The sequence below is a fragment of the Runella sp. R5_40 genome (genome assembly GCF_057652295.1).
On the sequence record NZ_JBYFCH010000023.1, the window covers coordinates 52923 to 101058 of the forward strand.

The following is a 48136-nucleotide window of genomic DNA, read 5'->3' on the forward strand; positions in this document are numbered from 1 at the left end:
GGGTCGCCCCTGCGATTTGATCCCGGCTGGGGGCTCGTAAAGGCTACGAATTTCGTAGCCTTTTTTGTTTTAAAATTGATTTGATTAAATAAACGCCTCATAGCTCAACTGATAGAGCAACTGAACTTTTTGGTTTTTGTACGTCTCCTCACTATCTTGGTCTTCTTGATGAAAAAGATTCCATGAAACGTGCCGCTTTAGTTATCTTAATGTTTGCTGTAGCACTCACATTTGAAGGGTGTTGGTACCGTCAGTGCCCTATCAAAGGATGCAAAGTGAAATACAATCACAGTCATGGAAAGCGGGTGGTGCGCGGTAGAGGTACATTACCCAAACCTTACCTGTTTGGAATGCCCAGAACGAAAGCTGAAAAGCGCAGCCAAGCCTCCGAAAAACGGGGTAAACGTCGCTAATTTTGCCTATCTAAAGTATTTGGTGTATTTTTGTACATATAAGCATTTAAATTTAATTTATGTCAGAAAACACCAGCAACATTATCCCAATTAACATCGAGGAGGAGATGCGGACGGCCTACATTGACTATTCAATGTCGGTAATTATCTCGCGTGCCCTTCCCGATGCCCGCGACGGACTCAAGCCCGTCCACCGACGGGTGCTTTATGCTATGTTTGAATCGGGCTTCCTGCACAATCGCCCCTACAAAAAATCGGCACGTACGGTCGGGGACGTAATGGCGAAGTATCACCCACACGGGGATTCGTCCATTTACGATACCATGGTTCGTATGGCGCAACCTTGGTCGTTACGCTATCCATTGATTGATGGTCAAGGAAACTTTGGTTCGTTAGATGGAGATTCGCCCGCAGCGATGCGTTATACCGAGTCACGTCTCAAGCGCATTGCAGAAGAAATGCTGGTGGATATCAACAAAGATACCGTCAATTTTCAACCAAACTACGACGATTCGGACGAAGAGCCAAGTGTTCTTCCTGCCAAACTTCCCAACTTGCTCCTCAATGGTTCATCAGGGATTGCGGTAGGTATGGCGACTAACATGGCACCTCACAACCTCACCGAGGTTCTTGATGGTACCATCGCCTACATTGATAACAACGATATTACCGTTTCTGAATTAATCCAGTACGTCAAAGCGCCAGATTTCCCAACAGGTGCGATTATTTACGGATACCAGGGGGTTCGTTCTGCTTACGAAACAGGGCGTGGGCGCGTGGTGATGCGTGCAGTGGCAACTTTTGAACAAACTAAAACGGGACGCGAGCAAATCGTAGTGACTGAAATTCCGTACATGGTCAATAAAGCAGATATGATTAAACGTATCGCTGATTTGGTCAATGAGAAAAAATTAGAGGGAATTTCAGCCATTCGCGATGAATCTGACCGCGAAGGTGTTCGTATCGTATTTGAGTTGAAAAAAGACAGTATCCCAAATATTGTTTTAAACCACTTGTACAAATACACCCCGTTGCAGTCTTCGTTTAGCATCAATAACGTTGCGCTTGTAAAAGGACGTCCTGCACTGCTCAATCTCAAAGACCTTATCAAATACTACGTTGAACACCGTTTAGAGGTTGTGACGCGTCGTACGCAATTTGAACTCAAAGAGGCCGAAAAACGAGCACACATTCTACAAGGTTTGTTGATTGCCTTAGACAATTTAGATGCAGTCATCAGCCTTATCCGTAGTGCGCGTGACCCAGAAACTGCCCGTAATGGTTTGATTGAGCAATTCAGTTTAAGCGAAGCCCAAGCTAGAGCCATTCTCGATATGCGTCTTCAACGTTTGACGGGTATGGAGCGTGATAAAATCATTCTTGAGTACGATGAGTTGATGAAGTTAATTGCTGATTTACTGGATATTTTGGCAAATGAACCTCGTAAATTCCAAGTTATCAAGGACGAACTTGCCGAGCTTCGGGCACGATATGGCGACGAAAGACGCTCAAAAATTGAGTACGCTGCCGAAGAGTTTGCCGATGAGGACATGATTGCGGACGAAGAAATGTTGATTACCATTTCGCACCAAGGTTACGTTAAGCGTACCCCTTTGAGTGAGTACCGTACCCAGGGCAGGGGAGGAGTAGGGTCTCGTGGTGTTACTACCAAAGATGATGACTTTACCGAACATTTGTTTTCGGCAACTATGTTGAACTACCTTTTGATTTTTACTGAGTTTGGTCGTTTATATTGGCTAAAAGTCTATGAAATCCCCGAAGGGTCAAAAGTATCAAAAGGCCGACCTATTCAAAATCTTATCAACATTGAATCGGGTGATAAAGTACGTGCCGTAATCAACGTGCGTACGTTAAGTGATGCAGATTACATCAATAACAATTACTTGATTATGTGTACCGAATCGGGTACCATCAAGAAAACCCTCCTAGAGGCCTATTCACGTCCACGGGTTAATGGAATCATCGCCATCTCAATCAATGAGGGAGATCGCTTGTTGGATGTAGCCCTAACCAATGGTGATAACGAAATTGTCATTGCCTCAAAAGAAGGTAAAGCCGTTCGATTCCACGAAAGCCGCGTTCGCCCGATGGGTCGTACCGCAGCTGGAGTTAAAGGGATAGAATTGGGTGAAGAAGGAAACAACAAAGCGATTGGTATGCTTTGCGTGAGTGGTACTGATAAGCAACTTTTGGTAGTTTCAGAAAATGGGTACGGAAAACGTTCGCCTATCGAAGATTATCGGGTTACCAACCGTGGAGCAAAAGGGGTAACTACCCTCAACATCACGGATAAAGTCGGAAACCTTGTTGCCATCAAAGAAGTGAGCGAAACCGATGATTTGATGATTATCAACCGTTCTGGCATTGCCATTCGGATGTCGGTTCAAGAAATTCGGGTGGCAGGTCGCAATACCCAAGGGGTTCGCCTTATCAAACTTAGCGACAGTGACGAAATTTCGTCGGTTACTCGGATTGAAAAAGACGAATTGGAGGAAGAAGAAGGGTTGATAGCGGACAACACCACTGAAACACCTGAATCAACCGAAACGACTGAATAACAATAAACCTAACGAGTATCCGTTTTTTGCACAAATTTTCAACTTAACACTTAACACAACGAATCCAAAAATGAAGAAGCTGTTTTTAATGTCTGCTTTCGGATTGTTTACCGTTTCTGCCTCGGCTCAGGTGGACAAACTTTTGTTAGAGCAAAAGAAAAAAGACAAAGAGAAAAGTGATAAAGCAATTGCAGATCCAAAAGCGGCTGCAAAATCTTCAACCTGGTTAGATCGCGGTAAGCTCTATGATGAAATCGCTCGCTTATACACAGAAATGGACTCAAGTGCTGCAATGGTGGCCTATGATTCTTTCAAAAAAGCAGTAGAGGTGGATGCGGCAAAGCCAGGAAAAGTAACCAAAGAAGCCCAAAAGTTTTTAACAGGTGGTACAGATGACTCTGGTGTGAACTTGGGGCAAGCGCTTGTTAAACAAGGAGCTGAGAAGTTTCAAGTGAAGAATTATGCAGGTGCTATTAAATTTTTTACGGTAGCCCAAGAAGTTAATCCAAAAGATACCTTAGCACCATTATACGGAGCTTATAGCGCCATGCAAAGCCAAAAAAATGATGTGGCGGCTACAATGATGGAAAGCTATATCGACAAAGGAGGTAAAGATGCCAGCAACTATTCGTTATTGGCTCAGCTATACCGGGTAGAAAAGCAAAACGATAAGGCGCTCAAAATCCTTGAAAGAGGAATGACAGCGCTTCCAGCAAGTAAGGCTGCTTTTAAGTCAGAGCAAGTAAATGTGTACTTGGATATGAATAAAATGACAGAAGCTAAGGCTGGTTTGAAAGAATTGATTGAGCTTGATCCTAAAAATGCCCAATATCCGTTGAACTTGGGTATCATCAATGACAACGAAGGTGCAGTCATTGCCGCTGAAATTCGTAAATTGAAAGATGGCGCAAAAAAGACGACTAGTGTAGAACGTAAAATCAAAGATGCAGAGGAGACTGATAAGGTTTTCGCAGATGAAATTAAGCGTATTGCTGGTTTAATTGCAAAGCAACCAAAAAACGCTGATTTAAAGCGTCAAAAAGCAGAAGCTGAAACCAAGCAGAAGGAAAACAAAGTAGAGTGGGAAGCCGCTAAAGCAGAGTTAGCAAAAGCAAAAGAAGAAGCGGCTGCTTTGGGGGATGTAAGTGCAAAATTAGCGGATTTGACAGCCAAGCAAAATGTATCACGTGCGGCAGCTAAAGAAGCCTACGACAAAGCATTGAGCATTGATGGTAACAATTATGACGCACTTTTCAATTTAGGCGTATTTTATTTTAACGAAGCAGTTGAAATGAAAGCTGTGGTTGATGCGATGGACATGAAAGACTACAACACGAAAGGTAAAGAAGTAGAAGCCAAAGTGTGTGGTAAATTTAAGCAAGCACAACCTTACTTCGTGAAGGCAAAAGCCATCAAAGAAGAAGAGCAAGTGGTAGAGATTATGAAGCAATTGGATACCATTTTGAAGCAATTTGAAGAGAAAAAAGTTGTTTGTGAAGAAGCAAAATAACCAAAATTAACTTCATTAAAATTAAAAAGCAGCATCTGAACGATGCTGCTTTTTTTGTGCGTGGGAGGGGAGGGGGCTAACGTAAAACCTTGATTTCTTGGATATTAATCTCGTCAAATTCGGGAGTTTTACCCCAGCCACACGTGACTTTTTTCTTCTTCCCAGTGAGTTCAAAGCTCATTTCGACTTCTAAAACGTAAATACCATATTGATCTTTTGCTTGCGAGATTAAGGCGTTTACTTTCTCATTAGAAGCATCGTTGGCAACATAGGAGCCAATTTCATCGGTCAAATTTACTTCAAAGTGCCAGCCACAGCCATCAACTGCGAGTGCATTGACAAGTTTTGCTTTTGTCAAAACACGGTTAGAATTTACATCAGTCTGACAAGCCGTTATCAAAATGCCTAAAAATAAGGTGATTATGATGGTTTTCATGAGAATATGTAATTGTTCAAAATTAGTTTATACAAAGTAAAAGAAAGACGTCTTTTTGTATAAAAAGGTTGTAAATACAGTGGATTTAAGGCAGAGGTTAGAATTGTAAATGTTTTATTTAACATAATATAAATTATAATACATTTATTTCTTTCTCTTTATAGGATAAAATAACAATATATAGGTACAATAGAATAGAGATAATGGTGTAAAAACTTATATTTGGTATGATTTGTGATTTCAGCGTCACTAACGTCCTAGAACCTAATTGTATCATCCTATGAATAAAGGAATGATTCCTGCTTTGAAAAAAACGACCAAGAATGTCAAGAAGCGTCGTCAGCAAATGCCGATGCCAACGGATATTCAGGATTACTTTTTTAATAGCGACTCAGCGAGCGCTTATGAAAAAGCCCAAGAACATTTTCCCGTTGAGCAAAACCAGAGCATTCGACATCTTCACGGAAAGTACGAACGGTATTACTTAGATGAAGAGCGAAAATTAATTATCAAGGATTTGGTAAGTATAGGCTCCGACGGTAAAGTGATTGTACGGTCGTTGAACGGGATTTATAAAGGAACGGGAACGTATTTTATGAATGCGACGCTCTCCATCAATTTAGTATCCATCAATGACGCGGAATCTTTCTGCGCCCAGCTACTGGCCTACGTAGGTCGGTTTAGCTACGATGACATTGAGTGCCTTTACACCATTTGTTCGACCATTGATGGACATAACGTTCCTATTGCTCGAATGGAGGTTTTGCTACCTGCCGATACTTTTGGATTGTTACCCGAGCACATCAAACTTGATTCGCAAGGTTTTTATAAATTGAACTTTAAATACCCGCATCTCTTAAAAATTCTACAAGCGCGGCAGTTGCGTTCTCAAGGGCGTGTTACCTGGCCCTAAACACCACACTTCTACCCTTTTGAAGTGAAAAAAATAAGCTATTGATAATGAGATAGTTATGTATTCACGTGGAACGTTTGTGAAACATGTGTGGAACTATTATTTGTAATATCCTGATAGCTAGTGTATTATGAAGTATTTGCACTGTTTCATGAACATAAAGTCTATTTAGTCTGTATATTAATATTTTTTAATAACTAATGATAGAATGCTCCCCCATTGAGGATAAAAGCAAACACATTTTTTAGCAAAGCAATGCGGTTTGATAACTTTCAAATAATCAATAAAGGGCCACCTAAGCGATTTAATCATAAAAGGAATCCCTTTTTATATCTTGATATTTTTAATCGTTTTATGGGCTTAAAAAGTAAAATAAAACTGATTTTTAAACCAAGATTCGCAAGCGCTTTTGGTAGATACTTTTAAAGTTAAAATCAAAAGCGCTTGCGTGATAAACAGGGTAAATTAAAGCGGAAACTACTGACCAAGTAATTGATTTATTTTAGAGTTAGGATCGACGGGAATTACTTGGGAACTTCCATCGTCATAAACAATGGTTATAAGCACCGCCTTGCGAGGTTTTGAAACATCACTGGAAAACGAAGTTGCGACAGGTTCTTGCTTGATTTGTGAAGAACGAGAATCCACTGTAGCTGTAATCTTGTTCGACTTGTCTTTTTCACGCAATTCTGACGCCGTTTGTGCTTGAAGTTTTGCACCTCCATAGCCCTGATTTTCAATGAGTTTAGCTATTATTTTGTCCTCTTCAGGGGTCTGGGTTTTAAACCAATCGAAGCTGTATTTTGGGTTCCAAGCCACTATTTTCTCCAAAATGTCCTGACTTGGGCGATTTCGGTAGGCTAAGATGTGAGAAATGGTAGAACGTTGCACATCGATAGCGTCCGCAAACTGGGAAGCGTTCAAATGGTTTTCATCAAGGATTACCCGTATTTTATTATTTTTTAGAAAGCGAGTGTCGGTAAAATCGGAATAGATTGCCATAGAATTGTAAACGGTTATTGTTTACACAAATGTAATAATATGTAAACAATAAACAAATGTATGTTTACATAAGTAATAAAATGTTTACCAAAGTTAATTGATTTGTGGTTACAGAATGTTTACATACTTGATTTTGTACAGTTTTGTAAACACTTGTAAATTAATGTAACTATCTCATTTATAGGTAGTTGGTTTTTATTTACGGCAACACCTTGTGTAATTGCCGTAAAATTGTCTTTTCGAACATTTGAAAAAAATTTACCATAATTTACTTGTAAACATTGTAATTTGGATTTATGTTTGCATCAACAATTGCTGAAGATAGCAGAGGTAATTCTCACTATTGGAAGAGTTTGCTGACACGACAGTAATTTTTATGGGGTAATAGCACAAAAAAAGAGACACTATGAGTGTCTCTTTTTTTATAATGCGCAATGGCCTCTCTCCTCGCCTGCTTAAACAGCAACGTTATTTTCTCTGAGAGCATCATTAAGCGATGTTTTTAAGTCGGTACTAGCCTTTCTTTTGCCTATAATTAAAGCACATGGCACGTGATAAGTGCCCGCTGGAAAGGTTTTTGGATAACTTCCTGGAATAACCACGCAATCGTCAGGAACGTATCCTTTGTATTCGATGACGGTATCGCCAGTCACATCCAGAATTTTTGAGCTACCAGTAATGGTTACTCCCGCTCCTAGAACTGCACGCTTTCCAATGTGAGCACCTTCTACTACGATACAGCGTGATCCAATAAAAGCACCATCTTCTATAATGACAGGCGCTGCTTGTGGTGGTTCCAATACGCCACCTATTCCTACGCCTCCACTAAGGTGCACGTGCTTTCCAATTTGGGCACAACTTCCAACAGTTGCCCAAGTATCGACCATCGTGCCTTCGTCAACGTAGGCGCCGATATTAACATAAGAAGGCATCAGAATAACCCCCTTTGCTAAATACGCTCCAAAGCGTGCTACAGCTGGTGGTACGACCCGTACGGCTAAAGCGTCGTAGCCAGTTTTTAGTTTCATCTTGTCGTGGTATTCGAATATACCAACTTCCTTTAGTTCCATTTGACGGATGGGGAAATAAAGGAGGATTGCTTTCTTAATCCAGTCGTTTACTTGCCATCCTTCTGCTGTTGGTTCTGCAACTCTGATGTTTCCATCGTTTAAGGCGGTGATAACTGTTTCTACTGCCTTGATGATTTCTGGGTCTTTGGTGAGTTCTCTGTTCTCCCAAGCAGCTTCAATTTGTACTTTTTCTTTCATTCTTGATTAAAGTTGTACTTCAATTAAATTAATCTAACCTTCTGATATAGGTTTATTTAAGGTTATAACACTCTTAATTTCTTTAATATGCAAAAATGTACTTTTCTATAGGATTATATTATTTTGTTGCTTGTAAGTGTGTCTTGTGGCTTTTATGGTCTTGTTCAGCGTTTCTTGCACTGTAGTTTCTGTGATACGTATGTTTCAATGCTTTTACTTTCTTTTGGGTTTATACTGTAATTTACTAATAAATACACTCTTTTCCAACTTTACGTCTGTTTTACTCTCCTACTCTATTTTCTATTTGTATCCATTCGTTTTGGTTTATATTTACTAATGCTTGTTATAATCCTTTTTAGCTAAATTGTGGATTTAGTATTTAATTTAGCACCATTATCGACTACTTAGTATAATTATTAGTAAAATACTAAACATTATGCTAAGTATTTAGCAATATTACTACGTCAATACTAAAAATACGTCTATTTGTTAGTAAAAAATACTAATATCTACTAAAGTGAGGTAAGCTATTTTATCGTATTGCTAAAAAATAATCCTTTAACAAATAAAAAAGAAATAAGTATCTTTGCCCATGAAAGTAAATAAAGATGTCCCATTAAACCACCAAAAAGCAAAATGACAAAAGTAAAAGTAGCAATCAACGGCTTTGGACGTATTGGAAGATTAGCATACCGTCAGATTTACAACATGCCAGGCATTGACGTAGTAGCTATTAATGACCTTACTAGCCCTTCTGTACTAGCCCATTTGCTAAAATACGACACAGCTCAAGGTAAATTCAACGAAACTGTTACATCTACAGATAATAGTATTATCGTTAATGGTGAAGAAGTTACTATCTATGCTCAAAGAAACCCCGCAGAAATTCCTTGGGGAGCACACGACGTGGATGTAGTATTAGAATGTACTGGTTTCTTTACTGATAAAGCCAAAGCAGAAGCACACATTACTGCTGGTGCAAAACGCGTTGTTATCAGCGCCCCTGCTACTGGTGACCTTAAAACGATTGTTTTCAACGTTAACCACTCTATTTTGGATGGTTCTGAAACAATTATTAGCTGCGCAAGCTGTACAACCAACTGCCTTGCTCCGATGGCAAAAGCATTAAACGACAACTTTGGCATCGAAATTGGTAGCATGACCACTGTTCACGCTTATACAAACGACCAAAATACCCTTGATGCTCCTCACCCTAAAGGCGATTTGAGACGTGCTAGAGCTGCTGCCTCTAACATTGTTCCTAATAGCACAGGTGCCGCTAAAGCAATCGGCTTAGTATTGCCTGAACTAAAAGGAAAATTGGACGGCGGTGCGCAACGTGTACCAACAATCACTGGTAGCTTAACCGAATTGACTGTTATTTTGAATAAGAAAGTAACGCTTGAAGAAGTAAATGCTGCAATGAAAGCCGCTAGCAACGAAAGTTTCGGATACAACGAAGACGAAATCGTGAGCAGCGACATCATCGGTACTTCATTCGGTAGCTTGTTTGATGCAACGCAAACAAAAGTTGTTACAGTTGGCGATAAACAATTGGTAAAAACAGTAAGCTGGTACGATAACGAAATGAGCTACGTAAGCCAGCTCGTTCGTACAGTTAAGTTTTTTGCACAATTGATTTCTCAATAATTCGCAAAACCCGCTTATTAATTTGAGAAAACATAGCTTTTGATTTCTCCTATAATAATGGTTTCTCATTTAAAGGGGCTTTCTCAATCATGAGAAAGCCCCTTTTTTATGCCTCTCTCCTATTCCTTCTATCACAAATAAATTAATATAACTTATTGATAATAAGCTACTTATTTTTTAATATGAATAATTATTCATATTTGAATTTTTATTCATTTATAAGAAAATAAAAAAGGTACTTCTTCATTCAAAGTACCTTCAGATTCATTTAATTTCTTAAAAAGCGACCCCGCAAATAGTGAACTGGAAAGCCTTTTTCGGTAAAAATTTTCTCAAAACGCGTCTTAATTCCGAAGTGTTCGGCGTGTAATTCTGACTGATAAAGGTCAAAAGTAGCAACCAAATCATAAAATCCAAACTGCGCAAGCTCCTCTAATGTAAAGTCAAAAAGCTCTCTATTATCAGTTTTTAAATGCAACAGCCCGTCTTTTTTAATAACAGCCACATATTTTTCCAAAAAGTGAGGATGCGTTAATCGACGTCTCAGGCTCTTTTTAATATTGAACGGGTCGGGAAAAGTTATCCAAATTTCGGCAACCTCCCCTGCTTCAAAAAAGTTTTGGAGAAACTCAACATTCGTTCTTAAAAAGGCCACGTTTTTTAAACCAAGTTCCATAGCCTGCTGACTGCCTATCGCCAAGCGGTCTCCTTTGACATCAATCCCAATAAAATTCTTATCTGGAAAAACTTGGGCTAATCCGACCGTATATTCACCTTTTCCACACGCCAATTCAAGCACAATGGGATTATTGTTCAAAAAGTAGGTTTCGTTCCATTTTCCTTTAATGGTTTCAAACAAGGGTTTTCCTACCTCTAATACATTGGTAGCCAGTGCATTTGCAGCAAAACGTATAAGTTTCTGACGGCTCAAGATTTTAATATTTAAAAGTTAACTGTAATCTGGTACTGTATAATCAATTCTCATCGAATTGTAAAAGTACAAAAAACCACATTTTGAATAAAAACATTTAAACCTATTTATATAACATATATAGTAATATAAATAGGTTTTATAGACTACTATTACACCTCAGCAACTACGAATGTACTACCGCCAATATAAATAATATCGGTAGGTAGGGTTTCACTAAGAGCTGCGTTAAAAGCTTCCGTTACCGAGGGATACGTCTCCCCCAATAAACCTAAAGAGGCCGCAACGGTTTGTAGTTCGATTGCAGGCAAAGACCTTGGTAAATCAGCCGCGCAAAAATAGTAAGTGGCCTCTTTTGGAAATAACCCCAGTACGCCAGCTACGTCTTTGTCTTTGACAAAACCAAGTACAAAACGTAATCCTGTGTAATCGTAGTAATGGAGTTGGTTCAGGGTTTCTTTGAGTCCTCCCTCATTGTGAGCGACATCAGCCACCACCATTGGCATTTGTTGTAAAACTTGCCAACGTCCTTTCAATTGGCTGAGTTGCGTAGCCTGGGATAAACCTGCTTCAAGCTGTGCCTCGCTTATCTCCCACCCTTGCATTCTTAATTCTTCTACCGCCTGCAAAACACCCAAGACATTTTTAGCCTGATAACTACCAAGTAAGTCTAGTTTGTAGGTTTTAATTACCGAAGTAATAGACTTAACAGTAACTTCTCGATACCCAGCAGCTAGCGAAGTATCCATGATTTGGAAGTGTTGATCAGCAAAGACAATGGACGCATGACATTCCTGAGCTTTGGCCCGAAAAACGGGTTCCGTCTCAGGCTGAGTTTCTGAAATCACTACGGGCACATGGGGTTTAATAATTCCCGCCTTCTCTCCCGCAATTTTTTCTAAGGTATCTCCCAATAAATCAGTATGGTCGAAACTGATGTTGGTGATGACTGACAAAAGGGGCGTAATGATGTTTGTAGAGTCCAGCCGTCCGCCCAAACCCACTTCTATGATGGCAATGTCCACCCGTTGGTGTGCAAAGTAATCAAACGCCAACGCCACACTTATTTCAAAAAATGAAGGTTGTATGCGCTCAATAAGGCCTTGGTGGTTGGCGACAAAGTCCACAATCGTTTGCGTCGGGCACGGTTGTCCATTGATTTTGAAGCGTTCGGTAAACGACTTTAAATGCGGTGATGTGTGTAATCCGACAGTATAACCCGCAGATTGTAACACCGCCGAAAGCAAATGTGAGGTACTCCCCTTGCCATTTGTGCCTGCCACGTGAATGCTTTTAAACTGAGTATGTGGGTTTCCCAAAGCTTCACACAAGGCCGTAATGTTGGTCAATCCTGCTTTCATCGCCGCTGCTCCTACGCGATGAAAAGCGGGCAAGCGGCTGTACAAATAGGAGATGGTTTGTTCGTAGTTCATGGGATAACAAAAATAAAGGGGCAATTTAGCCCCCTTATTCCCTTTCTAGGGATTTTTTTATGGAAAGAATTATCTACTCTTGATGTTAAAAGTAATGGTTCCTTTGGACGTGGACGGCACATTTTCTGACTTTGGTACCAATTTCATTCGGCTAACTGCACGTTTATAGACTTCTACCACCGACTGGCTAACGGTTGATTCTTTCACCCGCACGCCGATGATGTCACCCGTATCGTCCACCGTAATTTCAAAAACAATCCGCCCCGATTCGTCAGAATCGTCATTCACTTGCGGACGGGCACCCATTCCCCACCCTGATACGTTGAGGGCCAAGCCTGTTTTAGCACCGCCTGGCTTACCATAGAGACTTCCAGCGTCGATACTTCCTTTGGGGTTTCCTTGGTCTCCTACCGTTCCAGGTTTGTCTCCATTGTTATTACCGCCCGTTCCCGAGGCTGTTCCGTTGGTTCCATTGCTTCCTTTTGAGCTACCCGATGATTTTTTAAACAAAGCATCTTCATCCACTTTTTTGGGCTCAGGGGCAGGTTTTGTAGGAGCAGGTGGCGCGGGGGTCGTTGCTTTTGACTCCGTTTTGGTAGGTTTGGTTTCTGCCTTTGTCTCGACGGGACTTTCCAATTTACTTGTAATTGGCGGTTTTACGGGCGCCGTTTTTACTGGTTTAGGCGTTTCAACTTTAGGCGTGGGTGGCGGCGTTACTTTGGGGGTGGGCGTAGCTTTTACCTTGGGCGTATCATCCGATTTTTTTACGTTTTCAGCCCGAGGTGAATCACTCGCTTTGTTATAGGTCTGGATTTTTCCATAACCCGCATCATCCGTACCGAAATTCACTTCCACGTACTCAATGGCTTCAGTTTTGGGAAGCGCATGATAAATTTTCACAAAAAGTGTAATCGTAATAAGCGCAGAGGTAATGATAGTCGCACCCGCTAATCCTATCATTTGGTGCTCTCTGTCTTCTTTCGTATTGACAAGTATCGACATGGGTGAATGTGTGTAATTTTTGAATTAACGCAAAATAAGGGTAAAATATATACGAGCACAAAAAAAAGGGGCTTTTGCCCCTTTTTTAATTATTTACTACCTAAGTTATTTATGAATCACGTACGCTTTTGCGCCTGCCAAGCGACTGATTTGTGCAACTTGTGATTTGGCTTTGGCCGATGATTCACAGGCGATGGCCGATACAATGATAAGCTTACCATCGTTTGGCTCTGGATTCAAAATCGTGGCATCATTATAACCATGGCTCTGGAGTTTGGCGGTCAGGTTACGGGCGTTTTCAATTTTAGAAAATCCACCTGCAATTACCAAAAACTCGCCATTTACATCCGAACTTGGCGCGGGGGCTACCACCGTTGCTTCGTTTGAAACGGGGATAACTTGTTTTGCCTCCACTTTCGCCGTTTCTTTTGTAACGGCTACTGGCTGCTCCTCTTTTTGAACCGCTACCACGGGCTCATCTTGAGCAACTACCTCACTAACAACCTCTTCCTTCGGTGCAACCACATTTTCAGTCGCGACAACCTCTTCTTTTTTAACAGTGTTAGTTTTTTTATCAGTTGCTAACCAACCCTTCACTGTCGTCACCAATTCAAAAGGATTGAGGCTTGACTTTAAACTTTCGGATGGAAGCTGGGTGATGCTGGCAAAAAGCACCGTACCAATCAATAGCACCCCACCAATGTACATCACAATTCGGGTACGGCGACGGCGCGGGATTTCTAGTTCTAGTTCTTCCGCAGGACGGTCGTCGGAAGTCCAATCTTCATTGGATTTTCCAGAGACGTCAATGGAAGCAGCAGGGGCCAGCGAAACTGACTTCAAGCCAAAGCCTTCGGCGTAGAAATTAGTATCCACTGTTGGTTCAAATTGAAGTTTACCTTCGTCGTTGGTATCAAGGATACCGATACCCTCCAACGTATAGTTTCCTTTTTCTTTGATGGTATTTTTGATCTCCTCCACAAACTGACGAATGCGCGTTTGGGCTTCCTCCCGCGTAATTTGTTCGTTGATGGTCATGTAGTGAGTCAGCAATCCGTCGTCTAGTTTCAACGCCTCATTGAACGCTACTCGCTTCTGCGGTGCATGGTAAAGGGCGTTTTGCTCGCTGTAAAACGCATGACTAAAATACGCCAAAAAACCACCCAAATCGGGGAGCACGACGCAGTCATGTTCATACAATAGTTTACGGGTGTAATCTAGGACAGAAATCATGTTTGTTATGTAACCTGTTTATGGGGATTTGGGTACTAAGGTACAGAGAAGATAAAAAAAAAGCAATAGCCGCGTGGGCTATTGCTTTGAATTAGGTCGAATAAAGTGCCTTAATTGCTTAGATTAGAACGGTATGGCGTCCAAAAAAAATAATCTAAAACTGAAACGACAATCCCGCTAAGAAGTTGAGGCCCTGTTGCGGATAATACAAGTAGCGTTCGTAGTTCTTGCCTAATAGGTTATTGATGGAAGCGAATGCTGAAAAATTACGCGTCAACAAATAATCTATTTTAAGGTTTAAATCGACGATGGACTTGAGGTTGTGCGTTGTGCCTGTTTGAAAGTTTTTGTTTTTTAACCCACCAATGTAATAGGCGTCGATGGTTGCAAACATTTTTTTACTAAAGACAAAAGAGTTATTCCAAGTCACGGTCGAACGGGGACGGCCCCAAGGTGCTTCTAGGCGTTTGACGTTGTAATCATAGAAATCTCCCCGAAGTGTTGAGCGAACAATGTTTTGATATTGGTACCCCACTTGGGCCGACACGGTTAACACTTTGATGTAGTCGGCATCATACACAACCGCAAATTTGGTGCTATCCAACCAATCGTTGTTGAAGCCGTAGAAGTTTTTGAAGGTTGCGTACGACACTTTTCCTTCAAACTGAAAACTAGGCCCTAATTCGCCCTTAAAACCTCCGTAAATATCACGGCTACGTTCGGTATTGGCGATGGTAACATTGGGGCCTAGCCAACGATTTTCGCCCAATAATGAGCGCAATGTATTACGGTTGAGGTCGCCACCGTAGCCTGCAAATACGTGTACTCCCGCCAATGGAACTGCATCCACTTCTACTTGTGGGAAACCAACCGTACGGTTGATTTTGAGGCGGTCGTCGGTTTCGTTGACGGCTTTGAAAGCTGCCGTTACCGTAAAGGCATCGTACGAAAATTTAAAAGCAGGTTTAACACTAAACAAATTCCGTTTGAACGTTTCGGCATCGGTGCGTTGGGAAACGTAAGCATCGGCATTCAACAACGCAAAAATGTTTTCAGTAATGGGAACTGAACCCGAGAAATTGGTTCCCCAATCGGTCTCAGATGCACTGTAACGGTCGCTGAGTCGGTACAAAGAGGTCTTGATGGAATAATCAATAAACTTGTTGTTATCAATGTTATCCAACCCCACTTGTAGGCCAAAGGTGTTGATTGTTTGGCGGATATTTCCTTTCAAAATTTCGGCATTGGGTGCCGAGCGATTGGCGTAAAAATAGTAGTTGTCACGGTCGTAAAAGGCCGTTCCACCCAACTTAAACGAATTACCAATGTACTGTCCGTTGAGTTTTAGGCGGTTTTCGCTGTTAGCCGAGTTTTGACCGTCAACGGGTCCCGTTTGGTTAGACAAATGTTTGAAATGAATGTCGTAGGCTAAATCTTCGGTATTGTTTCCAATAAATGTTTCTCCGTAAATTTTACCGTAATTACCTCCCCCTACTTTGACGTAATTATTGAGGTTGCCGCCTTCGTCTTCCTTGTTTTCCCCGTTGACAGGCAATACCGTAGGCGTGATTTTGGGTGTTCCGAGCGTTAATTTGGGCGTACGAAACTCATAATTTAGCTTTCGGTTGTCTTCTTCACTGGTAAAAGGTTGCAGTTTGTTGTAAAGACGGTTGGCGGGGGGCAGCTCAATTTTTTTCTTTTTCTCAATCTCAAAGGTTTGGCTGTCAATTTCTCCCGATTGTTTTTGTGCCAACGCAGGCAGCGAAAAACAACTTGCTACCACCAGCAAGCGGAGAGGTTTTATCGATGGGACTTTCTTCATTCTTTTTAAGTGCTAAGGTTATTGTAAAGCGGCTAGTTTTGATTTGGCCAACTCAATGGCGTCTTTGTCCTCGGCGTTTTCAATGACCGATTGTAAAGTGGCTTTGGCTTGGTCGGGGTCTTTTAGCCCTACATACACATCGGCCAATAAAATAAAGGCACGAACCCGCCAACGCTCATAATCGGCGTATTGTTTGTTGAGTTCCATCACCGACGCCTGTGCTTCTTTCAATTTGCCCTGACGAAACAACGACTCTGACGCCCAGTATTTTGCCTCAGCCCCAAATTCGTCTTTGTTGGCAGCCACTATTTTTTTCAATTCTGCATCCGCCGTTTTGTAATCTGCTTTTTCGATATACACCTTGGCGATTTGCATCTGCGCTTTTTTGGTCGAACCAGGAATAACGTCTCCTGCATTCATCACTTCCCGCGCGTAGTAAGCGGTTGAATCATATTTTTTCATCGAAAAATACGTATCCATCAAACGCATCAAGCCCGTCACGCGGTCGGTTTTGCTATCTGATTGGGCATAGAGCAAGTTAAAGTTGCGAACCGCTTGCGGGTAGTTTTGGTTTTGCACTTCAATGTCTCCCGCCCGCAAGGCTGCTTTGGGTGAAAACCGCTGATCACCTTCCGAAATAACCAAGCTAAAGAGTTTGAGGGCATTGGCGTTATCGTTGTTGCGGTAATAGCTTTCTCCCCCCAAATAACGTGCTTCCGTCGCTAGCTTACTGTTGGGATAATCGCGGATAAAGCTTTGGAGTGCCTTGATGGCTTGTGGGTACTTGCCGTCGCCGTACAACCCTTTGGCCGTTTCAAATTCCAATTTTTCGGTTTCGGTACTTTGAGGATTTTTCTTCTTATAATCGGCCAATACGTTCGACATTTCTTCGGTTCGGCCTGCGTTTTCCAACGTCGCTTGTAACCCTAGCAGGGCTTCTTTGGCCGCTGGAGCATCCGAATACTCCGACAAAATCTGTTTATAGTCGCGAATGGCTTCTTCATACACCTGAATGTTGTTATAAGCCAAGGCGCGCTTCAACAACGCAGGCGGAATCAAATAACTGCGTGGTTTGTCTTTGACCAAACGCGTATAAGCACGAATGGATGCTTGGTAATTCCCTTTTTCTAAATCAATGTTGGCCGACTGGAACAAGGCGTCATCGGCATAGCGTGAAGTAGGGAATTGTGCAATTACCTTATCAAACTGCGCTTTTGCCTCCGTGTCTTTTTCTTGGTATGTTAAAATCAACCCTTTTTGATACAAGGCATAGTCACGATCCAAACGGCCATCGTTGATGGCTTTGTCGTACATGGCGGTGGCTTGGGCGTAGTTTTTATCGGTCAAATAACAATCTGCGATGCGGATGGTAGCATCCTCAATCGATTGAGGCTCTCCCACACCTTTTCCTTTTGTGATATACTGTTGGAAATTCGTCACCGCCGCTTTGTAGTCTTTGGTATTGTAATAGGCGTAGCCCAATGCATACAAACTACGAATGCCGTAGGGAGAAGTAGGATTGCTCCGAATCAACTGCTGATACATCGGAATGGCTTCTCCGTAGCGGTTTAAGGCCGAGAAGGCTTCTCCTTTTTGGAAAGTAGCCGCCAACGCAATTTCAGAATCGGGGGTATATTTGAGCGACTTGTCAAAATTTACAATTGCTTGGGCGTAGCGTTCGGCGTTAAAATCAGCAATTCCCAAATTCATCGTTTGGCGCTGATACGCCGCTTTGGTCGCCTCGTCAATTTTCTTCAATTTTTCGATGTAGGCCACGGCAGCTGCACTGTTGTTGGATTTGGTCAACGCTAGGATTGACAGCTTGGTGGCTTCCTCTTCGTACTCACTGTTTGGGAAGTTTTTGATAAACTCCTGAAATTCCGTAAAAGCCGCCGATTGGTTGTTGAGCTCTAACTGCACTTTGGCGTGATTAAAAGACGCTTCTTCCTGAATCACTTTGTTAAATTTCAACTTGGCCGCATTGTCAAAGCCCGTCAAGGCCGCTTGGGGATTCTTGGTTTGAAGGTGGCTGATGGCCAAAATATACGACCCAAACTGCCCCGTCGTGTCCTTGCGGGTTGCCACACCTTTTAATTGATCAACCGCTCCTGGATAATTGCCCGTTTTGAACAAGGAATGTCCATAACGAAACTGAATGGGCGCTGGCATGGGGGTTTCACGTCCCTTCAATTGAACATACTGGGCATAATATTTGGCCGCATCGGCGTAGTTACCCCGATTATAAAATACTTCGGCAGCGTACAAGGCAACGTCATTCAGTTTAACTCCTCCTCCTTGCGAACGGCGCAACAACGGCTCGGCGTAGGCAATCAAATCGTCGTAGCGCTCGGCTTGGTACAAAGAAGACACAATCCAGTTGGGGGCGTCCATTTTATACTGTGGATGCGATTCGATGTTTTTGAAATTACGGTAAGCATCGTCGTATTTGCCGTTTTGATAATTGATGACCCCCGCATAATATGCCGCTGGCGCAAAATAATCGCTGGTGGCGTCTTGTTGTACTTCCGCAAAATAACGGAGTGCGGGCGCAAACTGCTTCGTGCTGTAATACGACAACCCTAATTTGTAGCGGGTTTCGGTGGCCGCGTAGTAGTTTGAACTGCGGTCCAATGCTTTGGTAAGGTACGTAATAGCGTTGGCATAATCTCCCCGATCAAAATAGTACTTTCCCAAATCGCTGTAGATAAGCGCTGCTTTGGGGTGTTCGGGGTGATTGCGAACAAACCGATCGACGGCCAACTCTGCTTCGGGCGCATCGGCATACAACGCACACAGGGTGGTGTAGTACTCGGCATTTACGGCGGTGTAATCGTTGGTATTGAGCAACGCTGGGCGTTTTTCCAAATAATAACGAAACTCCTGTTTGGCCGCCGAATAGTTCGATTTTTCAAAAAGTTCGACCCCATTTCGGTAGTGAACATCGGCCTCAGTATAACCGAGGGTGTTTTGGGCGTGAATCGCCTCCCACGAAAGGGCACAAAGGGACAGGGATAGAAGGCTGCGTTTGAGAAACATGTGGTAAATAAGGATGTAAAAATCGAAAAGTACGATAAAATTTCCGTACAAGATTTATTTTTGCGAAAGAACGAAAAACAAACTTTAAAACGTATAAATTCCTTGGTTCATTGCCCATAAATTGTTCTTCCTTCTTACAAAACACGAATTAGGGTCGTTTCTAACGTTGTCAAATATTTGCTATAATTTTCCTTCAAAAAAATTGCATCTCTAGTAAATAAGGACTATTTTTGCACTCCTTTTATAGAACAGAAATACATTATTTTTTTATAAAACCAATGGCAAATCATAAGTCAGCATTAAAAAGAATCCGGGCCAACGAAACAAAACGCCTTAGAAATCGCTACCAACACAAAACTACGCGTACAATGGTACGTAAGTTGCGTGACACCAAAGACCAAATTGTTGCATCAGAATTGTACAAAACTGTATCTTCTATGCTTGACAGATTGGCAAAAAAGAATGTCATTCACAAAAACAAAGCTAGTAACCTCAAGTCTAAATTGGCGAAACACGTTAATCGTCTTGCGGTAGCAACTGCATAAATTTTACTTTTTTGCAAAGAAAAACCTTTAAAGCTCCGTGCTTTAAAGGTTTTTTTCGTATTATGCGCTTTCATACTTAGTAGTAATAGATTGTATAACCTGTTAACCATTACAAAAAACTCATGAAAAGAATGCGTTTGACATTGGGAATGGCGTTGTTAAGTGCGAGCGCAGCCATTGCCCAAAAACCCACCATTGAATTTAATGCCCGCGGAATCTTGGCCCTTTCAGACGGCGACATGGCGGCTTCGGCGGTAGTTGACGGAAAATTGATGAAAGAAGTTGGGGTAAAGGATGCTTTGAGCGTCTATCCGCTTCCTTTGAAATTGGGACAAGAAATTGGAAGTGCCCCCCTTCCAAACTCTGCCATTGGCTGGTCGCGCAGTGCCGCTGTGATGTCCGACGGACGTTACGCTTACGTCATTGAAACGCGTGGTCAAACTACCGACAGTGTGAAAACGGTTAAAAATGTAGCCACTGATTTCCCTGCGGGAAGTACCATGTACATTGTTGACATTTCAAACATGGCCAAGCCTTCAACGCGTAAAGTTACCGTGGGTAAAAATCCTTTGGCCGTCGATATGTTAGGAAGCAATATGCTCATTACCTCGGAAGAAGCCGCCAAAGAATTGCGTATGTTCGAGATTGGTGCTGGCGGATTGCCAACGCGTAACGTACCTATCGCCCTCAATCTTCAAAATGCCCGTGCTACTGACGTCACTTGGCATCCAGAAGGCGAATTTATCGCCATTACGGTGGAAGAAACCAAAGAAATTTGGCTCTACAAAGCAAAACGTAACCCACAAGGCAAAATCGCTACGTTTGAAGCTTTCGGAACTCCCGCAAAATTGACGGGCAAACCTGGCCCAGGTTCGTTTACCCCTGATGGTAGTTTGTTTATCGTTTCTGACTTAAAAGACGGTGCAGCGGGTGAACTCGTAGCTATCCAGTTTAATACAACTGCCGCTGATCCTAAAACAGCTGAACATAAAATTGTAGCTCAAACCCCCGTAGCGGCTGGCGTTGAGAGTTTTGCCATTAGCCCAGACGGTGCGTTGATCGTAACGGCTAACAAAGCCAATTCCGCCCAACCTTGGGAAGGTAGCGTAGGCAAAGCGGGTGTGACACTTTTGTCTTTGGCAAAAGATGGCAAAGCAACCAAAGTAGCTGATTATGAAATTGAAGGCATTGCTCCTGAAAGCATTATCTTCGACAAATCAGGCGACAACGTGGCGGTATCGGTCTTTGAATACTTTGACTACGGTCGCCGTGACGGTGGCGTCGAATTTTTTAAAGTCAACAAAGGTGGTACGCCCTCGTTAACCAAACAAATGGCAAAAATTAGCGCCCCTAAAGGTTGCCATACTGTGAAATTGATTCCTTAACAATAATCATTTGACAAAAAAAGCCGATGCCTGAGAAGGTATCGGCTTTTTTTGTAATCACAGAAATTTTATCGACCTTCACCCATCATTTATTTTTCATTTTACGCATGGAATTTTCACACATTCAAGAGGCCGTTGACTTTCTTAAAAACCAAACGCAGGATTTTCAACCTCAAGTGGGTATTATTTTAGGAACTGGCCTTGGTAGCCTCGTCGATGACATTACAATTCAAGCAAGTATTTCGTACGAGACTATCCCTCACTTCCCCGTATCTACCGTTGAGTCTCACAAAGGAAAACTATTGTTTGGAACCCTTTCGGGCAAAAAAGTCGTGTGTATGCAAGGTCGTTTTCATTATTACGAAGGATACTCGATGCAACAAGTGTCGTTTCCTGTTCGGGTGATGAAACTGTTGGGAATTGAGCAACTGATTGTTTCCAATGCCGCAGGAGGTCTGAACCCTGCCTACCAAACCAGCGATTTGATGCTGATTCAAGACCACATCAGTTTGTTTTTGCCAGAAAACCCGCTCCGTGGTACCAACCTCCACGAATTAGGCGACCGCTTCCCCGACATGAGCGAAGTTTATGATGCCTCCATGCTCGAAAAAGCGGCCCAAATTGCCGAATTACATCAAATTCGTGCGCACAAAGGTGTTTACGTGAGTGTGACAGGCCCACAACTCGAAACCCGTTCGGAATACCGACTGCTTCGCCAACTTGGTGCAGATGCCGTCGGCATGAGTACCGTTCCCGAAGTGATTGTGGCCCGCCACATGAATCTCCCCGTTTTTGGCATTTCGGTCATTACTGACATGTGCATTCCCGAAACTCTTGAAAAGGCCGAATTGAGCAAAATTTTAGCGGCCGCTTACCAAGCAGAGCCGCTTATGACATTGATTATTAAAGAATTGCTGAAGTAAGTGTTATTGGTTACTCGTTATTGGTTACTGGTTAATAGATAACGGTTAACCGATAACAGGTAACGGATAACGGTTAACAGATAACGGATAACGGATAACGGATAACGGTTAACAGATAACGGATAACAGGTAACGGTTAACAGATAACCAATAACAGCTAACGCATTTAAAACTAATTCACGCTTTTTTCCAAAGATTCGAAGTTCATCATATTCGTTCGCTCTTCTTTTTTACGAATCCCAAAATTATACACCAAGTTGAGTCCGAAACGACGCGTATCTCCCTGACGCATTCCCGAAGCCGTTACACTTCCTTGCTTCAACGTAAATTCATTTCGTAAGGTGTAAAAAATATCATTCATCGACATCGTTACGGTCATTTTTCGGTTAAAAAACCGTCGGTTGATGTTCATATTCAGCCCGCCAAAATTGCTCAACTCATAAAACTGCAACTGCCCGTTAAGTCGAACAAAGCCATTGAGACTTAGGGTTGAACGATTGTCTAGTTTGAGTTGATGAAAAGTAAAAATGGACCACGAACCGCGCTGAAAAGTTAAGGGTTTCCCTTCGTATAAGCCCTCATATTTGTTGTGATTGTACTGGGTTCCTACCACAAAAAAGTACTTACCCCCTGGTGGAATGGCTCCCATCAACCGAAAATAGGTTTCTTCGTTCTTGCCTAGATTATCGTAAGTACGAAACGCAACGCTTGGGTTTTTGGGGTCTTGGTAAACCACGTTGGTAAAAATATCGCTTGTATAATTTTTACCAATCGCAAAAATAGGCCGCTCTTCGACACTAATGTTGGCTTCGATGTTTTGGGTAAACTGCGGGCGCAGGGTCGGATTGCCAGTTTCAAACAAATACTGATCCAAATACCGCTGCGAAGGATTGAGGTATTCATAAACGGGGCGCGTAATTGAGCGCCGATAAACCAGGTAACCACGCATTTCATACCCCGCAATTTTGGCCAATCGACGACTTAAATACACATAAGGAAACACATCTGCCCTTTTCAATCGAAAAGAAGTATCGGTAGGAATCCGTTGGCGTCCGTCCATGGAAGTGGTTTCAAGCCGCACGCCTGCTTTCAACGTAAAAGCACTAAACGTTTTTGAACCTTGGACATACGCTGCGTTGATGTTTTCGTGATAATCGAATTGACGGGTACGAACCACATCGGCACGACGAATGGCTGAAATGACGTTAAAATACTTGGTATCATTCTCAAACCACTGAAAAGCTGTTTTCAACCCTGCTTCCACCACCAATTTTTGCGGAAAAAGGTATTTAAAGTCTGTACGGGCACTAAAAGCGTGGCGATTGTTGCCAATGTCTCCATCACCACTCGTACTAAAACGCGCGGGCAACAAATAATCAGTTGAAAAAAGTTGAGTACTTTGATTCGTTGAAAAACTATACGATGCCTCCGCCGTCACTTCCGACCCGAGCGTATCTATTTTGTACTTGGCCGATACATCTTGGTTAAATAGAAACGCTTTGGTTTTACTTGCTAACTGATTGACGTTTTCGACCACCAATTTATCGACACTTAGTCGCGTAATCTCATTGTGGTTCTCGGCCGACGAACGGTATTGGTTCCACGAGATGCGGTCGTCAAAGTTAAACTCCCATTTTTTGGAAGGGGTAAAGCCCATTCCAAAACCTGTATAAAAGGTCTGACTCGGGGTGGTGGTATAGGAACGCTGACGCAAGAGCGAATCTAAGGTAAACGGGCGGTCGGTTTCGACTTGGTCGTAGGAATTACGACGGTTGTAGTTCACCACGACGTACGATGTTTTTTTACCGTCGTTATTATTCACCGTCACGCCCAGTAGCTGATTTCCAAAGCGGCCTTGGTTCATACCTGCGTTCACGCTACCCGTCACCCCAATTTTTACCCCTTTTTTCAAAATCACGTTGACCACCCCTCCGCTGCCACTGGCGTCAAACCTTGCCGAGGGTGTTCGCAAAATTTCGATTTTGGCAATGCTGTTTGGTGGGAGATTTTTCAGCAAGGAGGCAATGTCGGCCGTACTGAGTTTTTGCTCACGGCCATTGATATAGACCGTGGCGGGCGTCGTACTGCTCAAATAAATGTTTCCGTCGGGATCCATAAAAACGCCAGGAATTTTTTCCATGACTTCCATTGCACTGGTGCTGCTGTTGGCCAAAGGCTCGGGATCAACAATTGTTTTATCATCCTCTTGTTGAATCAATGGTTTAGGCGCCGTGACCACCACTTCATTGAGGGTAGTTTTGTCGGCCTCCATCAAAAATGTAAAAGAAGATTGGTTCTCCGTAGGAGAAAGTAGTTTCCGAAAGGGCTTAAAACCAATGGAAGTGGCTTCCAACAGATACTGTTTCCCAAACGTCACCTTAAATTGAGCTGCACCCGCCGTGTCTGCTACCGCGTACATTTTTTTGGTAGAGTCGGCACGATCGGCCAAGCGAAGCGTTGCTCCGATGACCGCGGCCTTTGAACCATCTTGTAAGCGGATTTGGAGGTTTTGGGCAACTAGGCCGCAGAAAGGCATACAAAAAAAGAAAGAACAAAAAAGTTTACGATTCATAAATAACTGACAATTAGGCTGTTTGCTAATTATTGGTGTATAGTGATTAAAATTGACCCTACATAGTTACTCCTTTCGGGGCAACAAAGCCTATTTTCAATACTTAATTTCTAATTAAAAATCCCCGCCCATTCAAGGGCGGGGATTCTTCTATTTTCTAAAATAACGGTGATTCTATCACTGTTGTTGTTGCAACTGCGCCCTGATTTGGTTGGCAGCGGCGGTATTGCCTTGTCGTTCGTAAGCGATGGCCAAGTACTGCGCCGCATCGCGGTTGGTAGGATCTTGACTTAGTACCTCGTTCAACATAAATACCGCATTGTCATTTTGATTGAGGTTGATATACGCAATGGCCATGGTAGTCATCGCACCCAAATATTCAGGGAAAATTTCCAAGGCTTTTTGGCATTCCTGCAACGATTCATTAAACTTACCCACGTTCACGTACGCATTGGCCAAGTACAAGCGAACCACTTCGTTGTTGGGGTCAAGTTGACGGGCTTTTTCCAAATACGGAATAGACTCCGCAATTTTTCCTTGCTTAATCAACTGAATACCCATAAAATCGTCTTTGCTGATGCGTTTTATTACCAACCCAATCGTAGCACCGTTGACCTCAATCTTATGAATAGTCCCCGCAGGTGGAAATACCCCAGCATTTCGGAAGTGACTTGGGTTGAGGTGTCCCGTTAAAAACACACCATAATCCCAATCAAACTCAGAACGCTGATAATAACGGCGATAAGCCATTTTCAACTTGGGATAATCGGTAAAATAATCTTTCAAAGGCACAAAATAATCGCTGGCAATGACCACCGTATCTTTTTGTATGTTTGGAATATTTGTCTTCATCCAATCGGCGATTTCTCGGGTACTTACCCCAAAATAATCCGTTTCATAATTGGCAAATGCCCCTTTGGTACCCCCCGTCAATTCGTTGTAATAAGTATATTGGTAAGGATGGTTTTTAATCATAAACCACAAAGGCAACGCCACCAACACGGCCAATACTCCCGCGAGCGCTTTTTGCCCTACGCCTCCCAATCGACGGAAGAAATATTCAAAACCTACCGCCGTTAGCGCCAACAAAGGTGGGTAAATAAAGGTGGTATGGCGCCAGCCGTTGTAAAAGGCCGAATGTTTTGATACCCCATACAACCACGGAAAAAGCGCAACAAACAACACCAAAAACAAATAGCGCTGGTTGAAATACCGCCGCGCCAACGGAAAAGCAACCAAAAATACCAACACTCCCAGTAAGAAATACAAAGGCGTAGATACCATCATGTATTTAGGGACGTAGTACCAAGGAAGCGACGTTGAGTATATTTTTGTCCCTTCAAATAAGGTTTTTATACTAATAGGAAAATTAGTCAAGGTTTCTAAAGCCGTCAAGGGATTTTTTAAGGGATTAGCCAAGGCAAACGGCCAGAACAAAATACCGAGCAAATAGCCACCCAACGTCGCTACGCCCGTTTTGAGGGCCACATTTTTTAACACTGCACTGTCTCCAAACACAGCTTGACGCACTTGCTTGCGAAAAAGGACTTCGACCCCAACAAAAAATGGAACGTAGGCTACCAATGCCAACCCTGGTGCGCGACTTCCCAAACCGATACCAATACCTGCAATGGCCAACAGGGTTGTTTTCCACGAAGGTTGGGGAAGTTCTTGAATAAACTTAATCAATGCACAAATGGTCAGAATATAGCCAGCCGCAAAAGTGATGTCCTTCGGGTTGTTCATCGAATCGCCAAACAAACGCGGAGAGAAAAGCGCAAAAATCAAGGCCAACAGACCCGCGCGCCAATTTCCACCGAGTAACCGCCCCGTCAAGCCCGTTGCCACAAAAATAAGGACACCCATGAGCGAGAGTAACATGTGACGAATCAGGTAGGGATCGGCACCAGTGGTACGGTAAATGGCCGCCGAAATTAAATCAAGCGTAGGGCCATAACAATACATGACCTCTCCTCCGCGAGGCGCATAAGTAAGTGCTTCTTTTTTATCACCAAAACTGGTAAAATAATCCAAACACAGTTCACCATAGGCTTTGTTTCCCCATTCATCGGCCGTTATTCCGTACTGCGTACTAAGAATTGGCATACCAATGAGTAAAACTAAGGCCAATCCCCAAAAAATTTTACGAAAAAGTTCGTCCTTAATTGGGGGATTTACGGGCGTTTTTGCTTCTACTCCAGTGAAGCTTTCAGTCGATAAAACGGAAGAAGAATCTGATTCAACTTGCTGTTTCTGAGGTGTTTTTATGGGTTGAGGTACTCCTTTTTTAGATTTTGACATAACCGCTCAAATTGGAAAACGAATCAAATGTAAGGCGATATGTCCAATATCTCCAAAACTGTGCCAAAAATTAAAAAACGTTATCTTTGCACCGCCTTACTAGACCAACCACCGATGATTGAGTCGTTGCTTTTTTCATTACTGCTTTGGATTTGGGACAATCGTTCGTTTGACACGATTTCACGGAGTAACCGCGCAAAAATTGAGGGACAACAAGCCTACAACGAGAAAGACTATCAACATGCGCTTGAAGCCTATCAGAATGTTTCGACGGCTTCGCTTTTTGCCGAACCAGAATCTCGGCTCAATTTAGCACATACGTATTTTCAGTTGAAACAGCTTCGCAACGCCCAAAAATACTACGCCAAGCTCTCCTTGGTGTCTAATCCATTTTTGGCATCAAGGGCCTTGAACCAACTGGGGGTTATCGAAACCATGCAGAAGGATACGGCGCAGGCCTTGTTTTATTTTCGGCAAAGTTTACGGCTTAATCCCGACAATGATAAAGCGCAGTACAACTATGAACTACTGAAAAAACGCTATCATGGCAAAGAAAAAGAAGCCAAAGCACCTCCGCAGACGCCTCCCGACCTAGCTCCGAAAAAAAATGCACCCCAGCCCCAAACGGAGCAAGTGGCCAAACAAACGGAGGAGAAGAAAAATCTATTGAACCAGCTCAAAAATTTAAAAATGAGCGAAGAACAAGCCATGATTATTCTGGAATCTTTGAAAGCATCCGAAATTCAGTACTTACAACAACAACGCCACCGAACGACCGCCAACGACGACACCAAAGGGAAGTGGTAGTATATATACTATATAAGGTAGAAAAATCCACCAAAAACTACGCATAGCGTGCAAACTCTCACTCAAACCAATTTTCAGTTTCCCAACCAAACGGGATTTTACCGCGGCAAAGTCCGTGATGTATATAGTTTTGAAAACTGCGTGGTCATGATTGCCAGCGACCGAATTTCGGCTTTTGACGTCATTTTACCCCGCGCTATTCCGTTCAAAGGGCAAGTGTTGAACCAAATTGCGGAGCATTTTCTGCGGGCAACAGCCGACATCATCCCTAATTGGCTTCTTGAGGTTCCCGACCCCAACGCCAGCCTTGGCAAAAAATGCGAAACCTATCCAGTAGAAATGGTCGTTCGCGGTTATTTGGCGGGTCATGCCGCGCGGGAGTACAAAGCGGGCAAACGTACGTTGTGCGGAGTAACGCTTCCTGAAGGTTTGAAAGAAAACGACAAACTTCCAACGCCCATCATTACACCCACCACCAAAGCCCACGAAGGCCACGACGAAGATATTTCGCGCGAAGATATTCTTGCCAAAGGCATTGTGTCGGAAGCAGAATATACCCAACTCGAAAAATACGCCTTAGCGCTATTTGCCCGTGGCACCGAAATGGCCGCGCAACAAGGGTTGATTCTGGTGGATACCAAATACGAGTTTGGATCTAACAACGGCACCATTTACCTCATCGACGAGGTACATACGCCCGATTCGTCTCGATATTTCTACGCTGATGTATATGAAGAAAACCAACAAAAAGGGATTCAACAAAAGCAACTTTCCAAAGAGTTTGTTCGCGAATGGCTGATTGCCAACGGCTTTCAGGGTAAAGAAGGCCAAGTAGTTCCCGAAATGTCAGACGAATGGATTCTTCAAATTTCGGCGCGTTACATTGAACTTTACGAAAAAGTAACGGGAAAACCCTTTGTAAAGTCAGAATCACAAGATATTTTGGGTCGGATTGAAGAAAATGTTACGCGTTCGCTAACTTTGTCTTAATCGTTCACTCAACGAGCTTACCTATTTTTAGTTTTTATTCGTTATAGACTTATGACACATACCATTCAAAAACACGAACAATACGCCCTAGTTAATATTCACGAGTCTGCCTTTGACGATGCCATGGCGGCTGAGTTAGAAACCGTCGCTCGTGGACTGTTTCGTGAAGGGTTCCATAACTTGATTCTCAATTTTGCCACAGCAACGAGTATTACCTCAGCGGGAATCAGCATTCTCAAAAAAATCAACATGCTTTGTTCACGTGAACTTGGGTTGATGGTTTTGGTCTCTGACAACGACGACTTTGTGGATTTGCTCATCGACGGCAAAATACGCGACGTCACCATTCTCCCAAGCGTAGAAGAAGGCATCGACGCCGTATTTATGAATGACTTGGAAAATGAGTTCAGCGCCGAAAGTGATGATTTCAACGACGACGACATGGACGAGGACGGTTATACCCAGAGCGAAAAACCGTAATGCCATTCTCTGTACTTATCTTGGGGGCTGGCTCAGCTACCCCCACCCTCAACCGCCACCCTTCTTCGCAGTTACTCACCTACGAAAGTGACCACTTTCTGATTGACTGCGGAGAAGGTACGCAGTTTCGCCTGCTCGACTACAAAGTACGTCCTGGCCGACTCAAGGGAATTTTTATTAGTCATTTACACGGAGATCATTACTTCGGGTTGATTGGTTTGTTGTCGAGTCTCAACCTCGGTGGGCGTACCGACGATTTGTTGTTGTTTGGCCCCCAAGGGCTGGACGAAGTACTCACGCTCCAGTTTAAGTACTCTCAGACGCCGTTGCAGTTTCGGATTATTTTTACGCAGACCAACACAACTACCTCTACGCTTCTTTACGAACATCCGTGTTTCACCGTCTTTACCATTCCATTGAGTCACCGCATTCCTTGTGCTGGATTTTTGTTTCAAGAAAAACCCCACAAACGCAAACTCATTAAAGAGAAAATTACGGACGGGATTCCGTTTGACTATTTACGTCAACTCAAAAACGGGGAAGACATTTACGACGAAGGTGGCAACCTCCTCTACAGTGTAGCCGAATATACCTTGCCAGCTCCGCCACCCCGCAGTTATGCCTATTGTTCGGACACCCGCTACGACGAGGCAATTATTCCCATCATTCGTGGGGCTTCGCTTTTGTACCACGAAGCTACTTTTCAAAATGATTTGGCACACCAAGCCTCGGCACGTTTTCACGCGACCGCCAGTGAAGCCGCGACCATTGCAAAAAAAGCCAACGTGGGCAAATTACTGATTGGGCATTTTTCGTCGCGCTACAAAGAAGTGGATTCGTTTTTAACCGAAGCACAAGCCGTTTTCCCCAATTCACACATAGCCGAAGAAGGCACGACTTTTAATATACTTTCAGTACCTTCAGCTGATGCTTCCCTCCTACCCGATACTTAGGAAAACTAGCCCTGGCACATAAAATTCCCAACGAAGCGATTCCTCCCGCGATTAAGGCAGTTTTGGGATCAAATTGAACCAAAAAATCGACCCCACCCTTTGTAATAAAAGTATCTGTCAATAACAAAACGCCCCCTGCCAGAGGCAACATGACCGCGCCTTGGGTAACAAAAGGAATGTTTCGACTAAGCCTGATTTTATGAACATCAGCAATCAGGACTTCCGTATGTTCATACTCTCCCAAGATGTCGTTGTACGTAGAATACGTAAAAGAGCTATCCGAAACCGCCACGATGGTTTGTTTGCTTCTTTTCCGTTTATTTTTGGTTGAAAATATCAGTTCATCTCCCACAAAAAAACGGTGCCGACGAATTTTGCCCATTCGATACACATCCAGCACTAAGTACCTTCCACCATCTTTGGTAAAGGTAGAACGGTATTGGGGATTTTGTTTTAGAAACAACTCATTCGCATCAAGCGTTTGTTGCGGTTGGGCATAGGCACATCCCATACTAGCGATAAAAAGTAAAATTAGGTAGATTGTTTTTCGCATGGCTATTTCAGTAGTGAGGAATGATTTAGAACATTTTATAATGTAACGCAAGAATCCTTCATTTCAGTACTAAAGTACTCATCTTACGAAACAAATGTCATTAGAATTTAATTAGTTTTTCGCGAGACTCAACCTTTAGCACAAAAAAAGAGCCTCTAAACCCAGAAGGGCAAGAAGCTCTTTTTTTGTGGTACTTTTACCAACGGCTATTTTAAGAACCAAACGTGGCGATTGTTCCTTGCACTTCTGACTTAAAGTGAGCGATAAATTCTTCCAAAGGCATTTGACCCAAATCGCCTTGGCCTTTGCGACGTACCGACACTTTGCGTTCTTCTTGTTCTTTTTCTCCGACAATCAACATGTACGGCAATTTGTTCACTTCCGCGTCGCGGATTTTACGACCAATTTTTTCATCGCGGTGATCCACGTACCCACGAATGTCGGCTTCCTGCAACTGCAAGAACACATCGTTGGCAAAATCTTGGTATTTCTCCGAAATTGGCAATACCGCAATTTGATCAGGCGACAACCAAAGTGGGAAGTTGCCCGCCGTGTTTTCAATCAAAATGGCGATAAAACGCTCCAACGAACCAAACGGCGCGCGGTGAATCATCACGGGGCGGTGCTTTCCTCCGTCAGAACCCATGTATTCGAGCTCAAAACGCTGTGGCAACTGATAATCTACTTGGATAGTCCCCAACTGCCATTTACGTCCCAACGCATCTTTTACCATGAAGTCGAGCTTAGGGCCGTAGAAGGCTGCCTCGCCCAATTCGGTCACGGTATTCAACCCTTTCTCGGCTGCCGCTTCGATGATGGCGCTTTCCGCTTTGTTCCAATCGTCGTCGCTACCAAAATACTTTTCTGGTTTTTCGGGATCACGCAACGAAATTTGGGCACTGTAATTTTCAAAACCTAACGAACGGAAAACGTATTGAACCAAATCAATCACCCGCTTAAATTCGTCCTTCACTTGGTCGGCCCGACAGAAAATGTGGGCATCGTCTTGGGTAAAGCCCCGTACGCGCGTAAGTCCGTGCAACTCACCGCTTTGTTCGTAACGATAAACCGTTCCAAATTCTGCCAATCGCAATGGCAATTCGCGGTACGAGCGCGGACGAGACTTATAAATTTCGCAGTGGTGCGGGCAGTTCATTGGTTTCAGCATGAACTCCTCGCCTTCTTCGGGCGTATGAATCGGCTGGAACGAATCCTTTCCGTATTTTTCCCAGTGTCCTGACGTAATGTACAATTGTTTACCCCCAATGTGCGGCGTAACAACGGGCGAATAACCCGCCCGTACTTGCGCCCGACGCAAGAAACTTTCCAGACGCTCGCGCAACAACGCCCCCTTCGGCAACCACAACGGCAACCCTTGTCCTACTTTTTCGGAGAACGTAAAGAGTTCTAGTTCTTTCCCCAACTTACGGTGGTCGCGTTTTTTGGCTTCTTCCAATAAGTGGATGTATTCGTCTAGTTCTTTTTGTTTCGGGAACGTCACGGCATATACCCGCGTCAGCATCGGACGTTTTTCATCGCCGCGCCAGTAGGCACCTGCCACGTTCATGATTTTGGCGGCTTTGATAAAACCAGTATTAGGGATGTGCGGTCCACGACACAAGTCGGTAAAGCTACCTTGTTCGTAAAACGTAATTTGGCCATCCTCCAATCCGTCAATCAATTCCAGCTTATATTCGTCGTTCTTTTCGGTGAAATACGTAATGGCGTCGGCCTTGCTGACTTCGCTGCGCTTGTAGTCATTTTTTTGACGCGCCAACTCCAGCATTTTGTCTTCCACTTTTTTGAAATCATCTTGCGAAAACGTTTTTCCTCCCAAGTCGATGTCATAGTAGAAACCTGTTTCAATGGCTGGACCAATTCCGAATTTGGTTCCTGGATACAACGCTTCGATGGCTTCGGCCAACAAGTGCGCCGACGAGTGCCAGAAAGTGGCTTTCCCTTCGGTATCGTTCCAGGTCAACAATTGGACGTTAGCATCCGACGTAATGGGGCGCGTTGCGTCCCAAACTTGTCCATTTACTTTGGCAGCCAGCACATTACGTGCGAGCCCTTCGCTGATACTCAGCGCGATGTCCATGCTGGACACACCTGCGGCATACTTACGAATGCTACCGTCAGGCAAGGTAATGTTAATTTGTTCAGACATTTTGTTAAATTGTTTGGAGATACAATCCACGTCCTCAGTGGCGAACGATTAAACGACAACCATCTACTACTTGTACTACACGGATTGCTTGGGCGCAAAATTGGGCTTTTTTCTGAATTTTGCCAACCTCTCTACGGTTTGATTTTGAAGTTTCGACTGGTATCTGCCTTTGTTTTCAATTGAAGGTTCGGGGTTAGCACCTCGATTTGCACCCGCGACGGATCCAATGCCTTTTCGGGAGCAGTTGTTTCATCCTCGGCCTCCGCCACGGCTTCGGGCGCCGCAGGCGGCAACGTCCCGTAGGTTTCTAAGTACATTTTACGTTGTTGGGCGCGGTACAACCGCCCCTTGGAGCGCCAATCGGTTGGGTCTTGCTCGGCGGCAAGGCTGTATTGTTCGATAGAACCGTCCAAATTTCCAACGCGGTCATAGGCGGTACCTAATAAGAAATGTATTTGCGGGTATTTGGGATTGAAACGCTGCACTTTTTGAAAACTCTTGATGGCTTGCGGAATACTGTTCCATTTTAAATAAATAATACCCGCGTAAAAATCAGCTATGTAATTAGTAGAATCAAATACAATGGCTTTTCGATAACTAATCAAAGCACTGTCCAGCCGTTTTTGGGTGAAATACATCTCACCTCGGGCATAATGCAACTGTGATTCCTTCGGGAAGTACTTTAAGCCAATTCTGTTGATTTCCCTCGCCTGATCGTATTCTCTCAAGCGGGTATGAATGGTCGTAAGCTCCACGTAAGCAGGCAGAAAGCGCGGCTTTAAGTCCAAAGCCCGCTGCATCAACGCAACCCCCGAAAGCGTGTCACCCTGTCGGGCATCGAGCAGTCCCGTGTAAAAATACGCCTCTCCGTCGTAGGGAGCCATTTGGAGTGCCTTTGCTAAATACAATTTTGCTTGTCGAAACTGGCGTTTTTGTTGGGTCAAATCCCCCAACAATACGTATAATTCAGGCGTATCTTGTTGCAAAACTTCCGCCCGTCGGGCAGAGGCCAACGCTTCGTCATATTTTTTTAATTGGCGCAATACCCTAGCTCGGGTCAACAGAAATAGTCCATTGCTGGGGCTGATGTCAAGGGCTTCTTCAATGTCTTCGAGTGCACGGTCATACTCACGCAGCGCCACGTAAAGCTCGGCGCGTTTGTGATAATTAGCGGCCGAACGGGGGCTTCTTCGGATGACGGTGGTTAAGTACTCAATTCCGACTTTGATGCGGTGCGTGGCATCATCGGTCGGCAGTGGTGGGATACGGGTACTTTGACGGGTATCACTAGAACACCCAACTACGCTCAAAAAAGCTACACTCAAGCAAAAAAATGACAGAATCCCTTTCAAAATCTTCGGTTCGGATAATTGTGCCACAAATTTCGAGAAAGTTTTGGGTAAATCCACCATCCTTGCCCGAATAACGGCTGTCAAAACTGCCTATTTTTCCCAACGCCGCTTGACAAAACAAGACGATGTGACGGGCAGCCTAATCCTTACGTTATGCCTTTTTTCGCGATTTGACGCAAAGCGGCGCATTTTCTGCCAAATTGTCATTTTTAGCTTTTAAAATTTTCACTGGCACACTCGTTGTACATATTAGCCCCGTAAGAGGGGTGCAACAGCCAAAAGCCCTCCCTCTTTAAATCTGTTAAACGAGCTTAAAAAGCTCACTTAAAATTTACTACTAATGGGAAAAATAATTGGAATTGACTTAGGCACTACTAACTCGTGTGTGGCCGTAATGGAAGGGAACGAACCCGTCGTAATTGCCAACAGCGAAGGTGCTCGCACCACCCCTTCGGTGGTAGCGTTTATGGACAACGGAAACGGCGAACGCAAAGTAGGTGCTCCTGCAAAACGTCAAGCCATTACCAATCCTCACAATACCATCTCTTCTATCAAGCGTTTCATGGGTAAGCGCTTCACAGAAGTAGGAAGCGAACTCAAGACCGTTGCATATACTGTCGAACAAGGAGCTAACAACACACCTCGTGTGCGTATCGGTGAGCATCTGTTTACACCTCAACAAATTTCGGCGCACATTTTGACAAAAATGAAGCAAACCGCCGAAGATTACCTCGGACAAACAGTAACCGAAGCCGTGATTACGGTGCCTGCTTACTTCAACGATGCCGAACGCCAAGCAACCAAAGAGGCGGGTATCATCGCTGGCTTGGACGTAAAACGTATCATCAACGAGCCTACCGCAGCGGCTTTGGCCTACGGATTGGACAAACAAGGAAAAGACATCAAAATCGCCGTTTTTGACTTAGGTGGTGGTACGTTCGACGTATCTATCCTTGAATTAGGTGATGGCGTATTTGAGGTAAAATCAACCGACGGTGATACGCACCTTGGGGGTGATGACTTTGACCAAGTAATCATCGACTGGTTGGCCGACGAATTTAAGAAAGACGAAGGCATCGACCTCCGTCAAGATGCAATGGCGCTTCAACGTTTGAAAGAAGCGGCTGAAAAAGCTAAAATTGAGTTGTCAAGCTCAACGCAGTCAGAAATCAACCTACCTTATATATTCCCAGTGAACGGTATTCCAAAACACTTGGTACGTTCATTGACAAAAGCGAAGTTTGAGCAGTTGGCCGACAGCTTGTTCCAACGCATGATGGAACCTTGCAAGCGTGCCATGAACAACTCGGGTCTTCGTATTTCGGACATCGATGAAGTGATTCTTGTGGGTGGTTCAACCCGTATTCCACGCGTTCAGGAAGAAGTAGAGAAATTCTTTGGCAAAAAACCTTCTAAAAACGTAAACCCTGACGAAGCAGTAGCTATCGGAGCTGCCGTACAAGGTGGGGTTTTGACGGGTGAAGTAAAAGACGTACTCTTACTTGACGTAATTCCATTGTCATTGGGTATCGAAACTTTGGGTGGTGTTTTCACCAAACTGATTGAAGCAAACACAACCATCCCAAGCAAAAAATCAGAAACGTTCTCGACGGCTTCTGACAACCAGCCTTCGGTAGAATTGCACGTGTTGCAGGGTGAGCGCCCAATGGCCTCTCAAAACCGTACCCTCGGCCGTTTCCACCTCGACGGTATTCCACCAGCCCCACGCGGTGTGCCACAAGTCGAAGTAACGTTTGACGTGGACGCCAACGGTATCTTGAACGTAACGGCAAAAGATAAAGGAACGGGTAAAGAGCAAAAAATCCGCATCGAGGCATCAAGCGGTCTTTCAGACGCTGAAATCCAACGGATGCGTGAAGAAGCCAAAGCCAACGAAGCCGCTGATAAAGCTGCCCGCGAAGAAATCGAGAAAGTGAACCAAGCTGACTCAATGATTTTCAGCACGGAGAAGCAGTTGAAGGAATACGGTGACAAACTTTCGGCAGGAAACAAATCGGCCATCGAAGGGGCTTTGGAAGAACTCCGTACCGCACACAGCAGCCGCAATGCTGCCGCTATCGACGCCGCCATGACCAAAATCACCGAAGCTTGGAACGCCGCTTCGCAAGAAATCTACGCCGCAGGTGCTGACGCAGGTGCGCCACAAGACCCATCGGCAGGCGCTGGTCAACAAGCCAACGCTGGCAACGGCCAAGAAGGTGAGTTTGTCAACTTTGAAGAAGTGAAGTAATTTTTTTAGTCGATAGTCCACGGACAATGGTCCACGGTCGGACGATAGTCAGACCGCCCACAGCTATCAAGGATTATAAATGCAAAACAGCCCTGCCGCGAGGTGGGGCTGTTTTTTTGTTGGGGTGTGGGAGGGGTTTTACCGTTTACTAACTATTTTTGGGAAAATCATTGTCATTCAATATTATTGTAAGCGTTGATAATAAAGGGCAAACACATCCTACTTCACTATAAACATTAAATAATCAGGTGTTCATAGTGAAATACTATTTCATCTAATAACAAGTTGGAACGAGAACAAAAATTACAATTCTACTCACAATAACCTATGGAAAATGCTTCTTTTGACACTTTTTCAGTTGATACTACTGGATTGCCTACTTTAGACATAAAAGCAACTATAGATGATGTAATCATTGAGATTAATACTCAGCAAGCTACTAAAAATCCTAATTTTAACTTAATTCATTCAGCATATATAAGAAAAGGGTTAAGAGCGTATAAACTTGCCATAATTTATGAAATCAAAAGTAGAAATGATGGAGAGTTTAAGCACTTTACACTAGATATTTATGATGTTCAAAGCAGAAAAAACAAAGGTTGGTTTTTTAACATTGAAAATAAATTTACGTTATCTAATAAAAATGATGAAATTGATAATTTATATAAATTATTAGAAGTTTTCATTAAAGGAAATAAACCAACTATAGAAGGAGATTATGTCATTGTGAGTAAATCTTCATTGAATACTTTATCAGTAGTTAATCATAATCCAAATGAAATAATTGAGACAGTTCTTGAAGACAGTAATATCTTAAATAGCCTATTTGAAAAAGGGGGAGAAGACCTTGTAAGATATTGGTCAAAAGTGGCATCTAAAAAAGATTCTTTACTACTAATTTCAGAACTATTTTCTATTTTAAAAAGCAATACTGAAGAAGATAAATTAGAACTTCTTTCCTTGATTAAGGGTTTAAACTTGAATAAAAATGACATTAATATTATCTCTGGACGAAAAGAAAATTTAATAGTCTTTCAGCGTGAATTAAATGAATTTTCGCAGTGGAAGGAAACTGATTGGCAAGTATTTTTTGAGCATAACAACTGGATTTTTGGATATGGATTAAATTATCGCTTCTTTAAAATTCTACAACGAGAAGCCCATGTTTCAAATACCAATTTGACAAGCAATAACGACAGTACAACCGACTTCTTAGTTGGTGATAATAACTTTACAGCAATCGTTGAACTTAAAAGGCCCGACACACAATTATTTGAAAAAGATATTAATAGAGCTGGCAGTTGGCAATTATCTAAAGACCTGACTTTTGCTGTATCTCAAATTCTGGAACAAAAAGCTTCTTGGATTCTCAAAAGTGAAAGTTCACAGTATAACAGTTCTGGTCAATTAATTACACAAAAAACCTTTGACCCTAAAACAATATTAGTTATAGGTCATTCTGAACAGTTTTCTGGTACAGATCAAAATAGTAGAATTAAAGCAAAGACATTTGAACTTTACAGAAGAAACTCAAAAGATATAGAAATACTTACTTATGATGAACTACTTAACCGAGCAACATTTATAGTAAATGATTCTGAGTGAACCGTAGTCTGTAATGTAAAACCGTGGCCTCGTGTCTCCATATGCCACTTACAACACCCTCCCAATAAACAAGTGCCAACTCTGTTGCCTTTTCTACTTCCAAATAGGCGATTTTAGACCTCTAAGGAGTGACAGAAGTGGGTATTTTCTACAACCACGACGACTAATTACAAGAGGTTACCTCGAAACTCACACTGACAGGAATCTTAACTCTCTATAAATCAATTTCGTCCAAGTAATCACTCCATAAAATCGAATAGTTACCCATGACATCTGTACTATTTGGAAAAGCAATTGGTGTCTCAATAGATTTTGTGCTGTTTAGTCTGAGTGAACAAACTTGAATTCCTTTAGTTTTAGAGATTCGTGATTCCCTTACCCTTACATTATCACTATATATTTGTACGGTCACAAATTTTGCAGGTAGTAGCCATAAAGTTGAAAAAATACCTTTATCTGCCTTTGCATTTTTTACTACTTCTTTGATTATTGATTTATAATTTCTCTTTACATACAATTGTATATCTTCAATTTTTGTTGAGTCCAAAATAACCTTTCCTTCAACTACATTAAAACACTTTTTAGAGTGAATATTGGTAGAGATTATTTCATACTTTCTTCTAAATTTCTTATAAAAATGTTTGAAGTAGATAGGAATTAATAATTGAGCAATATATCTCATAGTATTAATTCTTCTAAGAATATTCCAAGAATCAGGCTTTGAAAAAAATAGCAATTCTAAGTTTTGAAAATACGCTTTTTGTATATAATCTACCAGTTGAGGATTCGGGTGCGTTAAACTGATTTCACGAACTTTTTTAGCATCAATTACTGCAAGCCCACTCAACTTATTTTGCAATTGTAGACTTATTATATCATATTTATTTGTAAGTTCCGCTGCTAAAATACCTGTATGGAAGATATTGATGCGTAAAGTGGTTAAATCTCTAAACTCTGTCTCAACGAAGATATTTATGTGTTTTTTATCTTGGATAGTACTTTCTAAATACCCCTTAATATTCCATTTAGGAGCAGAAGTACTTGCTACCACCTCTTGAAGCATTATAGAGTTGGGAATATTGATATTTTGTTCATTTAGATAGTCTTTATTTATTAAATAAAATGTCTTTAAAGCAAAACAAAACCCGTTTAAAACATCTAATAAATCATCAAAAATACCAACAATTTGTCTATTTTCTTTCACTATTATTTCATTCCTAGCAATAAAATTTATTCGATCTTCTAAATATTCCACTTTGCCATGTCCAATGCCATTTCTAATAGTATTATTGTATAAGCGTTTGTATTTTTTAAATCTCTCAAAGTTAGTTGGCAGAAATTTCAACTCCTCAACTATATTAAAAATATCTAATTTATCAGTACTTACCCCTCTATCATTTCTTGAAAAAAAGGCTACTATATATAAGAACTCGCACAAAGGACTTTCCCATAGCTTCAATAAGTTAAATAATATATTTTCTTGAATAAAATGAGAGAGATAAAATTCTTTTGGCAAAGCAACATTATGAATTTCCCGACTATTTACCGACTCGAGATTTGTAATAGCTAAACTTATCTTTTCTTCTCGCTCAACCAATAACCTATTCAAGGTGTGCGAACAATCAGATTTTAATATATTCAAAAAATACAAAAAATCGCTAAAAGCCTCTTTATTGTAATATCTTTGTGGAGTAGCTTTATAATAATCCTCAAAGGATATAATATGTTGAATTGATGTTAAAAAAGGGAAGCGATTTACAACGTTATTCCTTTTTTGTTTGTATATCTCTTCTGTCAAAGGATTTTGAAATGGCATTTTATAATAGTTTAGTCATCCAAAAAAATGCGTTAATATCCATATTCTCTGTCTAGCAACACTTTCGCAAATTATAATTAACCAGAATTTCGGGGTGTTACATAGATTAATAAACAGCGTATTTATAACAAGTTAAATGACAATTCAGTTGCTTTTTGTGTTTCTCAGTAGGCAGCCGTAGACCTCTACGAGGTAACAAAATTAACATATTATCTTATTCTCTCTCCGTTTTTTAGCGCGTTCCCTCGTTATATAGAGTTTTCGCAAAGTGAGTGCCTAATTAGCTCTTCTCCTTTGGATATTCCTAACTACTATGGTTTATCGGATGTTGGAATATTACGTCATGTTAAGTCGCAAATACGAATTACCCGTTCATCAATATGCCATCTACCTAGGCACAAGCAAAGTGAGAATGGCAACTGAGCTACAAAGTATCAATCTAACTTTCAAATACAACTTGCTTGAAATCAAAGCCATAGACTACAATTTGTTTCTCAAATCGAACAAGCCCGAAGAAATTGTGTTGGCTATTTTGGCCAATTTTGACGGAGAAATGCCCGAAAATGCTTTGAAAAATATAATCCAACGCCTTGACGAAACTACAAATGGAGAATTCTCGTTTAAAAAGTATTTCAATCAATTGCGAGTGTTAGCACAACTTCGTAAATTGGAATCAAAATTAAAAGATATTGTCATGGATAGCATTGCGAAATATATAGATGAAAAAAGAGATGTTGCCTATTTGATTGGGCAAGATAAAGCACGAGAACAGGAACAAACAAAGTTTGTTACAAACTTGCTTGAAAAATTGAGCCTTACTGTTGAACAAATTGCTGACATCACAGGTGTCTCAGTCGAATTCGTAAAAAATATCAAACAAAAACTTAGTAGCGATAGGTAGCTCGCTCGTCATATTACTAAATTTCCTTTAATTTTGAATCTCATTTTTCCTGCCTAGTTTCGTGGCGTTGTTCAAGTTGACCCACTCACAAACTATGCAGACCTCCTTTTTACGCCTCTTATTTCTCCTTTTTGCCACTTTTTCACTCACTACCTCGGCCCAGCTTCCCGATTTGAAGAAAAAAATTAGCCAAATCGTCGCGGGCAAAAAAGTAAAAGTCGGCGTCGCCATCTTGGGACCTACTCCCACTGATACGTTGTCCTTTTACGGAAATGGCCGTTTTCCGATGCAAAGCGTTTTTAAATTACACATTGGACTGGCGATGTTGTCGGAAGTGGACAAGGGTAAGTTTAAGTTAAACCAACCCATCAAGGTCGAAAAAGCTGACCTTATCCCTGATTTGTACAGTCCCCTCCGCGATGCGTATCCCAACGGCGGCGACATCGAGCTTTCCAGAATCATTGAATACACCGTAGCTGAAAGCGACAATGTCGGCTGCGAATTGCTCCTCAAATTACTCGGTGGTCCACAGGCCGTCGAACAATACCTGCTGGGTCGTGGTTTTAAGAACGTATCCATTAAAATCAACGAACAAGTGATGCAAAAAAACTGGGAGTTACAATACCAAAACTGGACTACCCCCAAAGCAGCCAATGACCTATTGGCGGCCTATTATTTTAATTCACGAAAATTGCTTTCATCCAAAAGCCATGAATTTTTGTGGTCGGTGATGAAAGGAACAAAAACGGGCAAAAATCGGCTAAGAAGTCAGCTTCCCGCCGAAACGGTGCTCGCTCACAAAACAGGTTCGTCGGGCACCAACGCCGAAGGACTAACCGCCGCTGTCAATGACATTGGGGTACTTTTCCTTCCCTCGGGCAGTCCTGTCTTCATCAGTGTATTTGTCACCAATTCCACCGAAAGCGAAGCCACCAATGAAAAAATCATTGCCGATATTGGAAAGGCTACGTGGGATTATTTCACAAAAAAATAACCCTTGCTGATTGTTTTCGCACAGACCAATAGTAAGATATTCCTACCTTATACTTTATAAATACAAAACCACCCGATACAAACATGAACCGTAGAGATGCTATACAGCAGGTTGCTCTCCTTTTAGGGGGCATGATCTCCGCACCCGCAATGGCTGGAGTGCTCGGAGAAAAAACGAATTTCGGCGAAAGCGTTCCTGTAAGTGCAGAGCAAGAAGCTTTTCTTTCTGAATTAGCCGATGTCATTATCCCAACTACTTCTACCCCAGGTGCCAAAGCCGCTGGTGTAGAGAAATTTATCGTGCGTGTCATGCGCGATTGTTTCCCCAAAGAAGACCAAGAGAAGTTCTATGCAGGGCTTACCAAATTGAACACCGACAGCCGTTCTTCATTTGGAAAAAGTTTTGTTGAACTCGACGCCGCTCAAAAAATTCAGGCTGTTAAATCACTCACTACCAGCGATAAAGCGTTTTTCTTGCGCATGAAAGAGTTGACCGTGACAGGGTATTTCACATCAGAGATTGGGGCTACAAAAGCACTTGAGTATTTACCAATTCCTGGACGTTTTGAAGGATGTGTTCCGCTGAAACCAGGACAAAAAGCCTGGGCACTTTAATTCGAGCAATGCCGAACTGATACGTTCATTTATCTATCCAGTAGTTTCAAATTTAGATTCCAATGTATTTAAACATAGATGCACAAAAAGAAATGACCTACGACGCAATCGTTGTGGGCTCGGGAGTGAGCGGTGGCTGGGCTGCCAAAGAACTCACCGAAAAAGGATTACGCGTTTTGATGCTCGAAAAAGGGCATAAATTAGACCACGTAACGGGCTACGAAAATGCCATGAAAGACCCTTGGCAAACCAAATACAACGGTCGCCTCACGGTAGAGCAAAAAGAAACGCACCCAAAATTGAGTCGCGATTATCCGTACAACGAGATGTCGGAAAAGTATTGGATGAACGACTCTGATTCATTGTACAAAGAAGTGAAACGCTTTGACTGGTACCGTCCCAACATTGTAGGGGGAAAATCCATCATGTGGGGGCGTCAATCGTACCGTTTGAGTGATATTGATTTTGAAGCCAACCTCAAAGACGGCATTGCCGTTGACTGGCCGATTCGCTACAAAGACATTGCACCTTGGTATAGTTACGTAGAAAAAATCGCGGGGATTTCGGGAGAAAAACTAGGACTGCCTCAGCTTCCTGACAGCGAATTTCTACCTCCAATGGAAATGTATTGCGTTGAAAAAGAAGTTCGTAAACGCATTGAAAAAGATTTCCCTGGCCGTACGATGACCATCGGTCGCGTAGCGAACTTAACCAAACCTTCGCAGTTTATGGTTGACAACGGACGTGCTGCTTGTCAATACCGTAACAAATGCGCCTTGGGTTGTCCGTTTGGCGCGTATTTCAGTACCCAATCGTGTACGTTGCCTTTGGCCGCAAAAACGGGTAAATTAACCCTGCGCCCTGACTCGGTTGTCACCAACTTGATTTACGACGAAAACAAGAAAAAAGCGACGGGCGTACGCGTGGTTGACGCCGTAACGCTTGAGGAACGTATCTTCAACGCCAACTTGATTTTTGTTTGCGGTTCAGCACTTGGCACAACGGCCGTATTGCTAAATTCAACTTCAAATCGTTTCCCTACAGGTTTTGGAAACGACAGCGGCGAACTAGGACACAACTTGATGGATCACCACTTCCGCACGGGAGCGAGTGGAACGTGGGAAGGTGATGCCGATAAATATTATTTCGGTCGCCGCGCCAACGGTATCTACGTGCCACGTTACCGCAACATTGGCAACGACAAACGTGATTACCTACGCGGATTTGGCTACCAAGGAGGCGGAAGCCGTGCGAGTTGGCAACGCAACGTCGCCGAATTGAGTTTTGGCGCTGACTTCAAAGAGGAATTGACCAAACCAGGACCTTGGAGCATGGGCTTAGGTGGTTTCGGAGAAACCTTGCCTTACCACGAAAACCGCATGTACCTCGACCCGAAAGAAAAAGATAAGTGGGGAATGCCACTGGTCGTATTTGACGCCGAACTCAAAGAAAACGAGAAAAAGATGCGCGTCGATATGGCCAATGACGCCGCCGAAATGCTTGAAAAAGCGGGGGTGAAAAACGTGAAGTCGTACGACCGTGGTTCGTGGTTAGGAATGGCGATTCACGAAATGGGTACTGCTCGTATGGGCCGCGACCCTAAAACATCGGTCTTGAATGGCAACAACCAAGTACACGCTTGCAAAAACGTTTTCGTTACCGACGGTGCTTGTATGGTGTCAGCTTCGTGCGTCAACCCATCACTTACTTACATGGCACTGACGGCCCGCGCCGTTGACTTCGCCGTGAAGGAACGCAAAAAAGGAAATATCTAAAAAATAAAAATACCCCGACTCAAGTATGAATCGGGGTATTTTTTTATCCATTTTGTTCCATTTTCTTTTTGATAACGTCGGCTGGATAACGCAAAGCTAACGCTCGAATTTCGTAGCTAAACTCCTCAAAGGTTTTTTTCCACAAAAGCGCTTCCTCTTCGGAATAAGGATAAAAACCGTGTGCATTGGCCACCCCTTTCCCTCCTTCTTTTACAATATCATCGATTAACTTCGGCACCTCGGTGGATGTACTGAGGGTTGGAAATAAATCTTTCATCACGGTATGGTAGGCGGGAACGCCCGTCAAATCCATCCACCGAAACGGCCCTACCAACGTCATCCAATAACCCGCATTATTTCGACAGGCACGGTCCACATCTTCTACGGTCGCGTAGCCATTTTCCACCAAATGAAACGCTTCACGGTAAAGCGCATACATCAAGCGGTTGGTAATAAACCCACGAATATCCTTGCGAACCAAGGTAGGCTCTTTTCCCCAATTTTGGGAAACTTCGTACAACCACTCTCCTTTTGACACATCACTCAACTCCCCACAAATTACTTCCAAAAAACGGGTTGTGTGCGAAGGTTCCGCCCAGTGAAGTCCCAAAAATCGCTCAGGATGAGCCACTTCTTTTTGCAAAATACTGATGGGAATCGCCGACGTATTGCTCGTTATAATCGCTTCTTTTGAGACAACAGCCTCAATTTTCTCATAGACCGATTTTTTTATGGGCAAACTTTCGAGCGTACATTCAATGACCAACGCACAATCGGCCAGCAAGTGGTAGTCTTCCGTAATCGTTAATTGAGCAAAAAAGTGCTCGGGCGCAAAAGTAGTCAATCCTTCCGCTTGCGATTTTTGAAGGTGTTCATGAATACGCGGTTGGGCAGTTGGGACATCCAAAGGCAAGGGAGCTACTGCTACTACTTTATGTCCTGCCATTAGCAAACAAGTAGTAATGCTGCACCCCATAAGCCCTAGTCCAACTACCCCTACTGAAATAGCTGATGTGGTCATGGTTAGGTTTTATTATGCGTTGTTTTTACTCCAATAAAATGCAATCGACGTTCCTGCCAAGATATGCCAAATACTCCACCAACCTGCGATAATGGCCATTCCACCCAAAGGTAAATCCACAGGAAATACGGCGGGATTGAACAATAAGGCCAGTCCAAGCCCCGAATTATGAATTCCCGTTTCGATGCTGAGCGTTCTGCGGTTTTGTTTTGAAAGCCCAAAGACGGCGCCCATTCCGTAGCCCGTAGCCATTGCGAGTGTATTTTGCAGCAAAACCACCACAAACACGAAACCAATGTGGTTTAAGAAAATAGCTAGGTTTTGGGTAAAGGCAATGACTACTAACGCCACAAAAAATAACAAAGACAACACCTGAAATGGTTTGAGCAAAAACAAAGCAACTTTGGGTAAATAATAAGAACATAGCATTCCTAAAATCATTGGTAAGCCAAGAATCATAGATACCGACTTGAGCAACTCTCGCCAATCGAGCGACAACGGCCGTACCAACGAGCTACTTTGAGCGTACAAGTTTCCCCAAAAAGTAAAATTGAATGGTGTCATAACGACCGCCAACATCGTACTTATGGCCGTCAGGCTCACTGCCAACGCTACATTTCCCTTGGCAAGCGAAGTAATAAAATTGGAAATATTTCCCCCTGGGCAAGCCGCTACCAAAATCATCCCTAGCGCCACCCCTACCGTAATGTTATCGCCCAACGCCATGACCAACAAAAATGTAGCCGCAGGCATCACCACTGCCTGACTAAGAACTCCAGCCAGTAACTGACGTGGATGCTGAAGCAGTGTTTGGAAATGATGCGGCTTGATGTCAAGCGCCACCCCAAACATCATGAGGCCAAGGGCAATATTAACCACCGCCGAACTTTCGGCAGAAAAATTGAGGCGAATGTAATCCAGAGCCGCCAGTGATTCTTTCATGAAAAGGAGGTAAAGTAATAGGTTGGTTTGAAAAAAAAGCAAGATACAGGATTCAACCTAAAACCAGATACCTCTTCACCAAAAATTGACGCTTGATAAATTGTTAAGCAAAAACATTCCTCCAATGTTGACTTCAACTAATAAAATTTTCAATTTACAACTAAAATCTACTCTTCGTCTTTTCATTTTAAATCGAATAGCCAATGAAACGCTTCCTTTTCATTTTTGTAGCACTTATATCGGTAAGCCGCCTTCAAGCGCAGCGTATTTTTTACGTTTCCCCAAGCGGGAACGATGCCTCCGCTACCCCCACCAATATCAATACACCTTGGCGAACGTTTGCAAAAGCGTGTAGTACTGCCACCGCTGGCGACAAAGTTTATTTTAGAGGAGGTACTTATAACGAAACCTACATCAACTTCCCCAATTCAGGCAACGCTAATCAGTACATCGAATTTCTTAACTATGCCAACGAAGAACCCATTTTTGATGGCAATGCCGCGGCAGCTTATTTTGTGCTTATTAGTAGCAAAAACTACGTCAGAATCAAGGGATTTCATTTTAAAAATCTAACGGGGAGTGCCTGGGGAATCAAGATAGAAGGAACGTCCCATCACCTCGAACTAAAGAAGTGTAAATTCAGCCAATTCTACGCCTCCCCCAACGCAGGCTTCAACCCCTTCGTAGTTTGTGGAAGCCACTCAACCACCTCAATCAATGCCATTGTCGTCGATAGTTGTTCGATTTTTGATTGCCGTACGGGAGTAAGCGAAGCATTAACTTTTGTCGGTAATGTCGATGGTTTCCTTGCCAGTAATAACCATATCAATAACACTGGAAATATTGGAATTGTAGCCGCAGGGTATTACAACTGGTGTAACAATTCCGCCTCCAACTCCCAAGCGCGCAACGGAATCATTCGGGGCAATCTGGTAGAAAACTGCAAAAGCCCAATCGCCTTGGCCGCAGGCATTTATGTCGATGGCGGAAAGAACATTGTGGTTGAACAAAATACCTGCCGAAACGGTCAACGGGGATTTCAAATCAATTGCGAAAACCAATTTAGTGTCGTCAACGCTGCCGCCGAAAAGGTAATCATTCGCAACAACCTGGCTTACAACAATTCACGAGGAGGAATTGGCTTAGGCGGTTGTAAAGAAACTTCGTGGTGTAAAAATGGACGCATCAAAGATTGTTGGATAATCAATAATACCTGCGTCAACAATTATAACAGTTCAGTACTAGAGCCTTCTGAAACATCGCCCCAAGATTACGGCGAACTTAATTTGGACTACTCAGAAAACTGCACCATCCGAAACAATATTTTTTACTCCTCCATCAGCGGGCGTTCTAAACTCTTGAATAGCTGGCAACCCGCCGCTCAATTTGTCATTGGGCTGAGCGCTGACTACAACATTTGGCACTCTACTTTTACCAATAATCCCCACTTTATGTTTGAAAAACGCGATAGTTATGGACTCCAAAATTTTAAAACCAACGAATCCAAAGACCAAAACTCTCGTTCGTCCAATCCCCTTTTTCAGGACGTGGCTAGTGCTAATTTCCGACTTAGTTCAGAATCATCCCCCGCGTACGACTTCAGCGACCTTTCCTCCATTGCCACTGACTCCGCAGGCAGCAAAGATTTAGCGGGGAAAACACGGGTTAAAAATTTTCGTCCCGACGCAGGTGCTTATGAATACCAATGCCCTTCCAATGACATTGTCATCGATATTCCACTGACTTACAAAACATATCTTTTTGAAACAAACGGTAGAATAATCGTCAACAAATCCGTGAACCCAGCGGTAAAAGTGGTTTTCAACGCCAAGAAGTCTGTCCTTTTCCAAAATGGGGCTATTTTGCCCTCTACGACCAAAATAGGGATCAAAACCAAAATTTGTGGAGCAACTTGGATTAAGCATATAACTGCGTTAGCCGATAAAGGAAAAATTCCACAT

Annotated in this window: 35 protein-coding genes; 18 read left to right on the forward strand and 17 right to left on the reverse strand. The window is 42.9% G+C overall.

Annotation, left to right across the window (positions count from 1 at the left end; translation table 11 throughout):
• Window positions 1-472: 472 nt before the first annotated feature.
• Both gyrA and AC23N5_RS26425 read left to right on the forward strand, forming a co-directional pair.
• Complete coding sequence (gene gyrA / locus AC23N5_RS26420; protein WP_487757844.1) at window positions 473-2992, forward strand: DNA gyrase subunit A; 2520 nt, start codon at window positions 473-475, stop codon at window positions 2990-2992.
• A gap of 70 nt (window positions 2993-3062) precedes the next feature.
• Window positions 3063-4502 carry a tetratricopeptide repeat protein gene (locus tag AC23N5_RS26425; protein ID WP_487757845.1) on the forward strand — a complete coding sequence of 480 codons (1440 nt, stop codon included), beginning with the start codon at window positions 3063-3065 and terminating at the stop codon, window positions 4500-4502.
• Window positions 4503-4578: 76 nt separating this feature from the next.
• Here AC23N5_RS26425 and AC23N5_RS26430 read toward each other — a convergent pair whose 3' ends face one another.
• Window positions 4579-4938 carry a hypothetical protein gene (locus tag AC23N5_RS26430; protein WP_487757846.1) on the reverse strand — a complete coding sequence of 120 codons (360 nt, stop codon included), beginning with the start codon at window positions 4936-4938 and terminating at the stop codon, window positions 4579-4581.
• A 280-nt stretch (window positions 4939-5218) separates the two neighbouring features.
• Here AC23N5_RS26430 and AC23N5_RS26435 point away from each other — a divergent pair, with 280 nt between their 5' ends.
• The gene (locus AC23N5_RS26435; RefSeq protein ID WP_487757847.1) at window positions 5219-5851 is read left to right on the forward strand and encodes a hypothetical protein; all 633 of its coding nucleotides are present in this window, start codon (window positions 5219-5221) and stop codon (window positions 5849-5851) included.
• 477 nt (window positions 5852-6328) lie between these two features.
• Here AC23N5_RS26435 and AC23N5_RS26440 read toward each other — a convergent pair whose 3' ends face one another.
• Together AC23N5_RS26440 and AC23N5_RS26445 are read right to left on the reverse strand one after the other, a co-directional pair.
• Window positions 6329-6853, reverse strand: coding sequence for a helix-turn-helix transcriptional regulator (locus AC23N5_RS26440; protein WP_487757848.1), 525 nt, complete (start codon window positions 6851-6853; stop codon window positions 6329-6331).
• 455 nt (window positions 6854-7308) lie between these two features.
• Window positions 7309-8121, reverse strand: coding sequence for a 2,3,4,5-tetrahydropyridine-2,6-dicarboxylate N-succinyltransferase (locus AC23N5_RS26445; RefSeq protein WP_183972871.1), 813 nt, complete (start codon window positions 8119-8121; stop codon window positions 7309-7311).
• A 636-nt stretch (window positions 8122-8757) separates the two neighbouring features.
• On the opposite strand from AC23N5_RS26445, the gene gap reads away from it, so the two are divergent.
• Window positions 8758-9771 (forward strand): type I glyceraldehyde-3-phosphate dehydrogenase, encoded by a 1014-nt coding sequence (gene gap, locus AC23N5_RS26450; RefSeq protein ID WP_122930549.1) that lies wholly within the window; start codon window positions 8758-8760, stop codon window positions 9769-9771.
• 268 nt (window positions 9772-10039) lie between these two features.
• Here the strand turns inward: gap and trmB are convergent, their stop codons facing one another.
• From trmB to AC23N5_RS26480, 6 genes are all read right to left on the reverse strand, one after another.
• Complete coding sequence (gene trmB, locus AC23N5_RS26455; RefSeq protein ID WP_487757849.1) at window positions 10040-10702, reverse strand: tRNA (guanosine(46)-N7)-methyltransferase TrmB; 663 nt, start codon at window positions 10700-10702, stop codon at window positions 10040-10042.
• Between the two features lie 152 nt (window positions 10703-10854).
• Window positions 10855-12135 (reverse strand): bifunctional folylpolyglutamate synthase/dihydrofolate synthase, encoded by a 1281-nt coding sequence (locus AC23N5_RS26460; RefSeq protein WP_487757850.1) that lies wholly within the window; start codon window positions 12133-12135, stop codon window positions 10855-10857.
• 69 nt (window positions 12136-12204) lie between these two features.
• A complete protein-coding gene (locus AC23N5_RS26465; protein WP_183972876.1) occupies window positions 12205-13137 on the reverse strand; it encodes an energy transducer TonB in 933 nt (310 codons plus the stop codon).
• Between the two features lie 105 nt (window positions 13138-13242).
• Window positions 13243-14370, reverse strand: a complete 1128-nt coding sequence (locus AC23N5_RS26470; protein WP_487757851.1) for an HU domain-containing protein — start codon at window positions 14368-14370, stop codon at window positions 13243-13245.
• Window positions 14371-14524: 154 nt separating this feature from the next.
• On the reverse strand, window positions 14525-16192 hold the full coding sequence (locus AC23N5_RS26475) for a TonB-dependent receptor (RefSeq protein WP_229601295.1): 1668 nt from the start codon (window positions 16190-16192) through the stop codon (window positions 14525-14527).
• An 18-nt stretch (window positions 16193-16210) separates the two neighbouring features.
• The gene (locus AC23N5_RS26480; RefSeq protein ID WP_487757852.1) at window positions 16211-19228 is read right to left on the reverse strand and encodes a tetratricopeptide repeat protein; all 3018 of its coding nucleotides are present in this window, start codon (window positions 19226-19228) and stop codon (window positions 16211-16213) included.
• Between the two features lie 278 nt (window positions 19229-19506).
• On the opposite strand from AC23N5_RS26480, the gene rpsT reads away from it, so the two are divergent.
• The 3 genes from rpsT (at window position 19507) to AC23N5_RS26495 (ending at window position 22081) form a co-directional block, all read left to right on the forward strand.
• A complete protein-coding gene (gene rpsT, locus AC23N5_RS26485; protein ID WP_122930544.1) occupies window positions 19507-19773 on the forward strand; it encodes a 30S ribosomal protein S20 in 267 nt (88 codons plus the stop codon).
• A gap of 122 nt (window positions 19774-19895) precedes the next feature.
• Window positions 19896-21158, forward strand: coding sequence for a lactonase family protein (locus AC23N5_RS26490; RefSeq protein WP_487757853.1), 1263 nt, complete (start codon window positions 19896-19898; stop codon window positions 21156-21158).
• Between the two features lie 107 nt (window positions 21159-21265).
• Entirely contained in the window at window positions 21266-22081 is an 816-nt protein-coding gene (locus AC23N5_RS26495; RefSeq protein WP_183972884.1) for a purine-nucleoside phosphorylase, read from the forward strand.
• Window positions 22082-22253: 172 nt separating this feature from the next.
• Here AC23N5_RS26495 and AC23N5_RS26500 read toward each other — a convergent pair whose 3' ends face one another.
• Together AC23N5_RS26500 and AC23N5_RS26505 are read right to left on the reverse strand one after the other, a co-directional pair.
• Window positions 22254-24653, reverse strand: coding sequence for an outer membrane beta-barrel protein (locus AC23N5_RS26500; protein ID WP_487757854.1), 2400 nt, complete (start codon window positions 24651-24653; stop codon window positions 22254-22256).
• Between the two features lie 177 nt (window positions 24654-24830).
• Window positions 24831-26954 carry a tetratricopeptide repeat protein gene (locus tag AC23N5_RS26505; protein ID WP_487757855.1) on the reverse strand — a complete coding sequence of 708 codons (2124 nt, stop codon included), beginning with the start codon at window positions 26952-26954 and terminating at the stop codon, window positions 24831-24833.
• Window positions 26955-27014: 60 nt separating this feature from the next.
• Between AC23N5_RS26505 and AC23N5_RS26510 the strand changes: the two genes are divergently transcribed.
• The 4 genes from AC23N5_RS26510 to AC23N5_RS26525 are packed head-to-tail and all read left to right on the forward strand — an operon-like array spanning window position 27015 to window position 30184.
• A complete protein-coding gene (locus AC23N5_RS26510; RefSeq protein ID WP_487757856.1) occupies window positions 27015-27761 on the forward strand; it encodes a tetratricopeptide repeat protein in 747 nt (248 codons plus the stop codon).
• A gap of 48 nt (window positions 27762-27809) precedes the next feature.
• Window positions 27810-28751 carry a phosphoribosylaminoimidazolesuccinocarboxamide synthase gene (locus tag AC23N5_RS26515; protein WP_487757857.1) on the forward strand — a complete coding sequence of 314 codons (942 nt, stop codon included), beginning with the start codon at window positions 27810-27812 and terminating at the stop codon, window positions 28749-28751.
• A 51-nt stretch (window positions 28752-28802) separates the two neighbouring features.
• Window positions 28803-29231 (forward strand): STAS domain-containing protein, encoded by a 429-nt coding sequence (locus AC23N5_RS26520; RefSeq protein WP_122930538.1) that lies wholly within the window; start codon window positions 28803-28805, stop codon window positions 29229-29231.
• A complete protein-coding gene (locus AC23N5_RS26525) occupies window positions 29231-30184 on the forward strand; it encodes a ribonuclease Z (RefSeq protein WP_487757858.1) in 954 nt (317 codons plus the stop codon). Before AC23N5_RS26520 ends, AC23N5_RS26525 begins: the two co-directional genes overlap by 1 nt.
• Here AC23N5_RS26525 and AC23N5_RS26530 read toward each other — a convergent pair.
• From AC23N5_RS26530 to AC23N5_RS26540, 3 genes are all read right to left on the reverse strand, one after another.
• Window positions 30132-30737: a hypothetical protein gene (locus AC23N5_RS26530; RefSeq protein WP_183972898.1), complete on the reverse strand. Its 606-nt coding sequence runs from the start codon at window positions 30735-30737 to the stop codon at window positions 30132-30134. The genes AC23N5_RS26525 and AC23N5_RS26530 overlap by 53 nt on opposite strands.
• A 211-nt stretch (window positions 30738-30948) precedes the next feature.
• The gene (thrS, locus tag AC23N5_RS26535) at window positions 30949-32904 is read right to left on the reverse strand and encodes a threonine--tRNA ligase (RefSeq protein WP_487757859.1); all 1956 of its coding nucleotides are present in this window, start codon (window positions 32902-32904) and stop codon (window positions 30949-30951) included.
• Between the two features lie 131 nt (window positions 32905-33035).
• Complete coding sequence (locus tag AC23N5_RS26540) at window positions 33036-34283, reverse strand: tetratricopeptide repeat protein (protein WP_487757860.1); 1248 nt, start codon at window positions 34281-34283, stop codon at window positions 33036-33038.
• Window positions 34284-34596: 313 nt separating this feature from the next.
• Between AC23N5_RS26540 and dnaK the strand changes: the two genes are divergently transcribed.
• Window positions 34597-36507, forward strand: coding sequence for a molecular chaperone DnaK (gene dnaK, locus AC23N5_RS26545; protein WP_028525504.1), 1911 nt, complete (start codon window positions 34597-34599; stop codon window positions 36505-36507).
• 327 nt (window positions 36508-36834) lie between these two features.
• Window positions 36835-38112: a Shedu immune nuclease family protein gene (locus AC23N5_RS26550; RefSeq protein WP_487757861.1), complete on the forward strand. Its 1278-nt coding sequence runs from the start codon at window positions 36835-36837 to the stop codon at window positions 38110-38112.
• 214 nt (window positions 38113-38326) lie between these two features.
• Here the strand turns inward: AC23N5_RS26550 and AC23N5_RS26555 are convergent, their stop codons facing one another.
• Window positions 38327-39928: a hypothetical protein gene (locus tag AC23N5_RS26555; RefSeq protein WP_487757862.1), complete on the reverse strand. Its 1602-nt coding sequence runs from the start codon at window positions 39926-39928 to the stop codon at window positions 38327-38329.
• Window positions 39929-40385: 457 nt separating this feature from the next.
• Between AC23N5_RS26555 and AC23N5_RS26560 the strand changes: the two genes are divergently transcribed.
• From AC23N5_RS26560 to AC23N5_RS26575, 4 genes are all read left to right on the forward strand, one after another.
• Window positions 40386-40829: a hypothetical protein gene (locus tag AC23N5_RS26560; protein WP_487757863.1), complete on the forward strand. Its 444-nt coding sequence runs from the start codon at window positions 40386-40388 to the stop codon at window positions 40827-40829.
• A 94-nt stretch (window positions 40830-40923) separates the two neighbouring features.
• A complete protein-coding gene (gene bla, locus AC23N5_RS26565; protein WP_487757864.1) occupies window positions 40924-41823 on the forward strand; it encodes a class A beta-lactamase, subclass A2 in 900 nt (299 codons plus the stop codon).
• Window positions 41824-41906: 83 nt separating this feature from the next.
• Complete coding sequence (locus tag AC23N5_RS26570; protein WP_487757865.1) at window positions 41907-42437, forward strand: gluconate 2-dehydrogenase subunit 3 family protein; 531 nt, start codon at window positions 41907-41909, stop codon at window positions 42435-42437.
• A 62-nt stretch (window positions 42438-42499) separates the two neighbouring features.
• Window positions 42500-44212 carry a GMC oxidoreductase gene (locus AC23N5_RS26575; RefSeq protein ID WP_487757866.1) on the forward strand — a complete coding sequence of 571 codons (1713 nt, stop codon included), beginning with the start codon at window positions 42500-42502 and terminating at the stop codon, window positions 44210-44212.
• A gap of 43 nt (window positions 44213-44255) precedes the next feature.
• Here AC23N5_RS26575 and AC23N5_RS26580 read toward each other — a convergent pair whose 3' ends face one another.
• A complete protein-coding gene (locus tag AC23N5_RS26580) occupies window positions 44256-45233 on the reverse strand; it encodes a 3-hydroxyacyl-CoA dehydrogenase family protein (RefSeq protein ID WP_487757867.1) in 978 nt (325 codons plus the stop codon).
• A 12-nt stretch (window positions 45234-45245) separates the two neighbouring features.
• On the reverse strand, window positions 45246-46175 hold the full coding sequence (locus AC23N5_RS26585) for a bile acid:sodium symporter family protein (RefSeq protein ID WP_183972916.1): 930 nt from the start codon (window positions 46173-46175) through the stop codon (window positions 45246-45248).
• A 203-nt stretch (window positions 46176-46378) separates the two neighbouring features.
• Here AC23N5_RS26585 and AC23N5_RS26590 point away from each other — a divergent pair.
• The coding region (locus AC23N5_RS26590) for a right-handed parallel beta-helix repeat-containing protein (protein ID WP_487757868.1) at window positions 46379-48136 on the forward strand (1758 nt) is incomplete at its 3' end.

Excerpts from the sequence above, each read along its gene's own strand:
- gyrA (WP_487757844.1), top strand. The coding sequence starts at position 473 with ATGTCAGAAAACACCAGCAACATTATCCCAATTAACATCGAGGAGGAG.
- AC23N5_RS26425 (WP_487757845.1), top strand. The coding sequence starts at position 3,063 with ATGAAGAAGCTGTTTTTAATGTCTGCTTTCGGATTGTTTACCGTTTCT.
- AC23N5_RS26430 (WP_487757846.1), bottom strand. The coding sequence starts at position 4,938 with ATGAAAACCATCATAATCACCTTATTTTTAGGCATTTTGATAACGGCT.
- AC23N5_RS26435 (WP_487757847.1), top strand. The coding sequence starts at position 5,219 with ATGAATAAAGGAATGATTCCTGCTTTGAAAAAAACGACCAAGAATGTC.
- AC23N5_RS26440 (WP_487757848.1), bottom strand. The coding sequence starts at position 6,853 with ATGGCAATCTATTCCGATTTTACCGACACTCGCTTTCTAAAAAATAAT.
- AC23N5_RS26445 (WP_183972871.1), bottom strand. The coding sequence starts at position 8,121 with ATGAAAGAAAAAGTACAAATTGAAGCTGCTTGGGAGAACAGAGAACTC.
- gap (WP_122930549.1), top strand. The coding sequence starts at position 8,758 with ATGACAAAAGTAAAAGTAGCAATCAACGGCTTTGGACGTATTGGAAGA.
- AC23N5_RS26460 (WP_487757850.1), bottom strand. The coding sequence starts at position 12,135 with ATGAACTACGAACAAACCATCTCCTATTTGTACAGCCGCTTGCCCGCT.
- AC23N5_RS26465 (WP_183972876.1), bottom strand. The coding sequence starts at position 13,137 with ATGTCGATACTTGTCAATACGAAAGAAGACAGAGAGCACCAAATGATA.
- AC23N5_RS26470 (WP_487757851.1), bottom strand. The coding sequence starts at position 14,370 with ATGATTTCTGTCCTAGATTACACCCGTAAACTATTGTATGAACATGAC.
- AC23N5_RS26475 (WP_229601295.1), bottom strand. The coding sequence starts at position 16,192 with ATGAAGAAAGTCCCATCGATAAAACCTCTCCGCTTGCTGGTGGTAGCA.
- AC23N5_RS26480 (WP_487757852.1), bottom strand. The coding sequence starts at position 19,228 with ATGTTTCTCAAACGCAGCCTTCTATCCCTGTCCCTTTGTGCCCTTTCG.
- rpsT (WP_122930544.1), top strand. The coding sequence starts at position 19,507 with ATGGCAAATCATAAGTCAGCATTAAAAAGAATCCGGGCCAACGAAACA.
- AC23N5_RS26490 (WP_487757853.1), top strand. The coding sequence starts at position 19,896 with ATGAAAAGAATGCGTTTGACATTGGGAATGGCGTTGTTAAGTGCGAGC.
- AC23N5_RS26495 (WP_183972884.1), top strand. The coding sequence starts at position 21,266 with ATGGAATTTTCACACATTCAAGAGGCCGTTGACTTTCTTAAAAACCAA.
- AC23N5_RS26500 (WP_487757854.1), bottom strand. The coding sequence starts at position 24,653 with ATGAATCGTAAACTTTTTTGTTCTTTCTTTTTTTGTATGCCTTTCTGC.
- AC23N5_RS26505 (WP_487757855.1), bottom strand. The coding sequence starts at position 26,954 with ATGTCAAAATCTAAAAAAGGAGTACCTCAACCCATAAAAACACCTCAG.
- AC23N5_RS26520 (WP_122930538.1), top strand. The coding sequence starts at position 28,803 with ATGACACATACCATTCAAAAACACGAACAATACGCCCTAGTTAATATT.
- AC23N5_RS26525 (WP_487757858.1), top strand. The coding sequence starts at position 29,231 with ATGCCATTCTCTGTACTTATCTTGGGGGCTGGCTCAGCTACCCCCACC.
- AC23N5_RS26530 (WP_183972898.1), bottom strand. The coding sequence starts at position 30,737 with ATGCGAAAAACAATCTACCTAATTTTACTTTTTATCGCTAGTATGGGA.
- thrS (WP_487757859.1), bottom strand. The coding sequence starts at position 32,904 with ATGTCTGAACAAATTAACATTACCTTGCCTGACGGTAGCATTCGTAAG.
- dnaK (WP_028525504.1), top strand. The coding sequence starts at position 34,597 with ATGGGAAAAATAATTGGAATTGACTTAGGCACTACTAACTCGTGTGTG.
- AC23N5_RS26550 (WP_487757861.1), top strand. The coding sequence starts at position 36,835 with ATGGAAAATGCTTCTTTTGACACTTTTTCAGTTGATACTACTGGATTG.
- AC23N5_RS26555 (WP_487757862.1), bottom strand. The coding sequence starts at position 39,928 with ATGCCATTTCAAAATCCTTTGACAGAAGAGATATACAAACAAAAAAGG.
- bla (WP_487757864.1), top strand. The coding sequence starts at position 40,924 with ATGCAGACCTCCTTTTTACGCCTCTTATTTCTCCTTTTTGCCACTTTT.
- AC23N5_RS26570 (WP_487757865.1), top strand. The coding sequence starts at position 41,907 with ATGAACCGTAGAGATGCTATACAGCAGGTTGCTCTCCTTTTAGGGGGC.
- AC23N5_RS26575 (WP_487757866.1), top strand. The coding sequence starts at position 42,500 with ATGTATTTAAACATAGATGCACAAAAAGAAATGACCTACGACGCAATC.
- AC23N5_RS26580 (WP_487757867.1), bottom strand. The coding sequence starts at position 45,233 with ATGACCACATCAGCTATTTCAGTAGGGGTAGTTGGACTAGGGCTTATG.
- AC23N5_RS26585 (WP_183972916.1), bottom strand. The coding sequence starts at position 46,175 with ATGAAAGAATCACTGGCGGCTCTGGATTACATTCGCCTCAATTTTTCT.